Genomic DNA, 57,504 nt, shown 5'->3' on the forward strand with positions numbered 1-57,504 from the left:
CGGTGGAACCGTACGTACGGTGGTGTGGGAGGAGGGCCTAAAATGCCCTCCTACCCGATAGAATTCCAGAAATTGTCAGCCGCCAGCCTTGGAGACCATCAGCGGAATGATCCGCTCGGAACTGGCTGGCTGCGAAACAGTGGGCTCTGCATAAGGAATGCCGAGTGCATTCCAGACTTCCAGCAAGGCATCCTTGAGACCGTCGATCAGGGCGTCGTCATGCAGAGGCGACGGCGTGATACGCAGTCTTTCGGTTCCGCGTGGCACGGTCGGATAGTTGATCGGCTGGATATAGATGCCGTGCACTTCCAGCAAACGGTCGCTGGCTTTTTTGCAAAGTTCAGGATCGCCGACCAGAATAGGCACGATATGCGTTTCGGACGGCATCACGGGGAAGCCTGCGGCCGAAAGCACGTCCTTTGCGCGCTGTGCCTGACGCTGCTGACCGTTACGCTCCACCTGCGAATTCTTCAAATGCCGGATGGCGGCCGTCGCAGATGCGGCAACTGCTGGTGGCAAGGAGGTCGTAAAGATGAAGCCCGGTGCATAGGAGCGTACGGCGTCAACAATCGCGCGCGAACCGGTAATATAACCGCCGAGAGCGCCAAAAGCCTTGGCAAGCGTGCCCTCGATAATATCGATGCGATGTGCCAGACCGTCGCGTTCGGTAATGCCGCCGCCGCGCGCGCCGTACATGCCAACAGCATGAACTTCGTCGATATAGGTCATGGCATTATATTTGTCGGCGAGGTCGGCGATCTTCTCGATCGGCGCGATATCGCCATCCATCGAATAGACGGATTCGAACACGATCAGCTTGGCGCGCGCCGGATCGGCGGCCTTCAAAAGCTGTTCCAGATGCTCGACGTCATTGTGACGGAAAATCTTCTTTTCCGCGCCTGAACGACGCACGCCTTCGATCATCGAGGCATGGTTCAGTTCGTCGGAGAGGATGAGGCAGTTCGGCAGCAGCCGTGCAATCGTGGAAATCGAAGCTTCATTGGAAACGAAGCCCGACGTGAAAACGAGACCAGCTTCCTTGCCATGCAAATCGGCGAGTTCGGTTTCGAGTTCAACGAGCGGATGGTTATTGCCGGAAATATTGCGCGTGCCGCCGGAACCTGAGCCAGCATTGCCAGCTGTATCGCACATTGCCTTGATTACGTCGGCGTGGTGTCCCATGCCAAGATAATCATTGGAACACCAGACGGTGATTTCACGGGCAGTGCCATTGTTGCGCCAGATAGCTCGGGGGAAACGTCCGACAATACGTTCAAGATCGGCAAAAACGCGGTAACGCTTCTCGGCGTGCAACTGGTCGATCGCTTCTTCGAAAAAACGGCGATAGTCCATAATGCGCTCCTTAGTCTGTGCACTAACTAGCGCTTTTGGCACTTGCCGTCCATGGCGCATTGATGGGCAATTTGCCACGTTTGTGTGAAGCAGCATTGATTGAAATCAAGCAAATCGGCTCGACGATCAAAATACCGGCGACGAAGTTTTCATCACGAAGCGTGTCGGGGGCTGTTACAGAGTGATCGGCTTCAACAAAGAGTTGCTTGAATGAAGCGCAACAAAATACCAGCTTTTTGTGACCTTCATTGAAAACCTGGCACCTTTATGAAACCAACGCGAACGGTGATGAACTATCCAGCCTCGGCGACCGGCGACTGGACTGCCTATTGGCGCGCCTCACCGATGCGACATCTGCGCTTGCGTTGGAGGCACGTGCAGCTTTCGGTTCCGCATCGAAAAAAATCGGCAAATCTGATTGCTGCATCCGGAAGCTTCGAGGCTTTACGGCCAGGCGATCTGCCGCTTGTTTGCGTGGTTCGCAATGCTGCGCCCTATATGAAGTCGTTTCTGCGCTATTATCGCGAGATGGGTGTTACGCGTTTCATCGTTGTAGATGACCGATCGGACGACGGAACGACTGAAATCTTGTCCAGTGCTCCTGATGTGGATTTGTTCACCTCGGACGTTGGCTACGCACAGGCTGACCGCGGACGTGCCTGGCGCGATGCCCTGTTCAATCTCTACGGACGCGGGCGCTGGTATTTGTCGGTTGATGCTGACGAGTTCTTCGTATTTCCGAGAATGGAGCAACGGGATATCCGCTCTTTTATCGAGGAGCTGGAGGGGAATGGAATTCGTCGGTGTCTGGCACCGATGATCGACATGTATCCCGGCGGTCTGCTGCGTGAAGGAGTCTTCGTCGATGACGGGACGAAATATCCGTTCGAGGTTTCATCGCATTTCGACGGCGACGGCTACACGGCGACATGGGAGAAGTTCGGGGTAGCGGTGCGTGGTGGACCGCGTTTGCGCCTGTTCGGACGCAGCATGCGACTTTCAAAATTTCCGCTGATTTGGGTCGATGAAAAGACGGATTATCGCCGGGGCAGCATTCATGGGCCGGGTCCATGTTTCCGGAATTTTCTTCCGGCAACCGGTGCTCTTCTCCATTACCGCTTTTCTTCGCTTTCGGTCGGCGAGTTCAAACGTATTGCCTCCGAAAAGAGCCATGCTGGCGGTGCAGAGCACTACCGCGCAATCGTCGAGAACGAGCGTTTTTCAGACGATCTTTCGCTCGTCTATGAAGGTTCGGTCCAGTACACAGGCCCGGATTGTCTCGTGAGGCGCGGCTTCATGGCTGATTTGCACGACATAGAGCGTGGAGCCAAGCCGAGGAGCCGACTTAGCGCGTGAACGTTTTCCGCAGGAATTGCAGCAATATATCATTGCGCCTGATTGTAAGACGCGGAATGCCGAACGGATCATCATTTGACCGTGCGCGGCGTTTTTCCGTCGTCGTCGCGTTTGTATAGCCTGCCGCTTCGACGATCTTGCGTGTCACTGCGTTTTCTCCGCCGTAAGGATAGGCGAAAGACGTGACCTCACGACCGAGCAGGTCTTCAATCTTCATGCGTGATTGCTGGATTTGCGTGATGGCTTCCTGTTCGCTTATTTCCGGCAGGAGGACATGGTCGAGCGTATGGGAACCGACTTCATGACCAAGATCTGCCCATTCGCGCAATTCGGAAACGCTCATGCAGTTGGCGCGGGCAACGCCAATCTTCTGGTCCCAGAGATTGAAGCCGCCGATCTGGTTGGCCACGAAATAGTTCGTGGCGGTGAAGCCAAACTCCTGCAGCACGGGCAGGGCATTACGGAACACATTCTCGAAACCGTCGTCAAACGTGATGACGGCGACTTTGCCCTGTTTCCCGCCGTAAATGTAAGGAATTGCGTCCCTCACCGACAGGCCGCGATAACCCAGCCGTTTCAGCCAGGCCATCTGCTGGCGAAAGCGATCCGGGTGCACGATCATACTGCGATAGGGCGTGCGGTGTTGCGGTGGCACGTCAATCTGATGATACAGGAAAATCGGAACAGGCACGGGAAACCTCAGATAGCTGCGCGCGAGCGCGATTTTATCTTCCAGCGATAAAGCGGGCGCAAGATTTCACGCTTCAGCTTGTCGGGCAAGGAACGCGATTTCTGGATCGTGCTGCCGCCAAGCTGTACCGAGATTTCTTTCACTCCGCCCGGAAGGACGGATAGCGGTTTGAGTCCCGTAACCCAGTTCATTTGTGCCGTGGTATCGACCGGACGGTCGAACACTTCGGTTGCAGAGAGCAAGCGCTGCGCGGCTTCCCGCCCGACAAGCTGTGCCACCATGCCAAGGCCGACCGGTACAGGTTCGATGATCCGCAGTGTTTCGGTGTTCAGCACTACGCGCCCGCTTTCACGCTCGCGAAACGGAAAGCGGATGAAGCTATCGGCCTTGAGAATCTGGCACGCAGCGGAATAGGCAGCGGCAAATTCCGGTGTCAGTTCCACATCGTCTTCTAGCACGAGACCTGCATCCAGTTCCTGATCGACAATCGCCTGCCAGGCCTTCCGGTGCGAAAGAAAGCACGCGATTTCGTTGGTGCTGAGCTGGAATGGATAGCGCGGCTTGTGTGCCGATCGCCGATAAACACGGCTGATCGTTTGCGCATCGAGCGTGCGCCCGTCGATGGCGTTCACCACGTCCGTCTCTACCGGCAGCTTTCGAATGAGTTCTTCGACTTGCGGCCGCCGGTCGGTGGCGCGCTCCAGATGGATGATGAAAGCCTTGACGGCCCTTTGGGGGCCGTCATTCGCAGTGATGTCAGGACGCGTTTCGTTCATGGTCCTTATCTACCTTGCAGCATACAGAAAGCTCAAGGTATTTTGCAGATCAGACCGGCTTCCAGCCCGGCTCAACACTATCGGCTTCCGCTCGCCACAAATCGGCGTAGTCGACATTCTGCCAATCCTTGAACCACGGGCCGCCGCGTGTGTAATGCACCACTTTCGGCAGGCCGGTTTCCGGCTTCTCGTTCCAGCCTTCCAGCCAGTTGTAATCCGTCGGCAGAGCGCCAATTTCATCATCGGCAGCCCATTGCATGCGGTGCAGGTAAGCGCCGGTTTCGCTGTTGATCAGCTCCGGCGTCAACTGGCGTGTCGACGGATGCTCGCAGTTGAACAGCATACAGGACGACCAGTTCTTGCGTGGATAGCTGGTCTGCACCTTGCCATCCATCTTCACACTATCCTTGGGCTGATAATCGTGCTGAACGCAATAAACGGCTTTTGAAGGGTCATTGTAAGCTTGGAGGCCAGCAATATCGCCCAGAAAAAGAAAGTCACAATCGCAGAAAAGCGCCCACCCCTTGTAGCCCGCAAGCCATGGCGTGAAAAACCGCGAATAGGTAAACTCTGTCGATGCCAGTGGATCGACTTCCCGCGTGTAGACCCCTCGATCGACCAGGTCCTGCAACTTGATCGGCACGATCTCCAGCGGAATAGAGGAATGCTTCAATGCGGATGCTTTGGCGACTTCATATGCGATGGGCTCGCGAGAATCCCATCCGATGAAAATGCGTAACGGTTCACTCATTCATAGGCTCCTCTAAAGAGATTGTGTCGTGATCGTTCCCCACGTTTTCCGCCGGAAATTATAGTGATGGCGCTGGGTCACTGGATGAGGCTGATGCGTCCGGATTTGACCTTCTGCTCAACCCAACTGCGCTCATCTCCCCAGGTATGGCGTTTCCAGCCTTCCCAGGTGAAACCGCAGATTTTCACGTCCCAGCTTTCCTCCGGACATTTTCCGAGCATGTACCAGATGCCAAAAAAGCCAGTGCTTGGAAAGGCTTTGCTTATATTCTCGTCGGTTACACCCAGCTCTTTGCACCCGGCCAGATAAAATTGGGGCGGCATGATCCGGATTTCCTTGCCAGCAGAGCCGACAACTTCGATGGTCTGCATAGTCCAGTCGCCACGCCTTCCCTTGAGACGGGAGAGGAAATTCGGACCAGGGTGATATTTGCGGATGATGCTTGGATGATAGGCAAGCATCACTTCCTTGGCCGCCTTGAAAGTCGGTGTCTGCACGAAGCCCGGATCGCGTAGCCGCCGCTGCATCGGCTTGCTTGAGGTTGCCAGCATCAGGAGATCTGTCCGGGTGCCGCTCATGCCGATGGACTTTTTGGGCTCATTGAAACGGACCACAAAATCGGCAGCATCCACTTCGGCAGAAAGATCGCGCGGCAAAGGCGCATTGCCGACGATGATCAATGTCTTTTTCATGCACTCCAACTCTAATTAGAATGAACCGGTGCCTGTGTCGAAACAGTAGGTATATCTAAATTAGAACTACATAATGATTACAACAATAGGAGGCAATTTCCTTTGTTGTTGGGAAATCCGGGTGAAATGCTAGGATTTCGCTGCAATCACAGCAGCCATGCAGGATATGCACTTCTCAAAAGACAGAGAAAGGCGGAAGCTCACTATCGGGAGGAAGATAAAAAAAGGGGATACCACCATGAATCTTCGCACCCATTTCCATCGCTGGATGCAGTATCGCGAAAATATTCGCGAACTTAGTGGCTGCACGGATCGCGAGCTTTCCGATCTCGGCCTTTCACGCACCGATATTCATCGCGTCGCCCGCGAAGCCGCTTTTGCTTGAACCAGCGGACCAAGGCCGTTTCCCTGTTTCGGGAACCGGCCTGTTTCGATCCGCAAAATCTTCCAAAACCTACACGTCACCCGGCTTCTTGAAGCGGATGTGAATGTTGTCGCCTGCGAGGTCGAAGCCTGCATAATTGCGCTGAAAGGCAATGAGCGCGTCGTTGACGCCCTTTGAATAATCGTCTTCCTGCACATCAATATGGTGCCGGTAGAGAATCCTGTCGTCCTTATAGAATATAACCTGACCTTCCATCATAGCCTCCTTCTGATGAAGCGCTGAGCAGAAATCCGTCGGCGGTTTCAGGCGTCATGCGCTTTGAAACGGGTGGGTAGAGCAATGTTCTACACACGGGCCTATGGCTGAAGAGGTGCCAAGGGCACTTATCCAGTCGGTATATCTATTTGAGATAGGCGATATGGCGGGCGTTTCAAGATGATGCGGTGCCGGTTCCGGCCTTGCTCAGTTCGAGCCAGGCACGAGCGGCATGAGACAGGAATGCGCCTTTTCGCCAGATCAGCGCCAGATTCCAGTTCACATCGGCGCCTTTGATCCTGTGGATGAGCACGCCGGGATGATGCCGCTGTTCCGCGATCATTTTTGGTAGAAAGCCGATGCCCATGCCTGCCGCTACGAGCTCGACGATGAAGTCAATCTGACTGGAGCGGACCGCAACGTTTGGAGAGAATCCATGCGAACGACATGCATCAAGGATAATGTGGTTAAGGGCAAAGCCGCTCTCGAAAAGAATGAACGGCAGGCTGGCAATGTCCTGCAGCGAAACGCCGTCACCGCGTGCAAGCGCATGATCGGTCGGGAGAAGCGCCACAACCGGTTCGCATCGCACATCCTGCCACTCGAAGCTGTCTTCAACCGGCAGAAGCGAAGCCGCAAGTTCCACATCTCCGGCAAGCAGCAATTCCTCCAACCTCCGGCTGCCGTGCTCGACCAGCTGAATGTCGATCTCCGGATAAAGCTTCGTATAGGCCGCAAAGACGGGAGCGAAAAGCACGCTGGACCCGATGGGCGGCAGGCCGAGTTTCAGCAGGCCGCGCTTGAGGCCGCGGAGCTCACCCAGCTCGGCCAGCATGTCGTCTTTTTCCGCCAGCATGGCGACCGCGCGACGAAAGACAATCTCACCTGCTGTCGTGAGGCGGGAGGGAGAGATTTCACGATCCAGCAGAACCAGCCCCAATTCGTCTTCAAGCTGTCTGACCGCCTTGCTGACGGTTGACTGGGTCGCATTGATGGTTTTTGCGGCGGCGGAAAAACCGCCTTGCCGCACCACTTCGACAAAGGCCTGGAAGCTGCGCAAGTTCATGAGCCATTCTATTACGGAATAGCTGCAATGAAATCAATTCATTTCTAGAATATCGCCAGAAGGCCTATATTCACCCATGAAAATGCATCAGTCCCCATTGGAAAAGCACATGAACGCCCACAGCCTTTTGATCCGGTTTCGTTACGCACTGCATCACAGCCGTCTGATGCAGATTGCGACGCTGGTCGGTTTCTGGCTGGCGGGTGAGCTTTTCGTCCGCCTCGTCGGTCTGCCTCTGCCGGGTGGCATTGTCGGTATGGCGCTGGTGCTGGTGCTGCTCCTGAGCGGTCGTGTTAGCCTGTTCAGCATGAAGCGCGGCGCAGAATGGTTTCTGGCAGAAATGTTGCTCTTCTTCGTTCCCGCAGTGCTCGCAATTCTCGAGCATAAGGAACTGCTCGGTCTGCTCGGTCTGAAAATCATGGCTGTGATTTTGCTCGGCACGTTGACGGTCATGAGTGTCACCGCACTGACGGTTGATCTCTGCTACCGCTGGAGCCTGCGTTATGTCGCTAAGTGATCCACTTGTTGCGACGCTTTTCTGGTCTGCCGCGACAATCCTGCTTTATCTTGCTGCCAAGCGCGTCTATCGCCGCTTTCCCATGTGGTGGTTGACGCCGCTCGTTGTTACGCCATTGTTGCTGATAGCGCTGGTCATTGGGCTCAATCAGAACTATCGCGGCTATTTCGGTGCTACCCACTGGCTGGTTGCGCTGCTTGGACCTGCAACGGTTGCTTTTGCGGTCCCGATTTACCAGCAGCGCGCAACGATCCGCCGCTATTGGCCGGTGCTTCTGGCCGGTGTGGTCGTCGGAAGTTCGTCTGCCATGGCTTCCGCATGGGGCCTGGCGCATCTGCTGGGCCTCAACGAAGCAATCAGCCTCAGCCTGATGCCACGTTCAATGAGCACACCGTTTGCGATGACCGTCTCGGGCGATATTGGCGGCACGCCTGACCTGACTGCGATCTTTGTGGTGCTGACAGGTGTGTTCGGTGCAGCTCTCGGTGAAGTCATGCTCAACTGGCTGCCGATCCGCTCCGCGCTGGCACGCGGAGCCCTTTTCGGTATGGGGGCGCACGGAGCCGGTGTGGCCAAGGCTCACCAGATCGGCAGCGAAGAAGGTTCGATTGCCGGGCTGGTCATGGTGCTTGTTGGTCTCGTGAATGTGCTTGCTGCTCCCCTGATTGCCCACTTTTTGTAAGAGCCTAGTTTTACAGACAATTCTTTAAAAACGCCCGGTTTCCGGGCGTTTTCTGTATTAGCGAATCTGCCTTTTTCTTGAGCATCAACGTCTTTGCATAACTGATATGCATTAATGACCGTTGCTGCAGGGAAGGGGGGCGGGTAAATATCTCTTCATCGAGTTCACTCCTCCTCCCAGAACTCGATAAGGAATGCGGCACTCCTCCTCCCAAGCCGTATTCAAGATCAGGCCGCGCATCCTCCTCCCGCGCGGCCTTTTTCTTTTTTGCTCCCCGCAATCCTGCTTCGCTTTCATCTCCGTGCGTTGACAATGCGTAACTGCATAGCCCCATAGGCAAGCTGCAGCATCTGCTCTATCTCTGATTCAAGTTTTGAATCGGGGAGACAGTGTCCATGACAAGCGGCATCCACCACATCACCCTCATCACCCGAAAAGTGCAGACGAATGTCGATTTCTATGCCGGCTTTCTGGGGCTGCGTATCGTCAAGCAAACAGGCGGGTTCGAGGATGCCGAGCAGCTGCATCTGTTCTATGGCGACCGCTCGGGCACGCCCGGATCGTTGATTACGTTTCTGGTCTGGGAAGATGGTGCCAAGGGGCGTGTTGGCCACGGTCAGGTCAGCGAAATCGCGCTTGCCATCGATCGCACGGCCATCGGTTTCTGGCTCGAACGCGCCTTGCGTTATCATGTGCCTTCCGAAGGACCGGTTCAGGAGTTTGGCGAACCTGTTCTGCGCCTGCGCGATCCCGACGGTGTGATCGTCAAGCTTGTCGGCTGCGATCTTGCCGCCAATGATGCTTGGGAAAGCGAAGGCATTCCGCCAGCTTTCGCCGTCAGGCGTTTGCGTGCCGCGACTATTCTGTCCGAAGCACCGGAACAGACGGCAGGTTTCATCGAACGTTATTTCGGTTTCAGGCCTTCGGCGAAAGAAGGCACGATAGAGCGTCTTCTGTCGGATTCCGGCGACGTCATCGATGTGCGTGACGCCGGCGGCTTCTGGCCGGGCATCCCCGGCACGGGCATTGCCGATCATGTCGCTTTTCGTGCTGCCGATACTGGCGACGTGGAAAAGGCGGAGAAGGAGCTTTCCAAGCTTAATTCCAGCGCCGTCAATGTGCACGACCGCAAATATTTCACGTCGCTCTATGTTCGCGAACCGGGTGGAACGCTGTTCGAATTTGCAACCGACGCACCAGGCTTTGCAATAGACGAGCCGGTCGAGAAACTGGGTCAGTTCCTGTTCGTACCGCCCGGTAATGAAGAAAAGGCCGATGCCATCCGGGCGCGAATGCCGCAATTCGCTCTGCCGGGCGAAGAGCGCGTCATCTATCGTGATCTGCCTTTCGTTCATCGGATACACCAGCCGGAAGACCCGGATGGCAGTACACTGGTGCTTTTGCATGGCACTGGTGGAAACGAAAACGACCTGATGCCGTTCGCCCGGAAGGCTGCGCCGCGCGCGACCCTTCTGGGGGTACGGGGACGCAGCACGGAAGAGGGTATCCAGCGCTGGTTCCGCCGCTTCGATCTGAAAAAATTCGATCAGGCCGATATTCAGTTTGAAGCGCAGGCATTCGAGGCTTTCGTTGAAGGTGCCGCCGCCGCTTATGGTATCGATTTGAATCGGACAGCCTTTATCGGGAACTCCAACGGCGCAAATTTGCTGGCGGCTTTCATACGCCTGCATCCGCATGTGGTTCGCACGGCGGTTCTTCTACGCGGTCAGGAGGTTCTGGAGGAGCAGCCCGATGGCGCTGATTTGTTGGACGCTTCAGTGCTTTTGATGAATGGTGCTTCCGATCCGTTCGGTGATGAGACCGGAACGCTGGAAAAAGTCCTGAGAGACGACGGGGCGGCGCTTACCATCAGCACGGTCGAAGCAGGGCATGCACTCATCGATGAAGATATCCTCATTGTAAGCGACTGGCTTCGGGACAAGATATAAATAATAAGGGCTGCGGAGAATTCCGCAGCCCTTTTACTATATTAATCGAGGGGCTTCAGGTTACGCTCGATGGCTTCGCGCTTTCTTTCGAGGAAAGGTGGAAGCGACAGGCTCTCGCCAAGGCTTTCAAGTGGTTCATCAACAGCGAAACCCGGACCATCGGTAGCGATTTCGAACAGGATACCGTTCGGCTCGCGGAAGTAGAGCGAGCGGAAGTAGTAACGTTCCACTTCGCCGCTTGACGGCATGCGCACGGACCTCAGACGGTCGACCCATTCCTGCATGCTTTCCTGATCCGGCGTGCGGAAGGCCACATGGTGCACGGCGCCCGCACCCTGCCATGCGGTCGGCAGGTTCGGCTGTACCGCGACATGCAGTTCGGCGGCAGCACCGCCCGGCCCCATGGAGAAGACATGGACGTGGCCTTCGCCGTCAGGCGAAGCGTAATCGCCGGTCTGGCGCATGTTCATGACCTTTTCCAGAATGATCTGGGTCGGTGCCAGTTCGGGAACGCTAAGCGTAATCGGTCCGAGACCTCTGATCTGCCTTTCCGCAGGCACGGGACTCCGGTCCCAGCTATGTGCCTCACCCGCGCCGCCATCATCGGTCAGGCGCAAGCGCTGCCCTTCCGGGTCTTCGATGTCGAGAACAGCCCGTCCCGCGACCTCGAAAATATCGCCCGTCTGGACGCCTTTATCGTTCAGGTGCTTTCGCCACCAATCGAGACTTTCGACACCGTTCACACGCAAACCAGTGCGGGCGACGCTGTTGGTGCCGCGCTGTTCGCGCTGTACCGGCCAGTCGAAAAAGGTGATGTCCGTGCCGGGCGAAGCCAGCCCGTCTGCGTAGAACAGATGGTAGGCGCTGGTGTCGTCCTGATTGACGGTTTTCTTGACGAGCCGAAGCCCGAGCGTGTCGGTATAGAAGCGCCGGTTGCCGGGCGCATCGGCGGTAATGGCTGTCAGATGGTGCAGCCCTGTCAGTTCCAATGCCATAATGTGCCTCCTTCAGAAACGGAGTTGCTGTTGGGGGATATATCGGTCTGGGCTGATCGTGAGGAAAGTATCACCTGTTGAACAGTGTGTAACCCATAAGCCGCAATCGCCTTGCGTTCCGACAACGGTGGATAATTGGGGCTTGGCAGAAGGTTTCAGGTAAAGAATATATTAACCCTCAAAGTTCGGGTGTAATACCAAAACTAGATGAGTTTGACCCATCGAGTTTTGGTTAAGCCTGTGCGGCGATTGAGCATTTTCAGGGCGTGATGCGTCAGCATCTCAGCGCCCTCGTATAAGAGACCTGCTGGCGTAGCGTTGAGGGAGTTTGGTTTTGCGGCGCGTTTTTTCTCGGACTGCCCCTGCGTTGCTTGTTCTTCTGTCTGTGCTTGCCGGTTGCGCCAGCCGGCCTGAAGGCGTGCTTATCCCGGTCGGCGATGTCGCTTCGCCCGGTACGACGAAGGTGAATCTTGTCGTTGCCACCACGCGCCGTCCGTCTGATAATCCCGGCATTCTTTTCTCCGGCGAACGCGACAAGCTTGTGTCGCTCAACGAGATCGTTGTGTCCATTCCGCCGGAAAAGAACCGCAAGGCGGGTGAAGTGCAGTGGCCCAAGAAGCTGCCGCCCAATCCGCAGAAGGATTTCACCACCGTCAGCGTGACACCGGTCAAGACCGATGTGGAAATGGCAGGCTGGGTCCGCCCGCATCTGACTAAAAGCCGCCGCGTAATGGTGTTCGTGCACGGCTTCAACAATACGTTTGAGGATTCCGTCTATCGCTTTGCGCAGATCGTGCACGATTCGGGAGCCGACGTTGCACCGGTGATTTTCACCTGGCCATCGCGCGCCAGTGTTTTCGACTACAACTACGACAAGGAAAGTACCAATTATTCCCGCGATGCGCTGGAACAGATCTTGCGCGCCATCGCACGCGAGCCAGAGGTCAAGGATATCACTGTCATGGCCCATTCGATGGGCAGCTGGCTGACGGTCGAGGCTCTGCGCCAGATGGCGATCCGCGACGGTCGCGTCAATGCCAAGATAACGGATGTCATTCTGGCATCGCCCGATCTCGACGTTGATGTGTTCTCGAAGCAGTTCCTTGCCATGGGCAAGCAGCATCCGCGCTTCACGTTGTTTACGTCGCGGGATGACAAGGCGCTTGCATTGTCACGGCGCATTTCGGGCAATATCGACCGTCTCGGCCAGATCGATCCGTCAATCGAGCCTTATCGCTCCGAGCTGGAAAAAGCAGGCATCACCGTTATCGACCTGACGCAGTTGAAGGCGGGTGACCGTCTCAACCATGGCAAGTTTGCTGCAAGTCCGGAAGTCGTGCAGCTGATCGGTCAGCGCCTTGTCGCAGGCCAGACCATCACGGATTCGCAGGTTGGCCTCGGTGATCGTCTGGGGGCGGTGGCGATGGGCACGGCACAGGGTGTCGGCACGGCTGCCTCGCTGGTGGTGACGGCGCCGATTGCCGTGTTCGATCCGAACACGCGCAAAACCTATGACGAGCAGATTGACCGTTTCGGTCGTGCTGTCGGCAATACGGTTGGCGCGGTAACTACCCCCACGCAGTAAAGTATGCCGACAGCGTTCTTTCCTCTGCAGTTGTCATATTTGAGCTGACGCTGTAGGACTCGCGGCCAACAAATTCGGGCCGCGAGGAGGACCTCATGCAGATCATCCGCACCATTGAGGAATTGCGTCAGGTTTTGGCACCAGCAAGGCGGGCGGGAAAACGCATCGGCTTCGTGCCGACCATGGGCTACCTCCATAAAGGCCATCTAGAACTGGTTCACCGCTCCAGAGCGGAAAATGACGTGACTGTCGTGTCCATCTTCGTCAATCCGTTGCAATTCGGCGCGAATGAAGACCTCGACAAATATCCGCGCGATCTGGAACGGGATGCGGCTCTGTTGCACAGAGCGGATGTCGATTATCTTTTCGCGCCAGCGGTCAGCGACATGTATCCGCAGCCGATGCAGACGGTGGTGGATGTGCCAACCCTCGGCAACCAGATGGAAGGCGAGGCACGTCCCGGTCATTTCGCCGGTGTCGCAACGGTGGTGAACAAGCTTTTCAACATCGTCGGCGCGGACGCCGCCTATTTCGGCGAAAAGGATTTTCAGCAACTCGTCATCATCCGCCGCATGGTGGAGGACATGGCTATTCCGGTGCGCGTTGTCGGTGTTGAAACGGTGCGCGAGGAAGACGGGCTCGCCTGTTCGTCCCGCAATGTCTATCTGTCGCCGGAGCAGCGCGCCGCCGCCATCATCGTACCGAAGGCACTCGATGAGGCCGAGCGACTTTATCGGTCCGGCGTGGATGATCCCGATGCGCTGGAAGCGGCAATTCGCACTTTCATTGCCACGGAACCGCTGGCGACGCCGGAAGTGGTGGCGCTGCGTGACCCCGAAACGTTGGAACGCCTGACGGCAGTGCAGGGGCGTCCGGTGCTCGTCGCGCTGTTCGTGCGGCTCGGCACGACGCGGCTCCTCGATAATCGCGTGATCGCGCATGTCGCGCAGGAACAGGCGGCCTGAGATGAGCGCATCCGTTAAACAGAAGCGACTGACGCCGAAGGCCATTTCGGCCCTCAAGGGCGAGCGCCCGATTGTCAGCCTCACCGCCTATACAACGCCGATTGCGCGTCTGCTCGATCCGCATTGCGATCTGCTGCTTGTCGGCGACTCTCTCGGCATGGTGCTTTACGGCATGGATTCGACGCTGGCGGTGACGCTCGACATGATGATCGTCCATGGGCAGGCGGTGATGCGCGGGGCCGAGACGGCCTGCGTCATCGTCGACATGCCGTTCGGTTCCTATCAGGAATCAAAGGAACAGGCGTTCCGCAATGCGGCTCGTGTGATGCAGGAAACCGGCTGCGACGGCGTCAAGCTCGAAGGCGGCGAGGAAATGGCCGAAACGGTCGCATTCCTCGTCAAGCGGGGCATTCCGGTATTCGGTCATGTCGGGCTGATGCCACAACAGGTTAACACGGTCGGCGGCTTCCGCTCGCTCGGACGCGGCGACGAGGAAGCCGACCGGATTCGCCGCGATGCACAGGCCATTGCCGATGCCGGTGCTTTCGCGCTGGTTATTGAAGGCACCGTGGAACCGCTGGCGCGCGAGATCACCGCATCGCTCGCCATTCCGACGGTCGGCATTGGGGCTTCGGCTGCCTGTGATGGACAAATACTGGTTTCAGACGACATGCTGGGGCTGTTTCAGGATTTCACGCCGCGTTTCGTGAAGCGTTTTGCGCAATTGGCGCCGCAGATTTCCGATGCAGCCAAAGCCTATGCCGAAGAGGTGCAGGCGCGTGCATTTCCGGGGCCGGAGCATGTTTTCGGCGCGAAACCCAAGGGCTGAATAGCAAAACCTGTGCCGTATGGCGGTAGCGCCTTGTATTTATTCGTCAATCGCGTTCAATGTCGGAACTGTTTTCCGGAGTTGCCGTGACCGACGATATTGCCCATACCGAACTGATTGCCGTGCTGACGGCTGTGACCAGCGAACAGCCGCGCGTCATGACTGTGCGGCAGGGACAAGCTTTACCGTCGGGTCCGTTCGAAAGCGAGCATCGTTCTCTGCAATCGGGTCTGCGCGCCTGGGTGCAGTCGGAAACCGCACATCCGGTCGGTTATCTGGAGCAGCTTTATACTTTTGCCGACCGTGACCGCCATGCGCAGGGTGAGCGCATCATCTCGATCAGCTATCTCGGTCTTGTGCGGGAAAGCGATGCGGCGGCGGGGCAGGCGGGCTGGCGCGGCTGGTATGATTATCTGCCGTGGGAAGATCACCGTCAGGGCGAACCGGCTATCATGGAGCATCTCAACAATGCGCTGCTTGTCTGGGCCTATCGGGCCGAAACGCCGGAGCTGACAGCGCAGCGCATGCGGCGCATCGCTTTCACCTTCGGCTTTGAGAGCGGAGAGTGGAGCGGGCGCTGGAACGAAGACCTTGTACTGCAACGTTATGAGCTGCTGTTCGAAGCTGGTCTGGTGGCCGAGGCCGGAATGAAGGAAGACGAGAACGGCCGCTCCATGTTTGCCGATCATCGCCGTATCCTTGCCACGGCAATTGCGCGACTGCGTGCCAAGATCAAATACCGCCCGGTGGTGTTCGAGTTGATGCCCGACAGTTTTACGCTTTTGCAATTGCAGCGCACCGTCGAGGCGTTGGCCGGCTTGCGCCTGCACAAGCAGAATTTCCGCCGCCTGATCGAACAGCAGGATCTCGTCGAGGAAACCGGCGAAAGCGACAGCGAAACCGGCGGTCGCCCGGCAAAACTGTTCCGTTTCCGCTACTCGATTGTCGAGGAACGCGCCCTTTCCGAGCGCCATCTGGCTGGTGCCAAGCTGCCAATCTCTCGCGATTGACAATATGCTCGAATCGAGTATAACTTCGCAAACATGAAATACTCAAGTTGAGTATAATGGATGCACTCGGGAGATCACCCATGAACGATCATGTTTCCGTCTCGCAACTCTATGATCGCGTGGCCAAAGTCCTGCCGAAGGCGGAGTGGCTGGGCTTCGAGGATGACGTTGCGGCGATCCTCGAACTGAAGAAAAAGCGCAATGCGGTTATCCTTGCGCATAATTACCAGACACCGGAAATCTTCCACTGCGTGGCCGATATTGTCGGCGACAGTCTGGCGCTGGCGCGCAAGGCTGCGGAGGTCGATGCCGATGTGATCGTGCTCGCGGGCGTACATTTCATGGCCGAGACGGCCAAGCTGCTCAATCCAGGCAAGACAGTGCTGATCCCGGATATGGCTGCGGGCTGTTCACTGGCCGACAGCATCACACCGGAAGATGTGGCGTTGCTGCGCGAAGCGCATCCCGGCGTGCCGATCATCACCTATGTCAATACATCTGCTGCCGTTAAGGCGGCATCCGATATTTGCTGCACCTCCGGCAATGCCAAAAAAGTGGTGGAGTCGCTCGGCGTGCCGCGCGTGCTGATGATCCCCGATGAGTTTCTGGCGCAGAATGTGGCGCGCGAAACCGATGTCGAAATTCTCGCCTGGCATGGCCATTGTGAGGTGCATGAACGCTTCACCCCTGACGATATTCGCGAATTGCGTGAGAGCCACCCCGGTGTGGTGGTTCTGGCCCATCCCGAATGCCCGCCGGACGTGGTGGAAGCTGCCGATTTCGCCGGGTCCACGGCGGTCATGTCGGATTATGTCGGCGAGAAAAAGCCGCAGCGTGTCGTGCTTTTGACCGAATGCTCGATGAGCGACAATGTTGCTGTCGATCACCCGGATGTTGAGTTCATCCGCCCGTGCAATCTCTGCCCGCATATGAAGCGGATCACGCTTGCCAATATTCGCGATGCGCTGGAAAACAATCGCCATGAAGTGACAGTCGATGCAGCACTGATGGAGCCTGCCCGCCGCGCCGTCGAGCGGATGCTGGCGGTATGACTACGACCCCGGTCCTCGTCATTGGCAGCGGTCTTGCCGGTCTGATGACGGCGCTGACGCTATCTCCGCAGCCGGTGTTGCTGGTGACAGCGGGAAGCCTCGGCCTGTCTGGTTCCAGCATGCTGGCGCAAGGCGGTATTGCTGCAAGTGTTGGTGCTGATGACAGCGCGGCGCTGCATCTGGCCGATACGATTGCGGCTGGCGACGGCCTGTGTGACATGGGCGTGGCTGCTGAAATCATAGCGGCAGGCGCGGAAGTCATTGCTGCGCTGGAAGCGCATGGCGTGCACTTCGACCGCAAGGCGGACGGGGTATTTTCACTCGGTCTGGAAGCTGCCCATAGCCGTCATCGGATTGTGCATGTGGATGGCGACTCGACGGGGGCGGGCATCATGCGCGCTTTAACCGCAAAGGTTCTGGCAACGCCTTCGATCACTGTTCTGGAAAACACCCGCGCCCTGCGTTTGATCAAGCAGGATGGTCGTGTCGTCGGTGCCTGTCTTGAAAATCTCGGACCGGTTGCAGCAACCGCCGTGGTGCTGGCGACGGGCGGGATCGGCGGACTTTATAACGCAACAACCACGCCGCTTGGCAATCTCGGCCAAGGTGCCGCTCTGGCAGGCCGCGCTGGCGCTGTGCTTGCCGATATGGAATTCGTACAGTTCCACCCGACCGCGCTTGGCGTGTCTGCGCCGCGTCTGCCGCTGGTCAGCGAGGCGGTGCGCGGGGAGGGTGCGCATCTGGTCAATGATCGCGGTGAACGCTTCATGGCCGATATTCCGGGTCGCGAACTTGCGCCCCGTGATGTGGTCGCACGCGCTATCGGCAGCGAGATTGCACAAGGGCGCAAGGTCTATCTGGATGCGCGCGCGGCTCTGGGTGCGCGTTTTGCAACCCGGTTTCCCGGTATCGATGCGCTTTGCAAACAGCATGGCATTGATCCGTCCGGTGATCTGATCCCGGTCAGACCGGCCACGCATTACCATATGGGCGGGATCAGGACCGACGCCGACGGGCGCAGCAGTCTGCCGGGTCTGTGGGCTGTGGGCGAAGCGGCCTGCACCGGCCTGCACGGCGCCAACCGGCTGGCCAGCAATTCGCTGCTTGAAGCTGCCGCCATGGGGCTGCGCGCCGCCCGCGCCCTCTCAAATGAAGACGCCGTCGACGCGCGGCATCCCGTGCCGTTCAGCCTGCCACAGAGTGCCGATCCCGAACCGGTGCGGCGCATCGTTTCCAGCCATCTTGGCCTGCTGCGTGATGAAGAAGGTTTGCGCTCTGCAATCACCACCCTTCTCCCCCTCGCGGAGACCGACGATGTCGCAGCCGTGGCGCTGGTCGCTGTGGTTGCGGCATATGAACGGCGCGAGTCGCGTGGCAGTCATGCCCGCACCGACTATCCCGCCAAAATTGCGGCTCCAGTCCGCAGTTTTTTCACTTTTTCGGCAGCTTTCGCACTGGCTCGTGAAATTGCCGCGCCTCACCCTGTTACAAGGACTGCATGATGAACCTGCCGCGCTTGTCTCCGCTCGTCGTCGAACCGCTGGTGCGCGCTGCACTTCTGGAAGATCTGGGGCTTGCTGGCGACATCACCAGCAATGCGGTGGTGCCGGAAGAGCACCGCTCGGCCATGCTGTTCAGCCTGCGCCAGCCGGGCGTCATCGCCGGGCTGGACGTGGCCGAAATGGCGTTTCGTCTGGTCGATCCGGATGTCACATTCGAACGTCTGGCGCGGGACGGTCAGTCTCTTGAAAAAGGGGCGGATGTCGCCCGCGTTTCCGGCTCCTCCCGCTCCATTCTGGCGGGTGAGCGGACCGCGCTTAATTTTCTTGGTCACCTCTCCGGCATTGCCACGGCAACGGCCAATCTGGTCAAGGCGGTTCAGGGCACAAAGGCTTCCATCGTCTGCACGCGCAAGACGACGCCCGGTCTGCGTGCCTTGCAGAAATATGCAGTCCGGGCAGGCGGCGGCATGAACCATCGTTTCGCGCTCTATGATGCGGTGCTGATCAAGGATAATCACATTGCAGTCGCGGGCGGTGTGCGCGAGGCTATCGAACGCGCCAAGGCCGGTGCTGGTCACATGGTCAAGATCGAGGTCGAGGTCGATACGCTGCAACAGCTCGAGGAGGCGATGGCCATTGGTGTGGACGCTGTATTGCTCGACAATATGTCGCCTGCGCAATTGCGCGAGGCGGTCTCGATTATCGACGGTCGCGCCATTTCCGAAGCCTCGGGCGGCATCACGCCGGAAACGGTGGCGGCGGTTGCTGCCAGCGGGGTTGATCTGATTTCGGTCGGCTGGACCACGCACAGCGCGCCAAATCTCGATATCGGGCTCGATTTTGAACTGAATAGATGAGGCTTTACGTCTTGTGTGGACACAGGGGCAATATCTCCCACATAGGCAATGTCCAAACGTGTTTCGCTGTGAAACCTAGTCCACCGCTAAGGGTTAGGTCTCGCTCATTCATGGCGTAAACTGCATCCATACTCGTGCAAGAATCCTACATGCAAAAACATGATTGAATATTTCATGTTTTTATGTCACACGATGACTGACTGATAGTCAGTCATGAGTCGTGCGGTGGTTCTGCAACTTGCTTGTGTGCGTGCCGGCTGCCGGATCGCCGTCACGGCTCAAAGCGGCATTGCCGCAGAAAGTTTGATGGATATCGAGCAGGAGGGAAGCGTGATGCTTCACCATACGGAAAATTGGCCTTACGTGGTCACCTTGTCGAAGGGCGCATCGACCTTGGAAGAAACGCGTGAATTCTTTGATGCCTGGAATCGGTGGCTTGACGAGGGAAAGCCCTTCATCACGATCCGCCGTTTTCTGGACGAGGACGCACTTGCGCATCCCGAAGGTTCGGCACGGGAAGTGAAACAATGGTTGCAGCAGAATGCGCAGCGTATTCGCGAACAGGTGCTGGGCATGGTGAACATCGTTCCGGAATCTGTTTATGAACAGGCAAGCCGCATGGATGCAGAAAAGCTGTTTCGCGTCCCCGCGGGCACATTCTCCAATGTCGATGCGGCGCTGCATTGGCTGGAAGATCGGGTCATTCGACCAAATCAGCTTGATTTTGACAGGGCGGCGATCCGGGATAAATTGGCAGCGACCTGAAGTTTTGGAGATTGATTTGCCTTCCACTGCCATCAAGCCCAAGCCCCGCACCAAACCAGCGGAAATACGTCGCGACGAGCTGATGGCTGCAGCCGAAGCCCTCTTCCTCGAAAAGGGCTTCGCGGCGACAAGCGTGGATGAAATCGTGCGTCTGGCGGATGTTGCCAAAGGTACGTTCTATCTGCATTTTCGCAGCAAGGACGACATCCTGCTTGCCTTGCGGGAGCGATTTGTCGATGGGTTCTGCGAGCGATTGGAGCGCCAACTGGGTCTACTTCCCGCCGACGACTGGCAGGGAAAACTGGCTGCATGGGCCGAGACCGGAATTGCCGGCTATCTCGACAACTACAAACTCCACGACATGGTGTTCCATGATTTTCACCCGCCCATGCGTCGCATGAAGCAGGAAAATCCGGCAATCGTCCGGCTCGATGCATTGTTGACCGACGGTAATGCTGCAGGCGTATGGAAAATCGCCGATACGCGTTTGACGGCTGTACTTCTGTTCAATGCGCTGCACGGTGCGGTCGATGAGATCATCTCCAACCCGGATATGATGGATCGTGCCGAGATGGTCGCCGGTGTGAAGACGTTTTTCCTGCAGGCGGTGCGATCTTAATAAGTACAGTTAAAGAAAAAGGGAGGCCGACGCCTCCCTCTATTCATTTTTCAGCGCTTGTGGCAGGGCTTACTTTTCAACAAAGGCCTTTTCGATGACGTAATGTCCGGCTTCGCTCTGGCTGCCTTCCTTGAAGCCGCGTTCTTCCAAAATCTGCTTGGTTTCGGCCAGCATTTCCGGGCTGCCGCAGAGCATCATGCGGTCGTCATCGTGGTTGAATTCCGGCAGACCAATATCGGTAAAGAGCTGACCCGAACGAATGAGGTCGGTCAGACGGCCACGATTCTTGTAAGGCTCACGTGTGACAGTCGGATAGTAGATGAGCTGGTTCTTCACCATTTCGCCGAGGAATTCATCCTGCGGTAATTCATTGGCGATGAAGTCCGTATAGGCAAGCTCAGCCACCTGACGTACGCCATGAACGAGAATAATCTTCTCGAAACGTTCATAGGCCTCCAGATCGCGGATGATCGACAGGAATGGCGCGAGACCGGTGCCGGTCGAAAGCAACCAGAGATTTTTTCCGGGCTTCAGATTGTCATAGAGCAGCGTGCCGACCGGCTTCTTGGACAGGATGATCTGGTCACCCACCTTCAGGTGCTGGAGCTTTGAGGTCAATGGACCGTTCGGCACCTTGATCGAGAAGAATTCCAGACCGTCTTCGTAAAGGCTCGAGGCAATCGAATAGGCGCGTGTGAGCGGCTTGCCGTTCACTTCCAGGCCCATCATGATGAACTGGCCGCTCTGGAAGCGAAAACCGGGGTCGCGCGTCGTGCGGAAGGAAAACAGCGTGTCGGTCCAGTGATGGATGTCGGTGACGGTTTCCTGATTGAAGTTGCTGCTCATTTTCGGAACTGTCTCTGTCTTGCTCCAGCACCGCTTGGGAGGACGGCGCCTATGGAATGGATTGGTCGGTTCGGTTTCTATCGGTCATTGCTGCATTTTGCCCGCAGTCGTGCAGCTCCGTGGAGACTGCATCCGCTGCGGGCAAAACGCCTTGATCACAATCAATGTAAGCGCGTCATGCTGCCTTCAGGGTGGCTTCCGCGAATTCGTAGTTGGCCAGCTTGTCGAGGAAATTCGTTACATAGTCAGGCCGACGATTACGGAAATCGAGATAATAGCTATGCTCCCAGACATCAAGCCCTAATAGTGCCTTGCCTTCGCCTGTTGCCAGCGGGTTGGAGCCATTTGGCGTCTTGGTGACCTTCAGCTTGCCGTCATTGGCCAGAACCAGCCATGCCCAGCCCGAGCCGAACTGCCCGACGGCCGCAGCCTTGAAGGCTTCCTTGAACTGGTCGACGCTACCGAAATCCTCGACGATCTTCTTTTCCAGAGCGCCAGGCAGGCGACCACCGGTTGCCGACAGGTTCTGCCAGAACAGATCGTGGTTCCAATGCTGGCCGGCATTGTTGAACACGGGAGCTAGATCAGCCTTATCCTTGGCGAAGAGGACGATTTCTTCGAGCGACTTGCCCTTGAGCGCGTCATTTTTCTCCACGAAACCGTTGAGTGCCGTCACATAGGCCTGATGGTGCTTGCCGTGGTGCAGCTCAAGCGTTTCCGTGCCCATTCCGACGCCTTCAAGTGCGTTGGTTGCAAAGGGAAGTGGTGGCAAAGTGAAGCTCATTTTAAAACTCCTGATCGCTTGAGCATAATCACCGTTCAGCATCCTGAGGATCTATCCCGGTGTGGACTCTGGCTTTGACGAAAGCCGGTTTGAATATTGAAAATTCAGAATTATCTTGCTTCGACAGGCCTGATCACCTATTTAACAAGATAATCCTTCTTTAAATAGAAAATGGCACATATGTCAAGGAATGACTTTCTAAATACCGATGAATTGGGAGCACGTTCTCCCGCGGAGAGGATCATGCTCTCGCTCAAGATGCGGGGAGCGCAAACCGCCGCGACCATCGGGGAACATTTGGGAACCACAGGTGAGGCCGTTCGCCAACAGCTCGTGCGTCTGGCAGAGGAAGGGCTTGTTTCCTCACATTCCGTGTCCCAAGGCGTTGGCCGCCCTTCGTTGTTCTGGGATCTGACCGAAGCCGGTAACAAACGTTTCCCCGATACGCATGCTGATCTGACGGTTCAGCTTCTTCATTCGGTGCGTACCATTCTTGGTGACGATGCGCTGGACACGCTGATCGCCCATCGCGAGACCGAGACGCGCCGTCAATATCAAACGCGGCTGAAGGATTTGTCGCTCGACCAGCGAGTGAAGGAACTTGCCGACATTCGTTCCGCCGAAGGCTACATGGCTGATGCCGAAAAGCGGGACGATGGTTCCTGGCTGCTCATCGAAAATCATTGTCCTATCTGCGCCGCTGCAGATGCCTGTCAGGGCTTCTGCAGATCAGAGCTTCAGGTGTTCAGGGCCGTGCTTGGCCCTGATGTTTCTGTAAACCGCACTGAACATATTCTGGCCGGTGCGCGGCGCTGTGCTTACGTTATTGCGCCGACCGCCTAACCATCCTTTTAGCACTATGCCGGTTGCGGCTGTCTCGCGCTGCGGACCAGAGCGAGTGCCGACACGAATGCCAGTGCAGACAGAATGGCAAAGCCGGAGAATAGCCAAAGTGCGGCATGTGCAGTGCCGGTAAAGCCGCCGGGATTGGTGAGACCAGCCATATTGGCAACCATTCCTGCAAGTGCTGCGCCAAGGGCGGTCGTGAAAAGCTGCACCATGGTCACGGATGCGGAAGCCAGATTCTGATCCTCTGCGTCGGCACGCTTGAAAATGCGGGTCAGCAGGTGCGGCCATGTCAGGCCAACGCCAAAACCGATGACGGCCAGCGCGATACAGATCGGCAGCAGATCGTACCAATGTCCTTCGCTGCCAGCCGGAATGAGAACGGCCAGCGTAACCATGCCCGCCACGCCCATAACGGGGGCGGCCAGAATGACACGGTCGGTGCGCCCGGCGGCAACCCCTGACGATCCGATGGAACCAAGTGTCCAGCTGCCGCCCATGATGGCTGCCAGATAGCCCGCAACAAGCGGTGACTGGTTGTGCAGCACCTGAAAGAACAGCGGTACGAAGACTTCGGAACTGGTGACGGATGCGCTGAGGAAGGCGAGGGTCAGATAAAGCGCGCCGAGTTTCTGGATGCTGAACGAGCCTTTCGGCAGAATGCGCCTGCTGGCTTTCTTTTCCACGGCTGCGAGGAGAAGCAGCAGAATAATGGCAAGCGCGACGCCTCCGGCATTGAACGCCAGTTCGGATGAAATACTTCCAGCAGAAACGGCGAGGACTGCAGCGGTCAAAAGGATGAGCTGTGGCCAGGCAAGCCGGTCATTGCTGGCGGCGGAGCCGGATTCACGCGGCAGCACCGTCATAGCCATGATGGTGAACACAGCAATCACCGGCGCGAGCGACCAGAAGGCGGCACGCCAGATGCCAAGCTCCGCAAAAACACCGCCGATGGCAGGGCCGACAAGTGTGGCCACGCCCCACATGCCGGAAACGAGGCCAATGGCGCGTGGCCACAGCGCTTCGTCGAAAACGATGCGGATCATGGAATAGGAAAGGGCGAGCATCATGCCGCCGCCAAGACCCTGTATGGCGCGCCCCGCCAGCATGACAGGCATAGATGGAGCCAGACCACAGGTCAGGGTTCCGGCAGCGAAGATTACCGCCGCGATCAGATAGGCGCTGCGCGGGCCTGCCTGAGAAAGCAGGCGCGGCACGAGAGCCGAGCCGAGAATGGATGCAGTCACGAACAGCGCCGTGTTCCACGCATAATAGTCCATGCCGCCAATGTCGGCGACGACCGTTGGCAGAATGGTTGTAGCGATGAACACGTTGATGGCATGAAGCGCGACACCGCCGACAAGCGTCAGCGAGACGATAGCGTTTCTGCCTGCGAACAGGTCTCCCCAACCGGCGGTCGGCTTCTGATCCTGCATTTCATTTTCCTTTGACTGTCATCGTGCGGGCGAAAGTCTGAATGAGGTCGCCCCGAACATGGAGAAAATGGCTACGCCCGCGGCTGTAATTTGTCAAGCAAATGCTTGTTTAATTAATTTGATGATACTTCTGGGATTGTAGCGAGCCCTATTGGCCGGCAGAAGCCATTTGTCCGGGCAAAGACTTTCAATGAAAACGGCAGGGCAAGGGGTAGCGCATGTCTCCCGAAAGCGGGAACCGGTTTCGGGAGACATGCGTAAAAACAAACAGATAGAGCGGTTCCAACGACTTCTTATCAACCGGAACCGCTCTAGAAGAGGGAAGGGGTTCAAATTCCTGCAGAAAGCTCTATATGAAGCTCACCTGCTGAAGGTCGGGAAGTAATCCGCGATAGCTTGTGGGGAAATTTTTTCCCGATAATGCTGTGGCGGATTTGTGTTTCTGTCACAAGCTTCCTATAAGCCTTCGAATAATTTGGGAAACCACCTGTGTGTTTCCTCAACTTGGCAAACCAGCCTTGCTGGCGAGGCCAGATTTCCCCTTTGGACGACCCGGAACTCTCATGATCCAGACGCCTTACTACCTGATCGACAAGACCAAGCTGAAGCGCAACATGGAAAAGGTTGCCTATGTGCGCGAGAAATCCGGCGCAAAAGCTCTGCTGGCGCTGAAATGTTTTGCCACATGGTCGGTGTTTGATCTGATGAGCGAATATATGGACGGCACCACGTCGTCCTCGCTCAATGAAGTGCGTCTCGGCCATGAAAGATTTGGCGGCGAAACCCACGCCTATAGCGTGGCCTATGCCGATAACGAGATCGATGAAGTCATTTCGCATGCTGACAAGATCATCTTCAATTCGATCGGTCAGCTGGAGCGCTTTGCCAACAAGGCAGCACATATCAAGCGCGGCTTGCGTCTGAACCCGGGTGTTTCGTCTTCGACCTTTGATCTGGCTGACCCGGCGCGTCCGTTCAGCCGTCTTGGCGAATGGGATGTTGCGAAGGTTGAAAAAGTCATGGACCGCGTGACCGGCTTTATGATCCATAACAATTGCGAAAATTCCGATTTCGGTCTTTTCGACAAGATGCTGACCGATATCGAAGAAAAGTTCGGCTCGCTTCTGCACCGCGTTGAATGGGTCAGCCTTGGCGGCGGTATCCACTTCACCGGTGACGACTATCCGGTCGATGCGTTCTGCGCGCGCCTGAAGGCGTTTTCAGAAAAGTTTGGCGTACAGGTTTATCTGGAGCCGGGTGAGGCTTCGATCACCAAGACCACGACGCTGGAAGTGACGGTGCTCGACACGCTTTATAACGGCAAGAACCTCGCCATCGTTGATAGCTCGATTGAAGCGCATATGCTCGATCTGCTCATCTATCGCGAAAAGGCGAAGATGGCACCCAACAATGGCGAGCACAGCTACATGATCTGCGGCAAGTCCTGTCTTGCTGGCGATATTTTCGGTGAGTTCAATTTCGACAAGGAGCTCTCCATCGGCGACCGGCTCTCATTTGAAGATGCTGCCGGTTATACGATGGTCAAGAAGAACTGGTTTAATGGCGTGAAGATGCCAGCCATTGCCGTGCGTGAACTCGATGGCACGGTCAAATTAGTCCGCGAATTTGATTATGCGGATTTCGAGGGTTCGCTCTCCTGAACCCTGCGTCGCGGTATTACTCAGCGGCGTAAAACTTAAACAGGTTCCGCGGCTGAGAGCGCCGGGGACGATTAACAGATGGCGGGTAACCGCTGGAAGAGGAAGCATCGACAGAAAATGAAGAAGAACGTTCTCATTATCGGCGCCGGGGGCGTGGCACAGGTTGTTGCACATAAATGTGCACAAAACTCTGACATTTTGGGCGATATCCATATTGCGTCCCGCACGGTTGAGAAATGCCGCAAGATTATCGATAGCGTGCATGAAAAGAAGAGCCTCAAGACCGAGGTGAAACTGGAAGCGCATGCGCTGGACGCGCTGGATATTGAAGCCACCAAGGCTCTGATCCAGAAGACGGGCGTTCAGATCGTCATCAATGTCGGGTCGTCCTTCCTCAATATGTCGGTCCTCCGTGCCTGTATCGATACGGGCGTCGCTTACATGGACACTGCAATCCATGAAGATCCGAAGAAGATCTGCGAAACCCCGCCATGGTATGGCAACTACGAATGGAAGCATCTCAAGGAATGCGAAGAGAAGGGCATCACCGCCATTCTCGGCATTGGCTTTGATCCGGGCGTGGTCAATGCCTATGCACGTCTGGCTGCTGACGACTATCTCGATGAAGTCAAATCCATCGACATCGTTGACATCAATGCCGGTTCGCATGGCCGCTGGTTCTCGACCAATTTCGACCCGGAAATCAACTTCCGCGAATTCACCGGCACGGTCTATTCATGGCAGGGCGGTCAGTGGCAGTCGAACAAGATGTTTGAAGTTGGCCACACCTTTGACCTGCCTGTCGTCGGTCCGAGCAAGGCCTATATGACCGGCCATGATGAAGTGCATTCGCTGTCCAAGAACTACCCGAACGCAGATGTGCGTTTCTGGATGGGTTTTGGCGATCACTACATCAACGTCTTCACCGTGCTGAACAATCTCGGCCTTCTCTCCGAACAGCCGGTGAAAACTGCTGAAGGTCTGGAAGTTATCCCGCTCAAGGTGGTCAAGGCTGTTCTGCCCGATCCTTCGTCGCTGGCGCCAGACTATACCGGCAAGACCTGCATCGGCGATTTCGTCAAGGGAACCAAGGACGGCAAAAAGAAGGAAGTCTTCATCTACAACGTTGCTGACCACAAGGACGCTTATAACGAAGTGGGTAGCCAGGGCATTTCCTACACGGCTGGCGTTCCGCCGGTTGCAGCTGCAATCCTGATTGCTTCGGGTGAGTGGGATGTGAAGAAGATGGTCAATGTGGAAGAGCTGAACCCAAAGCCTTTCCTCCACATCCTGAACCAGATCGGCCTGCCATCGCGCATCAAGGATGAAGACGGCGACCGCGCACTCGACTTCGCGTAAGCCTCATCTGAATGAGTAAAGAAAACCCCGCCCAATGCCATGCTTTGTGCGGGGTTTTTTATTGATGCCTCGCTCTGGCTTACTCTGGCATATTGGGCCAAGTATCCGAGAGACGATACCCATTCGGAAACGGATCGCTTGGATCGAGCATGAGCTGCGAAGTTCCCGTCACCCAAGCGCGACCTGAAATGATGGGGCTGATGGCCGGTTTGCCACCAAGCTCCAGAGCCTTGTCCAATCGACAATGAAACTCCGTGCCCAGCACAGACTTCCCGATAAATTTCTCGCCGACTTGCATCTGGCCTTTTGCGTGAAGCACGGCCATGCGCGCCGAACAACCGGTGCCGGTCGGGGAACGGTCGAGCTTGGCCGGGCGAATGGCAACGGTGTTCACGCCCGTCAGTACGTCGCCGTCGCGCGTTACCGGCTCGGTGATCTGGCAGAAGGAAATGTGGTTCCAGTCTTTTTCAGGATGGCGGAAACCAAGCTGCTCGTTGGCGGCTTTGGTAATCTTCACGCCAATTTCGGCAAGTTCCCGCGCCTGGCCCGGTTCGATCTTCATTCCGATAGAAGCTGCATCGACAATCACGAAACTGTCGCCGCCATAAGCCGTGTCGACGGTGATCGTGCCAAGCCCTTCGACTTCCAGCGATGCATCCAGACGGTCAGCGAAAGATGGAACGTTGCGCACACTGATGCGCTCGGCCTTGCCGTTGCGGCATTCGGCTTCCACTTCGATGAGGCCGCCCGGCGCTTCCAGCACCATGCGCGTGACTGGTTCCTGCATGGGGATAATGCCGCTATCCAGAAGAACCGTGGAGACACAGATCGAATTGGAGCCAGACATGGGCGGGGTGTCAGCGGGTTCCATGATGATGAAACCCATCTGCGCGCGCGGGTCTTTTGGTGGCACCAGCAGATTGACATGGCGGAACACACCACCGCGCGGCTCGTTCAGCACGAAATTGCGCAAGGTCTCGTCGCTGGCGATGAAGCGCGACTGCTCCCACACAGTCTTGCCGGGAGGAGGGGCCACGCCACCGACAATGACATCACCGACTTCGCCTTCTGCGTGACAGCCGACAATATGGATGACTTTGGTGCTGCGCATGACGCCTCCTGCAATTAATGCAATCATTCCTATCGGTTAGGGCGTTAGCGTCAATCCTTTATCGGACGGGTAATTGCGCTTTCGCGTCAGAATGAGGATTCCATTCCCCTCAGTGTCAGGAGATGAAAAATCCATTCCGAGATGTGTTGCTTCTTTAAGCAAGTCTGATATCCATTGTGCTCTTATTTTGTGCAAATCGATGCGCAGCCCGCTTGGCTCCGGATCAGTTTCTGGAACATACACAACGTTCCCGTTAGAAATTGAGCAACCCGAAAAGTTGGGGTGTGATCGCTCTCTTGGCGATGGGCACCCTTAGCCGGCATGGGACGGTCGATGATCGTATTTCCGCGCCTCTTCTCAGATTGACATGGTCTCTGATGTTCCGGGGCGTGGCCTCATTCAAATGGAACATCCGGCGGATTGACGGCCCCGGATGCTTCGGGGAGCGGACTATGGACAGGACAATCGATGCGGGCTTTCGGGAGCCGCATGAATCCGGCACGCAACGCTGGAGCAGGGAGATGGCGGCAGCGTTGAAGCTTGGCTGGCCGCTGATCTTCACCAATCTTTCGCAGGCAGCGCTGACTGCAACCGACGTCATCTTTATCGGCCGTCTTGGAGCGGATACGCTCGCTTCGGCCCTGCTGGCGACCAGCTTCTATCATACGCTCATGATCTTCTCGATGGGGCTCGTTTCGGCCGTCATGCCGATGATCGCCATCGCGCTTGGCAAGAACCGTCATTCGGTTCGCGATGTGCGCCGCACGGTGCGACAGGGACTATGGACGGTCATAATGATCTCGATCCCGGTCTGGATCGTGCTCTGGCATTGCGAGGAGATTTTCCTGTTTCTCGGCCAGCGTCCGGATATTGCTGCCCGATCGACGGATTTCATGCACACGCTGCAATGGGCACTGCTGCCTTATCTCGGATATATTGTTCTACGCTCGTTCTTTGCGGCGATGGAAAAGCCGATGTGGACGCTGCTTATTGCGGCCCTTGCCATCGGCTTCAACGCGCTTGCCGGCTGGACGCTGATATTCGGCCACTTCGGCTTCCCGCGCATGGAACTGCACGGAGCCGGTATCGCCACAACAGCGTCAAGCACGATGATGTTCCTCGGGCTTGCATTCATCACGGTGCGTCACCACCGCTTCCGCCGCTATCACCTGTTTGGTCGCTTCTGGCGTCCCGACTGGGCGCGCCTGCGTGAACTGTGGCGCATTGGTATTCCAATGGCGCTGACATTCGTGTTCGAGACTTCGATCTTCTATGCTGCAGTGGTGATGATGGGCCGCATCGGGCCGACGGCCATGGCGGCTCATGCCGTGGCGATCCAGATTGCATCGCTCAGCTTCATGGTGCCACTCGGTTTCGGTCAGGTTGCAACAGTGCGCGTGGGCCGTGCCTATGGCCGCGGCGACCCTCAGGCTGTCGCCTATGCAGGCTGGAGCGCCTATGCGCTCGGCGTCGGTTTCATGGCCGTGATGGGGCTTCTCATGGTTCTCATCCCGCGCGTGTTCATTGGTGTTTTTCTCGATCTGCACGATCCGCAGAACCTGCCAGTGATGGAACTGGCTGTCACATTTCTTGCGCTGGCGGCTCTCTTCCAGATCGTTGACGGTGCACAGGCCGTTGCCGCGGGCATGTTGCGCGGATTACGCGATACACGCATTCCGATGTTCCTGGCTCTATTCGGCTATTGGGGTGTGGGTTTGCCGTTGGGTGCCTTGCTTGCATTCCAGTTTGAACTGGGTGGGGTCGGTATCTGGCTCGGCCTTGCCGCCGGTCTCGGTATTGTCTCGGTATTGATGACGCTGCGATGGCGCAGGCATCTCGCGCATATCTCGGCGCATCCGGCCTGACAAAAGAAAAAGCCATACGCCCGTCGGGCGTATGGCTTTTCCATCAAAGTTTTGAAACTTACTTCGTCAGTGCGGTGATGCGGTCAAGCGCTGCACCGAAGCCCTTCAGCGAAACCTTGAAGGCGACCGGCTGGCTTGGGCTCAGGGCTGTCGTGGTGACGTTGATATTGGTGCCAGCCTTGAGAGCTGCAACCTGCTTTGCTTCGAAGCTGACCGGCGCGAGGCAACCCTGCGGCAGACAGGTGGAGAAAGCGAGGTTCGGTCCGGCAACTTCGTCGATCTTGAGAGCTGCGCCCTTGGCAAGATCAAGGCCAAATGGCATCAGCAGAACACCCTCGACCTTACCTTCCACATTGCGCAATTCCGCGGTCAGAACGCGCTGGCCGGTCTGCGTGCTGCTCTGGTCCTGACGCATCACACAGATGCTTGTTTCCTTCTGGCTCTGACAGGAAACGGTCCAGTCTTGGTAAGTCTCCTGAAGGGTGCTAGCTCCACCTGGAAGTGGAGCCGCAAAGGCCGAAGCGCCGGAAATGGTTGCAAGCGTGAATGCAAGACCGATTACGCGATAGCTTTTCATAAAAAGATTCTCTCTGAAATTAATGAGCCCCAGAACCGTATACTCGGACGCACTGTCCAAGAAAACATTATTGAACATAAAATATTCGTGTCTTCAACTATGAATTATTGTTTATATTTCAGTTATATAAGAAAATAATAATATATTATTGGTTGTGCAGACGTCTTTTTCTTGGGCAAGGTTTTGCTGATTGTCCCCTTTTCCTCATCAAGCCGGAACTCTAAAGTCGCCCTGGAAAGGTCGGCTCGTTGTGCCGGGAGGAGAAGTCGTGACGCTACGTTATCAGATCGTTGCACTGGCGATTGTGCCCCTTATCGTGGCTATTCTGACGGTCACGGCCTTCATTACCTGGCAATCGGCAAATCTTGTGCAGAGCAGTATCGCGACCTTCGAGAAGAATATGCTGAAGGCCAAGGAGACCGAGCTTCTCAATCTTACCAACCTGGCGCTTTCTTCTATCCAGCAGATTTACGACGATGCAGGCCCCGACGATACCGCTGCCATGGAAAAGGTGCGGAAGATTCTGACCTCGCTCGATTATGGTCGCGACGGCTACTTCTTTGTCTATGACTATGACGGCAACAATGTCGTCCATCCTCGCCAGACATTTCGGCCCGGCCATAACTGGCTCGATCTTGTTGATCCTGATGGAGATCGCGTCATTGCCAATCTGATTGACAAGGCGAAGGAAGGCGGAGGGCTGCACCAGTATAAATGGGAAAAGCCGTCAAGCGGTGAAATGGCGGACAAACTCTCCTTTGCTGTCGGACTGAGCAAATGGAAATGGATGCTCGGAACAGGCGTCTATCTAGATGATGTCTATGTGCAGACTGCTGCCGCCAATGCCGATTTCCGGGCCAATATCCGAACGACATTCCTGATCGTCAGTCTGATCGCCGTGCCGGCTGTGATGCTCGTCTTCGCGACCTGTATGCTGCTCAATCTGCGCGAGCGACGTATGGCTGATAACAAGCTGAAGGAGCTGGCGCAGCGCATCATCGATACGCAGGAGGAGGAACGGGCACGTCTGGCGCGTGAACTGCATGACGGTATTTCCCAAAATCTCGTCGGCGTTCGCTATGCCATCGATTTAGCAAGTCGTCAGGTGCGCATGGACAGCGGAGGCGCGCCGCTTGCGATCGAGAAGGCATCGGATGCGCTCAATGGTGCAATCAAGGAGGTGCGGCGGCTTTCGCATGATCTGCGTCCGCGCATTCTGGACGATCTTGGCCTGACCGTTGCGCTCAAGGCTTTGTGCGAACATTTTTCGGAGCGGACCGGCATTGAAACGCAGCTCGAAGCAAGCGGGCTGAACGAGACGCTGAAGCCGGAGGCAAGCACGGCGCTTTATCGCGTCGTGCAGGAAGCGCTCACCAATGTCGAGCGCCATTCCGGGGCAAGCCAGGTGAGCATCCGCCTCTGGGGTTCCGGCGGCAAGGTGACGATGACAGTCGCCGATGACGGTAATGGTTTTACCGCGCGTGATCTGAAAGATCAGCTTTCAGGGCTTGGCTTGCGAAATATGCAGGAGCGAATGGCGCATTTCGGCGGTGTGCTCTTGGTTGAAACCGGCGCAGATGGTACGCAGCTCACCGCGCGCTTGCCGAAATCGGCAACAGAGAGAAAGCGGGAACCGGAAGTCGCATGACGAATGAATGCAAGATTCGCGTATTGCTCGTGGATAATCATCCGCTGGTTCTGGATGGTTTGCGGGCTGTACTCGAAACCTATGACGATATCGATATTGCAGGCGCGGCTTCCAATGCGCGGGCTGCACTGGAGCTGGCGCTGACCGTTAATCCCGATGTGGTTTTGATGGATATCAACATGCCACTTCTCAACGGTATCGACGCTATCGAACTGTTCAAGAAACAATTGCCGGGCATTCGCATCCTCATGCTGTCCATGCACGACAGCCGCGAATATATCTCGACCTCCATCATGCGCGGAGCTTCAGGCTATGTGTTGAAGGATGTGTCCACCACTGAAATCGTCGCTGCCATTCATGCGGTCGCTTCGGGTGGAACTTATTTCTCTTCCGGTGTTTCGGAAGCGCTGCTCGACAGCGGCGACAGGAAATCGGAAGGGCTGTCGGTCCGCGAAAACGATGTTCTGGTGCTGGTGGCCGAAGGTGGAAGCAACCGCGAAATTGCAATCAGGCTCGGCATCTCGGAGGCGACGGTCGAAACTCATCGCAAGAATATCAAGAAGAAACTCGGAATAGCCAGCACCGCCGGGCTTACGCGCTACGTCATCGAGAACCGGTTGCGCCTGTCTTCGCAATAGCTGTCGTCGCAATAGCGGATATTCCGTTCGTCTCCCGATATTGCCTTACCCACTAATGGGTAGGTCTCCGTTTCTTAGAACTTTCGTCAACTTGCGGCATGGATTCGCCGGTCCTATCATTCGCTCCAAAACCGCTTGAGGAGGCGGAACAGGAGGGGAGGAGCGATGTCAGTCTTGCTGGCGTTGTCGCGTGCTATCGACGCGGCCAATAATTTCATCGGAAAATCCGTATCGTGGCTGATCCTGGTGGCAGTGCTCATCAGTGCTATCAATGCCGTCTCGCGCAAGCTGTTCAATGTCAGCTCGAATGCGTGGCTGGAAGCGCAATGGTATCTGTTCTCGGCGGTCTTTCTGATCGCCGCTGGATATACGCTTCTGCATAGCGAGCATGTGAAGGTTGATCTTCTCTACAGCCGGTATTCGCGGCGAACCCAGCTACTGGTCGAGATTTTCGGCACGATCTTTTTCCTCCTGCCTTTCTGCCTCATCACGATTTACCTCTCCTGGCCCATCGTGGAAGCCAAGATCGCCAGCGGTGAAACCTCCAACAATACGGGTGGGCTGGTTCTCTGGCCGGTCTGGGTGTTGATCCCCATCGGTTTCGGGCTGCTCGCATTGCAAGGCATTTCCGAACTCATCAAGCGCATCGCCATCCTTCAAGGGCGCATACCGGACACGGTCGCCCTTGAAGATGCGGAAGCCCAGACGCTCTGAGGGGAATGGATATGATTGCTTTTATTGCGGAAAATCTCGCCCCGTTGATGTTTCTGTCGCTGGTGGTTGTGCTGTTGCTCGGCTACCCGGTGGCTTTCGCACTGGCCTTTGTCGGTTTTGCCTTCGGCTTCGTCGGCATCGAAATGGGGCTTCTGCCTGTCAACCTGTTCGGCGCGATACCGGATCGCATCTTCGGGCAGATGTCGAATGAAACGCTGCTCGCTATTCCGTTCTTCACCTTCATGGGGCTGATACTGGAGCGAAGCGGCATGGCGGAAGAACTGCTCGATACGATCGGGCAGCTTTTCGGTCCCGTGCGTGGCGGGCTGGCTTTTGCGGTGATCATCGTCGGCGCGCTTCTTGCGGCCACGACCGGCGTTGTCGCCGCTTCGGTGATTTCGATGGGACTGATTTCGCTCCCGATCATGCTGCGCTACGGCTATGATCGCAAAGTGGCGAGCGGCACGATTGCAGCATCCGGTACGCTGGCACAGATCATTCCACCAAGCCTCGTCCTGATCGTTCTTGCCGATCAGCTGGGCCGTTCGGTCGGCGATATGTACAAGGGCGCGCTGGTTCCCGGTCTCCTGCTGGTTGGCTTCTACTGCGCCTTTATCATCGGCATGTCGATTTTCCGGCCTGATACGGTCCCGGCTCTGCCGCCGCATGCCCGTACATTGAAGGGTTGGAAACTGGCGCAGAAAGTGGTGATTTCGCTGGTGCCGCCGCTTGTGCTGATCTTCCTTGTTCTCGGAACGATCTTCATCGGCGTTGCAACGCCTACGGAAGGTGGCGCGATGGGAGCGGTCGGCGCTCTGCTTCTCGCTATCATCAATCGCCGCCTCAACATGACGATGCTGACGTCAGCGCTTTACGCCACGGCAAAACTGTCGTCCTTCGTCATTTTCATTCTGCTGGGCGCGCGCGTGTTTTCGCTCACCTTCTATGGCGTCAACGGTCACATCTGGGTCGAACACCTGATGACGTCCATCCCCGGCGGTGAAGTCGGCTTCCTGATTGTCGCCAATCTTCTGGTGTTCTTTCTGGCCTTCTTCCTCGATTATTTCGAGCTGGCCTTCATCATCATCCCGCTTCTGGCGCCGGTGGCCGACAGCCTTGGCATTGATCTGGTGTGGTTCGGCGTCATGCTGGCGGTCAATATGCAGACATCGTTCATGCATCCGCCTTTCGGCTTCTCGCTCTTCTATCTGCGTTCGGTCGCTCCATCCCGACCCTATAAGGACAAGGTCACAGGCGCGACTATCCAGCCGGTGACGTCGGGGCAAATCTACATGGGATCGATCCCGTTCCTTTTGATCCAGCTTGTCATGGTCGGCATCATCATCAGCTTCCCGGGCATCGTCACCCACTACAAGAGCGGCCATCCGCAGGCCGATCCGGCATCGATCCAGATCAATGTGCCAATGCCAGATGCTGGCGGCGGCAATCCGTTCGGCGCAGCACCCGCACCTTTCGGAGCGCCTTCGCCGTCAACTGAGCCTCTGCCCGCGCCGTCTTTCGGTTCTCCGCAGCCGAGCTTCGGACAGGACAAAGACCTACAGCAAAAACCTGCGCAATGAGGGGAAAACGAGCATTGCGTAGATTCTGATAAACCAGAACAATCTTAGGAGGAGACACATGAAACAGGATTTGAGCCGCCGCACATTTCTGACGAAGGGTGCCGCAATTGGCGCTGCCGCTGCCACAAGCGGTGCGGCACTCGCAACACCGGCAATCGCGCAGGAGTTGCCGACGCTGCGCTGGCGTCTGACCTCGGGCTTCCCGAACAATCTGGATACGATCTATGGCGGTGCGGTCTATATGGCCAATGCCGTTTCAAAGATGACAGAAGGCAAGTTCCAGATTCAGGTATTCCAGGCCGGTGAAATCGTGCCTGGCCCGCAGGCCATCGATGCGGTTCAGGCCAACACGGTCGAAATGGCGCATACGTGCGGCTATTATTTCACCGGCAAGAACCCGGCCTTCGCCATTGGGACGGCTATTCCCTTCGGCATGAACACACGCCTGCAGAATGCCTGGCTCTATCATGGCGGTGGCAACGAGCTTTATAATGCGTTCCTTGCCGATTATGGCATTGTCGGTATCGTCGGCGGCAACACGGCGGCCCAGATGGGCGGCTGGTATCGCAAGGAAATCAAAAGCCTTGCGGATCTGAAGGGCCTGAAGATGCGTATCGCGGGCGTAGCTGGCGAGGTCATGTCGCGGCTCGGCGTCGTTCCGCAACAGCTTCCGGGCGGCGACATCTATCCGTCGCTGGAGCGCGGCACGATCGATGCGGCCGAATGGGTCGGTCCTTATGATGACGAGAAGCTCGGCTTCTACCAGATCGCGCCATATTATTATTACCCGGCCTTCTGGGAAGGTGGCGCTTCGGTACACTTCTTCATCAACAAGCAGCAATATGAAAGCCTGCCGGAGCCATACAAGGTTGCGCTGAATACGGCTGCCGAAGCTGCGACCCAGAACATGATCTCGCTTTATGACGTGAAAAACACCGCTGCGATTCGTTCGCTGGTGTCGAAGGGCGTGAAGCTTCAACCGCTTCCGCGAGACGTTCTGGATGCCGCCTACAAGGTCGCGTTCGAACTCTACGCCGAATACAACGAGAAAAATCCGGCATGGGCGAAAATCTACCCGAGCTGGAAAAAATTCCGTGACGAGGGCTTCGAATGGTTCCGCGTCGCTGAATATACCTATGACAGCTACGTCTATGCGCAGCAGGCTGCAGGCAGGTAGCCATCGACTGACATAGTCGCGAAACGCTTGTGAAACGGGGCCTTCGGGCCCCGTTTTCGTTTATTGTAATTAAGGCGATATGGGTTTTGTAGTTAGAAATTGCTAGTTTTAATATACTTGAAATTTTATTCGATTTATATTTTATGAGTTATTTATTGTTATAAAGTAAAGCTGTTTATAATTAGTGTCATAATGGACACATATTCCTTTTCGAATTGATATAGTTCTTAAAATTGGAATTGATGTATTTGTGGAATTCATTCTATCAGGCCTCGTCTGAAAAATTTCTGGAGGCAATGAAATGAAGATCAAGAGCTTGTTGTTCGGTTCGGCTGCAGCGCTGGTTGCAACCACTGGAGCATATGCTGCGGATACCGTTGTGGCACCGGAGCCTGAATCTGTTGAGTATGTTCGCGTTTGCGACGCCTATGGTGCGGGATATTTCTATATTCCGGGCACCGAAACCTGCCTTCGCGTATCCGGCTATGTCCGTTACGACGCTGCTGGCGGTGACAATGTCTACGGTCGCGGTTTCGTTGATCGTGACGGTAGCGTCGATACGCGCCGCAATTCCTGGGATAACAAGGCTCGCTTCACACTGCGCCTCTCCACGGCGTCGGAAACCGATCTTGGCACTCTGAAGACCTTTGCCGAAACCCGTTATGATTGGGGCAATGGTGTTGAAGGTGCCTCCGGTTCGCTGCGTTTTGCCTATATCCAGCTTGGCGGTCTCCGCGTCGGTCTCGATGAATCGGCCTTCGTTACCTTCCCGGGCTATCTCGGCGATGTCATCAACGATGACGTGATTCTCGCTGGCGGCTATCGCACCGGCTTGATCAGCTACACCTTCACCGGTGGCAACGGCTTCTCCGCCATTCTGTCGCTCGAACAGGGCAACAATGACGATACGGATAGCGCATACGGCTATAATGGCGTCATCAAGGACTACACGCCGCACGTTGTCGGTGGCCTGAAGTATGAAGGCGGCTGGGGCAAGATCGCAGGCGTCGCTGCTTATGATGCCCGCAACGAAGAGTGGGCCGGTAAGGTTCGCGCTGACGTGAACATTACGGACCGCTTCTCGGTCTGGGCGATGGGTGGTTACAAGTCCAACAAGGACCAGTACATCATGCAGACCGATGGCAATGGCCATGATATCGGTCAGGTTCGTGCGATCAGCAGCTTCTACGGCACCTGGGGCGGCGATTGGGCTGTCTGGGGCGGCGCAGCATTCAAGGCTACCGACAAGGCAGTCTTCAATGCGCAGCTTGCTTATGACGGCACGAACACTTTCGCAGCTACTGCCAACGTAGCTTATGAAATGGTTCCGGGCTTCACGGTCACGCCGGAAGTTTCCTACACCAAATGGAGCGACAGCAAGTCCTATCTCAACGGCAAGGATGCCGTTCAGGGTATGATCCGCTTCCAGCGCTCGTTCTAATGCTTAACCGGGAGGCCGACATCGGCCTCCCGGTCTGCATTCAAAAGTATATTGAACCGTTCATCTTAGTGTAACGGTCATGAGTTCAATAAAATCTCTAATACTTTGATATTTAATTGAAGAAATATTCTTGAATTTTCGAATGAAATAAAAAGTAACCAAGTGCTGATATAACAAAAATGTAATTTGCATTCTAGTGTGCTTGTACTATTTTAAAAGAACCATTCGATAGCGTAGAAGGACTGCGCTGTTTACAAATCTGATCTCCAGTCGGAAGAGTGGTACGGCGAGCTTCGGCTCGCCGTTTTTGTTTCCGTCCTATCGTTCTGCACATATGAAAAAGGCCGGATTGATCCGGCCTTTTCGTTGCGTGAATGCATCGCGGAATATGAACTGCTCTCCTTTATCGGGAAAACTTCATATGCCGGTTGACGTCCTTGTAGAGCAGATAGCGGAACTTGCCGGGGCCGCCTGCGTAACAGGCCTGCGGGCAGAAGGCGCGCAGCCACATGAAGTCGCCGGCTTCCACTTCCACCCAGTCCTGATTGAGCCGGTAGACGGCCTTGCCTTCCAACACATAGAGGCCGTGTTCCATGACGTGGGTCTCGGCAAAAGGAATGACGCCGCCGGGCTCCAGGGTCACGATGGTGACGTGCATGTCGTGGCGCAGGTCATTCGGATCGACGAAGCGGGTCGTCGCCCAGGCGCCGTTGGTGTCCGGCATCGGATTGGGCGCTATATCCTTTTCGTTGAGGAATAGCGGTTCGGGAACATCGAGGCCGTCGACATATTCATAAGCCTTGCGCACCCAATGGAAGCGGGCCGTCATCGCGCCGTTGTTGCGAAGTGTCCAGCCGCTTTTCGGCGGCAGATAAGCGTAGCCGCCTTCGGTCAGCGTGTGCGTTTTGCCGGCGACGGTGACGGCGATTTCGCCCTCGACCACGAACAGCACGCCTTCCGCGCTTTCATCCAGTTCGGCACGGTCGCTGCCGCCGCCCGGCTGCACTTCCATGATGTATTGCGAGAAGGTCTCGGCGAAGCCGGAGAGTGGGCGGGCAATCACCCAAAGCCGTGTCTTGTCCCAGAAGGGCAGGAAGCTCGTCACGATATCGCTGAACGTGCCCTTGGGGATCACCGCATAGGCTTCGGTGAACATGGCGCGATCGGTGAGGAGCTGGGTCTGCGGCGGCAATCCGCCAGTCGGTGCATAATAGCTGCGATTGTTCTTGTCGTTGCCCATGTGGGGAATTCCTTATGTGAGAAGCTGGCACTCACGGCGAGTTCTGGAAAACCTGTCGTGAGATCATGGAATGAATGCGCCCGGAAGTCGACCTTCCGGGCTGCAAGGATCAGTAGAGCGCTTCCGGCAGAATATCCTTGAGGCGCAGGAGGGCGATGCGCTCCACCTGAGCGCAAGCCGTTTCAAATTCCGTATCGCGGTCATTGGAAACGCGGCGCTGGAAAGCGTCGAGGATTTCCTTTTTGTTGCGTCCCTTCACGGCGATGATGAACGGAAAGCCGAACTTCGCCGTATAGGCGTCGTTCAATTCGGTGAATGTCTGCTTTTCCGCATCAGTCAGCGCATCGAGACCCGCACCGGCCTGTTCGGCGGTCGATTCCGCTGTCAGCCGTTTGGCCTGTGCGAGCTTGCCAGCAAGATCCGGGTGCGCCTTCAACACGGCAAGCCGCTCATCTGTCGAGGCAGCGCGGAATGCCTTCGTCATCGCGGCAGCAAGACCGGATGCGGCATCTTCCTCCAGGCTGAAACCCGCATCGTATGCACGTTCGGCAATCCATGGCGAATGCTCGAAAATGCTGCCATAACGTGCGACGAACGCATCCCTGCTGGCTTTCGAAGGCACGACGTCGGCGGTAACGGGCTTGTAGTTTTCGTGCCAGTGGCGGGCAATGTCGACGCGCTTGGCGACCCATACCTTGTCATGGCTTTGCACATAGTCGAGGAACCGTTCGAGCGCGGCCACACGGCCGGGACGACCGACAAGGCGGCAATGCAGGCCAATGGACATCATCTTCGGTGCGCCTTCCGCGCCTTCGCGATAGAGCACGTCGAACGTGTCCTTCAGATAGGTGTAGAACTGATCGCCGGAATTGAAACCCTGCGGCGTCGCAAAACGCATATCATTGGCGTCGAGTGTGTAGGGCACGATCAGGTGCGGTCCCTTCGGACCCTCAACCCAATAAGGCAACTCGTCGGCATAGGAATCGGCGGAATAGAGAAAGCCACCTTCTTCCATCACCAATTTCAGCGTGTTGTCGGAAGGCTTGCCCTGATAGATGCCGAGCGGTCGCGAGCCGGTAAGTTCCGTATGAAGGCGTACCGCATCGCGGATATGCTCGCGTTCGATCTCTTCGGGAACGTCCTTATATTCCCACCAGCGCAATCCGTGGCTGGCGATTTCCCAGTCAGCCTCTTTCATGGCGGCAACGGCTTCGGGATTGCGCGCCATGGCGAGTGTCACGCCATAGACGGTGACTGGCATGTTGCGGCGGGTGAAGGCGCGCCACAAGCGCCAGAAGCCGGATCGCGCGCCATATTCGTAGATGGATTCCATATTCAGGTTGCGCTGGCCCTGCCAGGGCTGCGCGCCGACAATCTCGGACAGAAGGCATTCGGAGGCCGCGTCACCGTCGAGAATGCTGCATTCGCCGCCTTCCTCATAGTTGACGACGAATTGAACTGCGATATTGGCTCCTCCCGGCCAGCGCGGATCTGGCGTGTTGCGTCCATAGCCGACGAGATTGCGCGGATATTTCATTGCGGGTCTTCCCTCGTTTTCGTTCGTTTTATCCATGATAATAAAGATTTATCGCTATTATTCCCCTCCAAAAATTTGAAAGACATCCAACGATAACCATCTTTCAGAATGAGGAGGATCGCGAAATACTAAATGCTGGGAACATGGTGTGGTTTGCGGCCCCCACAGCCGATGGCGACGTTGGGCTCAAATAAACCACCGGAAATCAAAAGCTTGTAACATTTTCCAATCTATTTGATGAGAGAATCAGCAAGCTTCAGGAGTGTAAATGGGTCAGGAAAACAGCGGTAATGGCCGGTTGACGACGCATGTCCTCGACACGGTAAGCGGCAAGCCGGCGGCAAATCTGCGCATCGAATTGCGTCGCGTCGAGAATCAGCAGGCCGAACCAATCCGGGAAATTCGCACCAACGACGATGGTCGCTGCAGCGAGCCGCTTCTGTCGGGCGAGAATTTGCGGGCTGGTTCCTACGAGCTTCTGTTCCATGTCGGCGAATATTTCGGCAAGACAGATGATGTCGTACCGTTCCTCGATGTTGTCCCTCTGCGCTTTGGCATTTCCGATGAAAAAGCGCATTATCATGTACCGCTTCTCGTTTCGCCGTTTTCCTATTCCACCTATCGCGGGAGCTAAGCGCCATGAACCAGTCTGTGCACCAGTCTGTGCGACACACGATCCGCTTTCTTCTGAACGGTGAAAAGGTTGAACTCGACCGCGTTTCCCCGACCGAAACGTTGCTCGACTATCTGCGGCTGTCCGCCAAGCTGCGCGGCACCAAGGAAGGTTGCGGCGAAGGCGATTGCGGTGCGTGCACGGTGCTGGTCGGCAAGATTTCCGACGGCAAGCTCGTTTACGAAAGCGTCAATGCCTGCATCCGCTTCATGGGTTCGCTGGATGGCTGCCATGTCGTGACGATCGAGCATCTGCGCGGCGCCGATGGCGAGCTGCATCCGGTGCAGAAGGCAATGATCGAGTTTCATGGCTCGCAATGCGGCTTCTGCACGCCAGGCTTTGTCATGTCGCTCTACGCTCTGTGGATGCGCGAACCGAAGCCCGCCGATGCACAGATCGAAAAGGCATTGCAGGGCAATCTTTGCCGCTGCACGGGCTATGAGGCGATCATGCGCGCCGCCCGCATCATTTCCGACTACGGTACGGTCATGGAAGACCCGCTTGCTGCTGAGCGCGCCCATGTTCTCGAACAGCTGACGGCCATGCGCGATGGCGTTCGGGTGGAAGTGGGTGAAGGCAAGGACCGGTTGATTGTGCCCGGTGATCTCGATGATTTCGCCACCATCCTGGCGGCAGAGCCGAAGGCGACCATCGTTGCCGGCTCTACCGATGTGGGCTTGTGGGTCACCAAGATGATGCGTGACATTTCCCCGGTCGTCTTCATCGGTCATCTGGAGGAACTGCGCTCCGTCCGTGAGGAAAATGGTGTCGTTACCATCGGCGCAGGTGTCACCTACACGGAAGCATTCGGATTTCTTGCCAAGCGCATTCCGCAGCTCGGCCAGCTCATCAACCGCATTGGCGGTGAGCAGGTGCGCAATATGGGAACCATCGGCGGCAATATCGCCAATGGTTCGCCGATTGGTGACACGCCGCCGCCGCTGATCGCGCTCAATGCAAAACTGACGCTGCGCAAAGGGGCGGAACGCCGCACTATACCGCTGGAAGAGTTCTTCATCGCTTATGGCAAGCAGGATCGCCAGCCCGGCGAGTTTGTCGAAGCCGTGCATGTACCGGTTCCGGCAGAAGGCAGCCATTTTGCCATTTACAAAGTGTCGAAGCGTTACGAGGAAGACATTACGGCGACGCTCGGCGCTTTCCATCTGACGCTTGATGCGGCAGGCAATGTGGAGACGGTCCGCATCGCCTATGGCGGCATGGCCGCAACGCCGAAGCGCGCCAGCACGGTGGAAACCGCACTGACGGCCAAGCCCTGGACCGAGGCTACGGTTGAAGCGGCATTGGAAGCCTATGCTGAAGACTATACGCCCTTGAGCGATATGCGCGCGACAGCAGATTACCGGCTGCTCGCGGCGCGCAATCTGTTGCGGCGTTTCTTCGCCGAAACGGAAGGCAGTTACGTGCCGCTGCGTGCGGCTGAAATCGCGGCGGCGTGAGGAGGCAATCATGAACAAGCATCCTGCAAATGCATTGAAAGCTGCCCGCATTGTGGGTGGCGTCGCGACCGACCAGAAACACGATTCCGCGCACAAGCATGTGACGGGAACGGCTGTCTATATCGATGATATACCGGAGCCCGAAGGCACGTTGCATATCGGGGTCGGCTATTCGTCCGTTGCACATGGTTCATTCAAGTCGATTGATTTGTCGGCAGTGCGCGCCGCTCCCGGCGTAATCGACGTGTTGACCTACAAGGACGTGCCCGGCGAAAACGATGTTTCGCCATCGGGCATGCATGACGACCCGATCTTTGCAGTCGACAAGGTTGAGTTTCACGGCCAGCCGATCTTTGCGGTTATCGCGAAAAGTCGCGATCAGGCGCGCCGCGCCGCGCGTTTGGCAAAGATCGAATATGAAGAAACGACAGGTATCTATTCCATCGATGCGCTGGACGGTCTGAAGGACCGGCTTGTCACCACGCCGCTGACGCTGAAGCGCGGTGATGCACGTGCGGCCATCGATACCGCGCCGCACCGTATCAAGAACCGCATGTATCTTGGTGGGCAGGATCATTTCTATCTTGAGGGTCAGGTTTCGCTGGCTATCCCCGGCGAGGATGAGGACGTCACCGTCTATTGCTCCACGCAGGGGCCGAGCGAAACCCAGCATCTGGTTGCGCATGCGCTGGGCGTGCCGAGCCATTCCGTGACGGTGGAAGTGCGCCGCATGGGCGGTGGCTTCGGCGGCAAGGAAACGCAGGCCAACCAGTGGGCGGCCATTGCAGCCATTGCTGCCAAGAAGCACAAGCGCGCCATGAAGATCAGGCTCGACCGCGACGAGGACATGACCTCGACCGGCAAGCGCCATGGCTTCGTCATCGACTATGAAGTCGGCTTCGACGATGACGGCAATATTCTGGGCATCGACTATCTGTTTGCCCTCAATGCCGGGTTCTCGGCAGACCTTTCCGGACCTGTCGGCGACCGCGCACTGTTTCACTGCGACAATGCCTATTTCTTCCCCGCAGTTCATGCACAGTCGGCACCGCTTTACACGAACACCGTGTCGAATACGGCGTTTCGCGGCTTCGGTGGCCCGCAGGGCATGGTTGGTGCAGAACGCGTGATCGATGAGGTGGCTTTCGCTGTCGGCAAGGACCCGCTCGAAATCCGCAAGCGCAATTTCTACGATGAAATGGGTAAGGACGGCACACGCAACGTCACCCCCTATCACCAGAAGGTCGAAGATTGCATTATCCAGCGCATCGTTTCGGAACTTGAGGAAAGTTCAGATTACGCGAAGCGCCGCGAAGCGATCCGCGAGTTCAACGCGAAAAGCCGTTATGTCAAACGCGGCATGGCGCTGACGCCGGTGAAATTCGGCATCTCCTTTACCAAGACGGAGTCCAATCAGGCTGGCGCTCTGGTGCATGTATACAATGACGGCTCGGTGCATATGAACCATGGCGGCACGGAAATGGGGCAGGGGCTCCATTTGAAAGTGGCGCAAGTCGTGGCCGAGGAATTCCAGATCGACATCGACCGGGTGAAGATCACCGCGACGACCACCGCCAAGGTGCCGAACACGGCGCCGACGGCGGCTTCTTCCGGTGCCGATCTCAACGGCATGGCTGCACAGGACGCAGCCCGCCAGATCAAGAAACGTCTCATCCATTTTGCGGCACAGCAATATCAGGTGCCGGAAGATCAGGTTGTCTTCCTTCCCAACCGGGTTCGCGTCGGCAATCAGGAAATCAGCTTCAACGATCTCGTAAAGCAAGCCTTTATCGGTCGTGTGCAGCTGTCGGCGGCAGGTCACTACAAGACGCCGAAAATCCACTGGGACCGTGCCAAGGGCCGGGGCCACGCCTTCTATTACTATGCTTACGGAGCAGCCTGTTCCGAAGTTTCCGTCGACACTCTGACTGGTGAATATGTGGTGGAGCGCACCGATATTCTGCATGATACCGGGCGTTCCCTGAACCGCGCCATCGATATCGGTCAGGTTGAAGGCGGCTTCGTGCAGGGCATGGGCTGGCTGACGACAGAGGAGCTTGTGTGGGACGACAAGGGGCGGCTTCGCACCCATGCGCCATCCACCTACAAGATCCCGCTGGCTTCCGACCGGCCCAAGATCTTCAATGTCGCGCTGACCGACTGGTCCGAGGCTTATGAGCCGACGATCCATCGTTCCAAGGCTGTCGGCGAACCGCCGCTGCCGCTTGGGTTGTCGGTGCTGCATGCTCTGGCCGACGCCATTGCCACCGTGGCGGACCACAAGGTCTGCCCACGTCTCGATGCGCCAGCAACGCCGGAACGTGTGCTGATGGCCATCGAACGGCTCCGCAAGCAAAAGGGCTAGAGAGATGCCAGGCGCGCGCGACGATATCCGGGCTTTTCTCAACCGGCGTCCCGATAGTGTGCTGGTTGAAGTCACCGATGTGAAAGGTTCCGCACCCCGCGATGCCGGGGCGTGGATGCTGGTTGCCCGCGATATGATCTTCCGGACGATCGGTGGCGGTCAGCTTGAATATATGGCTATCGACCATGCCCGGAAGGTGCTGCTCGGCGGCAGGGACTCACCCAAGGACGTTCCACCCATGAACGTGCCACTGGGGCCCGAAATCGGCCAGTGCTGCGGCGGACGGGTAGGCCTGAGCTTCAGGCGTGTCAGCCGTGGGCTCACCGACGAGCTTGTCAGCAAGGTCGATGCGGAAATAGCCACGCGCCCGCATGTCTATGTCTTCGGCGCGGGCCATGTTGGTGATGCGCTGGCGAGTGCTCTCTCGCTCACGCCCGTCCGGGTCATTCTGGTGGATACGCGGGAAGCGGAGCTGATGGCGTGCGATGTGCCGGGCGTCGAAACCTGTCTGTCGGCCATGCCCGAACAGGTGGTGCGTTCCGCCCCGCCGGGTAGCGCGTTTATCGTTCTCACCCATGACCACGCACTGGATTTTCTGATCGTCGCTGAGGCATTGCAGCGACGCGATGCCGTTTATGTCGGCATGATCGGCTCGAAGACCAAAAAAGCTACTTTCAAAAATTGGTTGAAACGCGAAATTGGTAGCGACAATCTTTTTGAAAATCTTGTCTGTCCCGTCGGCGGAGCCGTTGTGAAAGACAAGAGGCCGGAAGTCATTGCGGCATTGGCCGCAGCCGAAGTTCTGACGGCGGTGCTGACTTCCGTACGTGTATCGCAACCCGCCTGATCAGGCGGGTTTTTCTTTTCGCATTTCCGGTAAAGAGCGAGAAGGTTTCGCACGATATAATATTTGAAAAACAAAGGAATAGAGCGGTTTGAGCCGCTCTACACTAAAGCCTCGCGGATCAATCGCTGGCACCGCTCCGTCATGAAATCGATGATCAGACGTACCTTTGGGTCCTGAAAGCGCTTGTGCGGGTAGATCGCAGCAAGCTGGATCGGCGCCGGTGGTGTGCTTTCGAGGATTGGAACCAGCCGTCCGTCACGGATATATTCCTTCACTTCGAACAGCGGCTTGTTGATGATGCCGCGCCCGCCAAGCGCCCATTGCGTCAATACGTCGCCATCATCCGAGTCAAATGGCCCGGTGACTTCGAATTTGCGCAGACCTTCCGCCGTTTGCAGGGACCAGAAATATTCCTTTGAGCCTGGAAAACGCAGCAGAAGACAGTCATGCTTGTCGCCAAGCAGCTCGTCAGGAGACTGCGGAACCCCGTGTTTCTCGAGATATGCAGGCGCTGCACATATCACGCGCTCGCAATTCATGATCCCGCGCATACGCAGGTTCGAATTCTCCAGAACGCCGAGCTTGAAAGCCACATCGACGCCTTCGCTCATAATATCGACTTCATGATCGGACAGGCGAAGCCGTACTTCGATATCCGGATATTTGTCGTGAAACTCCGGAATTCCCGATGCAATCAGCCGTCTCCCGAAGCCAAGCGGAGCGGTAATGCGAATCGATCCCTTGGGATTTTTCGCCAGTTCAGCTACGGCAGCTTCCGCCTCATCCACAGCTTCGAGGATTTTCAACGCACCGTCATAGAATACGCGACCGTGTTCGGTCGGCGTAAGCTTGCGTGTCGTCCGGTTGAAGAGCCTGACCCCCAGGTGCTTCTCCAACTCTTTGATTCGATTGCTTGCAACTGCTGGCGAAGCGCGCTGGTCGCGACCCGCTGCAGATAGATTTCCCAATTCGACAACGCGCACAAAAACGCGCAGATTATCAAGATATGACATACGTCCCCTCCACGATTGTCTAGATTTTTTTGAAAGTGCTGGTCGTGATGTGACGTTCCCTGAACCTGATTCCTTTGGCACATAATGCAACAACGAACAATGGGGCTCAAAAATGGGTCAAGAAATGGGAGTGCCTGATGTATGATTTCGCCGTAGCCTGGGACTGGCTGGGCTTCGCAGCGCGGTGGCTGCATGTGATTACCGCGATTGCGTGGATCGGCTCGTCTTTCTACTTCATCGCGCTTGATCTCGGTCTGCGCCAGCGTCCCGGCTTGCCGGTTGGTGCGCATGGCGAGGAATGGCAGGTCCATGGCGGTGGCTTCTATCACATCCAGAAATATCTGGTTGCGCCCGCCGAAATGCCGGAACACCTGACCTGGTTCAAATGGGAATCCTACGCCACCTGGCTGTCGGGTTTCACGCTGCTCTGCATCGTCTACTATGCCGGCGCCGATCTCTACCTGATCGATCCGAATGTGCTCGATGTTTCCGTACCGGTCGCCATTGCGATCTCGATCGGTTCGCTGGCCTTCGGCTGGATCGCCTATAACACCATCTGCAAGTTGATGCTCGGTAAGAGCGATACGCTCCTGATGGTCATTCTCTACTGTATTCTGGTGGTGGTGGCCTGGGGCTATACGCACCTGTTTACAGGCCGCGCCGCCTTCCTGCATCTCGGTGCCTTCACGGCAACGATCATGTCTGCCAACGTGTTCATGATCATCATCCCGAACCAGAAGATCGTGGTGGCGGATCTGATCGCAGGCCGCAAGCCGGACCCGAAATACGGCAAGATCGCCAAGCAGCGTTCGACGCATAACAACTATCTGACGCTGCCTGTTCTGTTCCTGATGCTGTCGAACCACTATCCGCTGGCTTTCGGGACGCAATTCAACTGGATCATAGCCTCGCTGGTGTTCCTGATGGGCGTCACGATCCGCCACTGGTTCAACACACAGCATGCCCGCAAGGGCAGCCCGACCTGGACCTGGCTGGTAACGGTGATCCTGTTCATCATCATCATCTGGCTCTCGACAGTGCCGAAGGTTCTGACCGGTGAGCCGGAAGAACAGAAGGTTTCGGCATTGCAGCAGTCTTTCATCTCGGACCCGCACTTTGAAAAAGTGCGGGATACCGTTCTGGGGCGTTGCGCCATGTGCCATGCCAAGGAACCGGGCTGGGAAGGTATCATTGCGCCACCGAAAGGCGTCGTGCTGGATACCGACCGGGATATTGCCGCGCATGCGCGTGAAATCTATTTGCAGGCAGGTCGCTCACATGCCATGCCGCCCGCCAATGTCACCGGCGTGAGCGAGGAAGAGCGCCAGCTTCTTGCCTCCTGGTACCAGTCTGCCACGCAAGGCCCGAAATAAGGACCACGACTAAAATGACCAAGCTTCTGATCCGCGGCCGTGTGCTGACCTTTCGTGACGAACCGCAGAGCCTCGATGACAATGCCGCTTACCGCTATATCGAGGACGGCGCTGTTCTTGTCGAAGATGGCCGTATCCTGCGCCTCGGGGACTATGCTGAAGTAAGCAGCATGGCAGGCCGCGACGTCAACGTCGCCGACCATCGCCCGCACCTGATCCTGCCCGGTTTCATCGATACGCATATCCATTATCCGCAGACGCAGGTGGTTGCTTCTTATGCAGCCAATCTGCTGGAATGGCTCAACACCTATACGTTTGTCGCTGAACAGAAATTTGCCGATGAGCAGCATGCCGAATTCATTGCGGAGCGCTTTCTTGACGAGCTGATCCGCCACGGCACCACCACGGCGGTTGCTTACTGCTCGGTACATCCGCAGAGCGTCGATGCTTATTTCCGCGCCTCGCAACATCGCAACATGCGCATGCTCGGCGGCAAGGTCATGATGGATCGCAATGCGCCGCCAGCACTCTGCGACACGGCAAAGTCCGGCTATGACGATACGAAGACGCTGATCGCACGCTGGCAGGGCAAAGGCCGCCTCGATTATGTGATCACCCCGCGCTTTGCCATTACCTCCACGCCGGAGCAGCTTGAGGCAAGCCAGGCGCTTGTTCGTGAGCATCCCGGCAGCTACATTCAGACGCATCTTTCGGAAAATCACGACGAAATCTCTTTTACCAAGTCGCTTTACCCGCAAGCGCCGGACTATCTCGGCATTTACGAGCATTACGGCCTGTTGGGCGACAAAACCTTGCTCGGCCATTCGATCCATCTGGAGCCGCGCGAAGTGCGCGTCATGGCGGAAACCGGTTCGATTGCCGTCTTCTGCCCGACTTCCAATATGTTCCTCGGCTCGGGTCTTTTCGATCGCGACCGCTTGAAAGCATCGGGCGTGCGCATGGCGGTGGCGACCGATGTCGGCGGCGGCACGAGTTTCTCCATGCTGCGCACTATGGACGAGGGCTACAAAGTCCTCCAGCTGCGCGAACAGCGTCTGAACCCGTTCCAGTCATTCTACATGATGACGCTGGGCAATGCCCGTGCGCTGTCGATGGAAGACAAGATCGGTACGCTCGACGAGGGCACGGAAGCGGATATCGTGGTGCTGGATTCATCGGCCACATCGCCGATGCGGCTTCGCATGGCGGCTGGCGCGACGCTGGAGCAGGAACTGTTCCTGTTGCAGACGCTGGGCGATGACCGCGCCATCGTCGAAACCTATGTGGCTGGCAAGCCGCTCAAGGCCGAACTGGCCTGATTACTCCAATCCTTGGAGGAGGATGACCCGTGGCGGAGCGATCCGCTGCGGGTCTTTTTGTTAAAACTCTTCCGGGCGTTTGCCGCCCATGGCACGGGTCAGCTCGTCGGCGGTGGAGCGGATCAGCGGCCCGAACTCCTCGAGCCTCTTTTTCGGCAGGCGCACCGCAGGGCCGGAAACGGAAATACCAGCAATCGCCTCGCCATATTCATTGAAGATGGGAGCGGCGATGCAGCACATGCCGAGCGTATGTTCTTCATCATCAACCGACCAGCCACGGGTGCGGGTTGCCTGAATGTCTTTCAAGAGTGTTGGCAGGCTGTCGAGCGTGCGTTGCGTGAAATGTTCAAGTGTGCGCCCCGAAAGAGCGTGCGCGATTTCCTTGTCCGACCAGGTGGACAATATGGCCTTGCCGATGCCGGATGCATGGATGGGCCCGCGCCGTCCGGGCCGGAAAAAGGCGCGCATCGGCGCATGACTTTCGATCTGCGAGATGAACACGACATCGCCGCCGTCCTCGACGCCGATATTGGCGGTTTCGCCGCTCGTTTCCATCAATGTCTTGAGATAAGGCCGCGCTAGAATGCCGAGCTTGCGGAACCGGCGAAAGGCATTGCCGATTTCGAAAGCCTTGACGCCGATGGTCCAATCTCCGCTTTCCAGATCGTGGGAAACCATACCATGATTTGCCAACGACGATAGAAGGCGGTGCACGGTGGAGGGCGCCATACCGCTTTCATCGGCAAGGTCGGTCAGTGTCGAACCGTCATTCTCGGCAATCAATGCCAGCAGCTTCAGGCTTCGGTCCAGAACCTGCACAGACGAGGGCGCGGCGTTTTCCGCCGCCTTGCGGCCCCGCTTTACCTTTGCCTGTTCCATCATCGTTCTCCGAATCCCGCCTTAGAGCGCATCCCGAAAAGTGTGAAACGGTTTTCGGACAAGATGCGCGTCAAAACAAACAGTTAGAGTGTGATCTGATTCAATCAGATCGAACCACGCTCTAAACTCACGAATTACCACTATCGCATCCATTGCTACTCGGAAAGGCATCGACGGATTATCTCCATTCCGTTGAAAATCTTTATTTCCATATAATGGTATGCATTTCCATTTTTTGATATTAGCTTTTGTAAATGGAGATTAATTCCACAGAGCATTTCCAGCAAAAATGCGTAAGCCGTTTGCGTCTGGAAATGCGTGAGAAAAAGAAACAAAGCGGCAATAGCCGTTCCACAGGAACGGACGCCGCTTGAGGAGGGAGCCGTCATGGCCAGAATGCGTGCAGTCGATGCAGCCGTGCTTGTGCTGGAAAGAGAAGGGATCAATTGTGCTTTCGGTGTACCGGGCGCAGCGATCAATCCATTTTATTCGGCGATGAAAGCGCGCGGCTCGATCCGCCACATACTGGCGCGTCATGTCGAAGGTGCTTCGCATATGGCCGAGGGCTATACCCGCGCAAAGCATGGCAATCTTGGCGTCTGCATCGGCACCTCCGGCCCCGCCGGAACGGATATGATCACGGGTCTCTATTCGGCTTCCGCCGACTCGATCCCGATCCTCTGCATCACGGGTCAGGCGCCACGTGCGCGTCTCGACAAGGAAGACTTTCAGGCCGTTGATATCGCCAAGATCGCAGCCCCTGTCACCAAGTGGGCGGTCACGGTTATGGAGCCGGCATTGGTGCCTTTTGTTTTCCAGAAGGCGTTTCACATCATGAAGTCGGGCCGTCCCGGCCCGGTTCTGATCGACCTGCCGATTGATGTCCAGCTTGCCGAAATCGAATTTGACATCGACACTTACCAGCCGATGGAAGCCTACAAGCCTGCTGCCACGCGGGCACAGGCCGAAAAGGCGCTCGCCATGCTTAACGAGGCGGAACGTCCGCTGATCGTCGCTGGTGGTGGCATCATCAATGCCGATGCGTCCGATCTTCTGGTCGAGTTCGCCGAAATCACAGGCGTTCCGGTCATCCCGACCCTGATGGGCTGGGGCGTCATTCCCGACGACCATCGACTGATGGCAGGCATGTGCGGTCTGCAGACCTCGCACCGCTATGGCAATGCCAATTTGCTGGCCTCCGATGTCGTCATCGGCATTGGCAACCGCTGGGCAAACCGTCATACGGGCAACGTCGAGACCTACAAGAAAGATCGCAAGTTCATCCATATCGACATTGAGCCGACGCAGATCGGCCGTGTCTTTGCACCGGACTTCGGTATCGTTTCGGATGCAGGCAAGGCGCTGAAGCTGCTGCTGGACGTTGCGACCGAATGGAAGTCTGCCGGTAAGCTGCGTGACTGGTCGGACTGGGCCAAGGAATGTGGCGAACGCAAGCGCACCATGCTGCGCAAGACGCATTTCGATCAGACGCCGCTCAAGCCGCAGCGTGTTTATGAGGAGATGAACAAGGCGTTCGGTCGCGATACCTGCTATGTCACGACCATCGGCCTCAGCCAGATCGCGGGCGCGCAGTTCCTGCATGTCTATCGCCCACGCAACTGGATCAATTGCGGTCAGGCCGGTCCGCTCGGCTGGACGCTGCCAGCAGCGCTCGGCGTGCGTGCTGCCGATCCTGACCGTCCGATTGTGGCACTTTCCGGCGACTATGATTTCCAGTTCATGATCGAGGAACTGGCGGTCGGCGCACAGCACAAGCTGCCCTACATTCATGTGGTCGTGAACAATTCCTATCTCGGCCTGATCCGTCAGGCGCAGCGCGGCTTCAACATGGATTTCGAGGTGAGCCTCGCCTTCGACAACATCAATGCCAATGGCGACGCGGAAAAGGGCTATGGCGTCGATCACGTGGCTGTCGCCGAAGGCCTCGGCTGCAAGGCGATCCGGGTTCGCAGCCCCAACCAGTTTGCCGAAAGTTTTGAACAGGCAAAAGCGCTTATGGCGGAGCATCAGGTGCCGGTGGTTCTGGAATTCATTCTGGAACGCGTTACCAATATTTCCATGGGTGTCGACATCGATCAGGTTGTCGAATTCGAGGAACTGGCCGAACGTGGCGAAGATGCGCCGACCGCTATCGCAGCACTTTTGGATTAACGTAACGTCGATTTACGACTTCGTTTCCCCCTCATCCTGAGGTGCGGAGCGTAGCGAAGCCTCGAAGGACGAGGGCAGGCACGGTGCATTTTCCCTCGCCCTTCGAGACGCCTCCCCTCGACAAGCTCGGGAGGCTCCTCAGGATGAGGGAAAAGAACAAGGTTGAGGGTGATTCCAGGAAAATTGCGAAATGGCTTTTTCCAGAATTGCGCAAATAGAGAATTATAAGGAGGCGAAAATGCCGAGATTTGCAGCCAATCTCACAATGCTTTTTAATGAAGTGCCTTTCATGGACCGCTTCGCACTGGCCGCAAAGGCCGGTTTCACCGGGGTGGAATATCTCTTCCCTTACGAATTCAACCGGCATGAGCTGAAGGCGGCGCTGACCAAGCATAATCTGGCGCAGGTCCTGCACAATCTGCCTGCGGGCAATTGGGCTGGCGGCGAGCGTGGCATTGCGGTTCTGCCGGATCGCGTCGATGATTTCCGGCGCGGTGTGGCCGATGCCATCGATTATGCCACGACGCTCAACTGTTCGCAGGTCAACTGCCTTTCCGGCATTGCCCCGCAAGGTGTCGATCCGGACGTTTTGCGCGCCACTTTTGTCAGCAATCTGCGTCTGGCGGCAAAGGAACTGGGCAAGCATGGCATTCGCCTGCTGATCGAGCCGATCAACCACTATGATATTCCGGGCTTCTATCTCAACACGGTGGAGCAGGCGGTTTCGATCATCGACGAAGTGGGCAGCAACAACCTGTTCATCCAGTACGATCTCTACCATCAGCAGCGGACACGCGGCGAGCTGGTTGCAACGTATGAACGTTACAGGCCGCTGATTGCCCATGTTCAGCTTGCCGATAATCCGGGCCGCAATGAGCCGGGCACCGGTGAGATCAATTATCCGAACGTGTTCGAAGCACTGAAAAACGCCGGATACAAGGGCTGGATCGGCTGCGAATACAAGCCGAAGACCACCACTGAAGAAGGCCTCGGCTGGTTCAAGAACCATGAAGCCGAACGGCTGACCGCATAAAGAACGGCTGACCGCATAAATTTGATTAGGGAGTAAGCGACATGGCCAAGATAGGCTTCATCGGACTGGGGATCATGGGCACGCCGATGGCGCGTCATTTGCAGGATGCGGGACATCAGCTCTTCACCTCCCGGTTCAATCCTCCACCACGCCAGGAGCTGATCGACAACGGTCTGCAAATTCTGGAAACGCCGAAGGCTGTTGCCGAAGAGTGCGACACCATTATCCTCATGCTGCCGGACACGCCGCAGGTAGCCGAAGTTATTTTCGGTGAGGGCGGCGCGATCGGTGGCCTTGGCAAAGGCAAGTTGCTCATCGACATGAGCTCGATTTCCCCCATCGAGACGAAGGAATTTGCGAAGAAGGTCCGTGCGACAGGTGGCGAATATGTCGATGCACCGGTTTCGGGCGGTGAGGTCGGCGCGAAGAATGCCAGCCTCTCCATCATGGCTGGCGGCTCGCAGGAATCGTTCGACCGCGCTCTGCCGCTCCTGAAGCTCATGGGCAAGAACATCACGCTCGTCGGCGATTGCGGTGATGGCCAGACGACCAAGGTTGCAAACCAGATCATCGTCGCACTCAATATCGAGGCTGTTGCCGAAGCATTGGTTTTCGCTTCCAAGGCAGGCGCAGACCCGGCAAAGGTGCGCGAAGCCCTGATGGGTGGCTTTGCATCGTCCCGCATTCTCGAAGTGCATGGCGAACGCATGATCAAGCGGACCTTCGATCCGGGCTTCCGCATTTCGCTGCACCAGAAGGATTTGAACCTTGCGCTGCAAGGCGCAAAGGCGCTCGGTGTTTCGCTGCCGAACACGGCCATGGCACAGGAACTGTTCAATTCCTGCGCGGCGCATGGCGATGATGGTCTCGACCATTCCGGTCTCGTGCGTGCGCTTGAACGCATGGCAAACCACGAGGTAGCCTAACTCAGGGATTTGATTTCTCTGGAGGGAGAGGGTGGAGCTGGCTGCTTGGAGGAGGTGGCCGGCTCCATTGATTTTATATGCGAGGCACGAAATAGTGCCGTCAAACGATAATCAAAGCTGGGAATCTCATGACAGCCATCTCCGATCCGAAGAAATTTCTGACCAGCCTTTTTGATGCCGCTGTCGCGGCTGCCGATCCTGAACTGGTGATCCGCGCCAATCTTCCGGCCAAGCCGAAGGGACGAACGATTGTCATCGGTGCGGGTAAGGGATCGGCGCAGATGGCGGCGGCTTTCGAACGTGCCTGGGAAGCTCCACTGGAGGGCGTGGTGATTACACGTTACGGCTATGGCACGCCCTGCGAGCGTATCGAGATTATCGAGGCCGCGCATCCGGTTCCTGATGAAGCAGGACTTCAAGCCTCGAAGCGGCTGTTCGATGCAGTGTCGAACCTGACGGAAGATGACCTCGTGGTAGCGCTTGTTTCCGGTGGTGGGTCTGCCTTGCTGCCGTCGCCGCCGGAAGGATTGACGCTTGAGGACGAAATCGCCGTCAACAAGATCCTGCTCGCCTCCGGTGCGCCGATTTCGGCCATGAATGCGGTCCGCAAACATCTGTCGACGATCAAGGGCGGCAGGCTCGCCGCAGCCGCGCATCCGGCAAAGGTCTTTTCGCTCGTTGTCTCGGACATTCCGGGCGACAATCCGGCCTTCGTGGCTTCCGGCCCGACTGTGCCGGACGAGACAAACCGCGATGAGGCTTTGAAGATCATCGAACGCTATAGTCTTGAACTGCCCGATGCTGTGCTTGCGCACATCAAGAGCGAGAAGGCTCACGCGCCAAAGCCGGGCGACAAGGTTTTTGCGAGGAACGAAGTGCGCGTCATTGCTTCCGCTGCCGTTTCGCTGGAAGCGGCGGTGAAGGAAGCAGCGCGTCATGGCGTCGAAGCGGTGATCCTCTCCGATGCGATGGAGGGCGAGGCGCGGGAAGTGGCGCATGTTCATGCGGCGATTGCCCGCGAGGTGGCCGACCGTGACCGCCCGTTCAGGAAGCCAGTGGTCATTCTGTCAGGCGGTGAGACGACCGTCACCATTCGCGGCAAGGGCGGCAAGGGCGGACGCAACAGCGAGTTCCTGCTGTCTTTTGCCCTCGATATTGATGGTTATGACAATATCCATGCGCTGGCCGCTGACACGGATGGTATCGACGGATCGGAGGACAATGCAGGAGCCTTTGCTGATGGTTCCACTGTTTTGCGTCTGCAAAAAGCGGGCGAGGATGGCGCGGCGCGGCTCAACGCCAATGATGCATGGACGGCATTCGACGCCATCGGGGATCTGTTCGTACCGGGGCCAACCGGCACGAATGTCAATGATCTCAGAGCTATTTTGATAGTGGCTTAGACTCGTCGTCCAACAGGATGCGACTGGCTGCCCCATCCAGATCGTCATACTGGCCGTTTTTCAACGACCAGAGAAAGGCGACAAGGCCAAGCAGGCCCAGAAACAGCGCGATTGGAATGAGAAAGAGAAGTCCGCTCATTTGTGCGCTTCCTTGATGATAGCAACAGGCGCGATGGTCTTCTGCGTCTGTTGCTTTTGTTTTCCGGCCCGCAACCGCAATGCGTTGCTGACCACCACGATGGACGATAGCGACATCGAAAGCGCAGCCACCAGCGGGGTGACATAGCCAAAAATCGCAATCGGCACGGCTATGATATTATAGCCGATGGAAAGCGCAAAATTCTGACTGATCAACCGGCCCGCTTCCTTCGAGACGGCAAAGGCAAGCGGTACTGCCGACAAGCTTTCGCGCAGAAAGACGAAATCCGCTGCATTGCGGCCAATGTCGGCTGCCGTCGCCGGGGCCATGGAAACATGGGCGGCGACAAGGGCCGGAGCATCGTTCAATCCGTCGCCGACCATCAAAACCTTGCTGCCTTCTCTCGACAGCTTCTGCACCAGCTCCGACTTGTCGGCAGGCAGTACCTGAGCCTGAAAATTGTCGACGCCGAGATAACCTGCAAGCCTCTCGACGGCAGGCAGCCTGTCGCCGGAAATGATGCCAAGCTTCAGGCCGTTGCGCTTCAGTGTGGCGATGGCTCCGGCAGCGTCTTCGCGCGGCTGATCTTCAAAACGGAAGGTCTGAACCAGCTTGCCATCAATGGAAAGGCAGGTTTCAGGGCCATCGGCATGAGGCATGGCAGCGGTACCATCCGCCCAGTCCCGCTTGCCAAGCCGATAGATGGAGCCATTCAGTTCCGCTTCGATGCCTGCGCCCGGCACTTCCTCGATACGGGTAAAGGCAGTCATCGGTTTTGCGCCCGAAAACAACG

General features: G+C 56.8%; 53 protein-coding genes (1 of these 53 only partly in view). 34 read left to right on the forward strand and 19 right to left on the reverse strand.

The window, feature by feature from the left end:
- Nucleotides 1-75: 75 nt before the first annotated feature.
- Nucleotides 76-1,353 (reverse strand): 5-aminolevulinate synthase, encoded by a 1,278-nt coding sequence (gene hemA, locus CES86_RS14895; RefSeq protein WP_012090709.1) that lies wholly within the window; start codon nt 1,351-1,353, stop codon nt 76-78.
- 288 nt (nt 1,354-1,641) lie between these two features.
- Here hemA and CES86_RS14900 point away from each other — a divergent pair, with 288 nt between their 5' ends.
- The gene (locus CES86_RS14900; RefSeq protein WP_235691735.1) at nt 1,642-2,709 is read left to right on the forward strand and encodes a glycosyltransferase family 2 protein; all 1,068 of its coding nucleotides are present in this window, start codon (nt 1,642-1,644) and stop codon (nt 2,707-2,709) included.
- Here the strand turns inward: CES86_RS14900 and CES86_RS14905 are convergent.
- The 4 genes from CES86_RS14905 to CES86_RS14920 all read right to left on the reverse strand — a co-directional run bounded on the left by CES86_RS14905 (nt 2,699) and on the right by CES86_RS14920 (nt 5,619).
- Nucleotides 2,699-3,400, reverse strand: coding sequence for a polysaccharide deacetylase family protein (locus CES86_RS14905; RefSeq protein WP_010658235.1), 702 nt, complete (start codon nt 3,398-3,400; stop codon nt 2,699-2,701). The genes CES86_RS14900 and CES86_RS14905 overlap by 11 nt on opposite strands.
- A gap of 8 nt (nt 3,401-3,408) precedes the next feature.
- Nucleotides 3,409-4,176 carry a glycosyltransferase family 25 protein gene (locus tag CES86_RS14910; RefSeq protein ID WP_094514787.1) on the reverse strand — a complete coding sequence of 256 codons (768 nt, stop codon included), beginning with the start codon at nt 4,174-4,176 and terminating at the stop codon, nt 3,409-3,411.
- Between the two features lie 49 nt (nt 4,177-4,225).
- On the reverse strand, nt 4,226-4,927 hold the full coding sequence (locus CES86_RS14915) for a hypothetical protein (RefSeq protein WP_010658237.1): 702 nt from the start codon (nt 4,925-4,927) through the stop codon (nt 4,226-4,228).
- A 77-nt stretch (nt 4,928-5,004) separates the two neighbouring features.
- Entirely contained in the window at nt 5,005-5,619 is a 615-nt protein-coding gene (locus tag CES86_RS14920; protein WP_010658238.1) for a glycosyltransferase family 29 protein, read from the reverse strand.
- Between the two features lie 238 nt (nt 5,620-5,857).
- On the opposite strand from CES86_RS14920, the gene CES86_RS14925 reads away from it, so the two are divergent.
- On the forward strand, nt 5,858-6,004 hold the full coding sequence (locus CES86_RS14925; RefSeq protein WP_010658239.1) for a DUF1127 domain-containing protein: 147 nt from the start codon (nt 5,858-5,860) through the stop codon (nt 6,002-6,004).
- Nucleotides 6,005-6,073: 69 nt separating this feature from the next.
- Here CES86_RS14925 and CES86_RS14930 read toward each other — a convergent pair whose 3' ends face one another.
- Both CES86_RS14930 and CES86_RS14935 read right to left on the reverse strand, forming a co-directional pair.
- Complete coding sequence (locus tag CES86_RS14930) at nt 6,074-6,259, reverse strand: hypothetical protein (RefSeq protein WP_010658240.1); 186 nt, start codon at nt 6,257-6,259, stop codon at nt 6,074-6,076.
- A 175-nt stretch (nt 6,260-6,434) separates the two neighbouring features.
- Entirely contained in the window at nt 6,435-7,325 is an 891-nt protein-coding gene (locus tag CES86_RS14935; protein WP_094514788.1) for a LysR family transcriptional regulator, read from the reverse strand.
- A gap of 109 nt (nt 7,326-7,434) precedes the next feature.
- Between CES86_RS14935 and CES86_RS14940 the strand changes: the two genes are divergently transcribed.
- The 3 genes from CES86_RS14940 (at nt 7,435) to CES86_RS14950 (ending at nt 10,473) form a co-directional block, all read left to right on the forward strand.
- A complete protein-coding gene (locus tag CES86_RS14940) occupies nt 7,435-7,842 on the forward strand; it encodes a CidA/LrgA family protein (protein WP_094514790.1) in 408 nt (135 codons plus the stop codon).
- Nucleotides 7,829-8,524: an LrgB family protein gene (locus CES86_RS14945; RefSeq protein ID WP_094514791.1), complete on the forward strand. Its 696-nt coding sequence runs from the start codon at nt 7,829-7,831 to the stop codon at nt 8,522-8,524. Before CES86_RS14940 ends, CES86_RS14945 begins: the two co-directional genes overlap by 14 nt.
- Nucleotides 8,525-8,919: 395 nt before the next feature.
- Nucleotides 8,920-10,473 carry a VOC family protein gene (locus CES86_RS14950; protein ID WP_094514792.1) on the forward strand — a complete coding sequence of 518 codons (1,554 nt, stop codon included), beginning with the start codon at nt 8,920-8,922 and terminating at the stop codon, nt 10,471-10,473.
- A gap of 41 nt (nt 10,474-10,514) precedes the next feature.
- On the opposite strand, the gene CES86_RS14955 is transcribed toward CES86_RS14950, so the two are convergent.
- Nucleotides 10,515-11,468: a ring-cleaving dioxygenase gene (locus CES86_RS14955; protein WP_094514794.1), complete on the reverse strand. Its 954-nt coding sequence runs from the start codon at nt 11,466-11,468 to the stop codon at nt 10,515-10,517.
- 328 nt (nt 11,469-11,796) lie between these two features.
- On the opposite strand from CES86_RS14955, the gene CES86_RS14960 reads away from it, so the two are divergent.
- From CES86_RS14960 to CES86_RS15000, 9 genes are all read left to right on the forward strand, one after another.
- Complete coding sequence (locus tag CES86_RS14960) at nt 11,797-13,053, forward strand: alpha/beta hydrolase (protein WP_041544929.1); 1,257 nt, start codon at nt 11,797-11,799, stop codon at nt 13,051-13,053.
- A 95-nt stretch (nt 13,054-13,148) separates the two neighbouring features.
- A complete protein-coding gene (gene panC / locus CES86_RS14965; protein ID WP_094514795.1) occupies nt 13,149-14,018 on the forward strand; it encodes a pantoate--beta-alanine ligase in 870 nt (289 codons plus the stop codon).
- A 1-nt stretch (nt 14,019) separates the two neighbouring features.
- Nucleotides 14,020-14,847 carry a 3-methyl-2-oxobutanoate hydroxymethyltransferase gene (gene panB / locus CES86_RS14970; protein WP_041544931.1) on the forward strand — a complete coding sequence of 276 codons (828 nt, stop codon included), beginning with the start codon at nt 14,020-14,022 and terminating at the stop codon, nt 14,845-14,847.
- 59 nt (nt 14,848-14,906) lie between these two features.
- Entirely contained in the window at nt 14,907-15,857 is a 951-nt protein-coding gene (locus CES86_RS14975; RefSeq protein WP_012090720.1) for an NUDIX hydrolase, read from the forward strand.
- Nucleotides 15,858-15,937: 80 nt separating this feature from the next.
- Complete coding sequence (nadA, locus tag CES86_RS14980; protein WP_094514796.1) at nt 15,938-16,909, forward strand: quinolinate synthase NadA; 972 nt, start codon at nt 15,938-15,940, stop codon at nt 16,907-16,909.
- Complete coding sequence (locus tag CES86_RS14985; RefSeq protein WP_094514797.1) at nt 16,906-18,411, forward strand: L-aspartate oxidase; 1,506 nt, start codon at nt 16,906-16,908, stop codon at nt 18,409-18,411. The genes nadA and CES86_RS14985 overlap by 4 nt, the downstream gene beginning before the upstream one ends.
- A complete protein-coding gene (nadC, locus tag CES86_RS14990; protein ID WP_094514880.1) occupies nt 18,411-19,268 on the forward strand; it encodes a carboxylating nicotinate-nucleotide diphosphorylase in 858 nt (285 codons plus the stop codon). Before CES86_RS14985 ends, nadC begins: the two co-directional genes overlap by 1 nt.
- Nucleotides 19,269-19,481: 213 nt before the next feature.
- Entirely contained in the window at nt 19,482-20,033 is a 552-nt protein-coding gene (locus tag CES86_RS14995) for a hypothetical protein (RefSeq protein ID WP_231771318.1), read from the forward strand.
- Nucleotides 20,034-20,049: 16 nt separating this feature from the next.
- Entirely contained in the window at nt 20,050-20,652 is a 603-nt protein-coding gene (locus CES86_RS15000; RefSeq protein ID WP_235819924.1) for a TetR/AcrR family transcriptional regulator, read from the forward strand.
- 69 nt (nt 20,653-20,721) lie between these two features.
- On the opposite strand, the gene CES86_RS15005 is transcribed toward CES86_RS15000, so the two are convergent.
- Nucleotides 20,722-21,498 (reverse strand): ferredoxin--NADP reductase, encoded by a 777-nt coding sequence (locus tag CES86_RS15005; protein WP_012090725.1) that lies wholly within the window; start codon nt 21,496-21,498, stop codon nt 20,722-20,724.
- 175 nt (nt 21,499-21,673) lie between these two features.
- Nucleotides 21,674-22,282 (reverse strand): superoxide dismutase, encoded by a 609-nt coding sequence (locus CES86_RS15010; RefSeq protein WP_029925699.1) that lies wholly within the window; start codon nt 22,280-22,282, stop codon nt 21,674-21,676.
- A gap of 243 nt (nt 22,283-22,525) precedes the next feature.
- Between CES86_RS15010 and CES86_RS15015 the strand changes: the two genes are divergently transcribed.
- Nucleotides 22,526-23,125 carry a helix-turn-helix transcriptional regulator gene (locus tag CES86_RS15015; RefSeq protein WP_012090727.1) on the forward strand — a complete coding sequence of 200 codons (600 nt, stop codon included), beginning with the start codon at nt 22,526-22,528 and terminating at the stop codon, nt 23,123-23,125.
- 14 nt (nt 23,126-23,139) lie between these two features.
- Here the strand turns inward: CES86_RS15015 and CES86_RS15020 are convergent, their stop codons facing one another.
- A complete protein-coding gene (locus CES86_RS15020; RefSeq protein ID WP_094514801.1) occupies nt 23,140-24,564 on the reverse strand; it encodes an MFS transporter in 1,425 nt (474 codons plus the stop codon).
- Nucleotides 24,565-25,127: 563 nt separating this feature from the next.
- Here CES86_RS15020 and nspC point away from each other — a divergent pair.
- Together nspC and CES86_RS15035 are read left to right on the forward strand one after the other, a co-directional pair.
- A complete protein-coding gene (gene nspC / locus CES86_RS15030; RefSeq protein ID WP_094514802.1) occupies nt 25,128-26,225 on the forward strand; it encodes a carboxynorspermidine decarboxylase in 1,098 nt (365 codons plus the stop codon).
- Nucleotides 26,226-26,342: 117 nt separating this feature from the next.
- Nucleotides 26,343-27,584 (forward strand): saccharopine dehydrogenase family protein, encoded by a 1,242-nt coding sequence (locus tag CES86_RS15035; RefSeq protein WP_094514804.1) that lies wholly within the window; start codon nt 26,343-26,345, stop codon nt 27,582-27,584.
- 79 nt (nt 27,585-27,663) lie between these two features.
- Here CES86_RS15035 and CES86_RS15040 read toward each other — a convergent pair whose 3' ends face one another.
- Complete coding sequence (locus CES86_RS15040) at nt 27,664-28,695, reverse strand: trans-3-hydroxy-L-proline dehydratase (protein WP_094514806.1); 1,032 nt, start codon at nt 28,693-28,695, stop codon at nt 27,664-27,666.
- A 452-nt stretch (nt 28,696-29,147) separates the two neighbouring features.
- Between CES86_RS15040 and CES86_RS15045 the strand changes: the two genes are divergently transcribed.
- Nucleotides 29,148-30,560, forward strand: coding sequence for an MATE family efflux transporter (locus CES86_RS15045; RefSeq protein ID WP_012090732.1), 1,413 nt, complete (start codon nt 29,148-29,150; stop codon nt 30,558-30,560).
- Nucleotides 30,561-30,618: 58 nt separating this feature from the next.
- Here CES86_RS15045 and CES86_RS15050 read toward each other — a convergent pair whose 3' ends face one another.
- A complete protein-coding gene (locus CES86_RS15050) occupies nt 30,619-31,137 on the reverse strand; it encodes an invasion associated locus B family protein (RefSeq protein ID WP_010658264.1) in 519 nt (172 codons plus the stop codon).
- A 268-nt stretch (nt 31,138-31,405) separates the two neighbouring features.
- On the opposite strand from CES86_RS15050, the gene mctS reads away from it, so the two are divergent.
- The 6 genes from mctS (at nt 31,406) to CES86_RS15080 (ending at nt 38,335) form a co-directional block, all read left to right on the forward strand.
- Nucleotides 31,406-32,785, forward strand: coding sequence for a two-component system sensor histidine kinase MctS (gene mctS, locus CES86_RS15055; RefSeq protein ID WP_010658265.1), 1,380 nt, complete (start codon nt 31,406-31,408; stop codon nt 32,783-32,785).
- A complete protein-coding gene (gene mctR / locus CES86_RS15060) occupies nt 32,782-33,423 on the forward strand; it encodes a two-component system response regulator MctR (protein WP_010658266.1) in 642 nt (213 codons plus the stop codon). The genes mctS and mctR overlap by 4 nt, the downstream gene beginning before the upstream one ends.
- 165 nt (nt 33,424-33,588) lie before the next feature.
- The gene (locus CES86_RS15065) at nt 33,589-34,137 is read left to right on the forward strand and encodes a TRAP transporter small permease subunit (protein WP_012090734.1); all 549 of its coding nucleotides are present in this window, start codon (nt 33,589-33,591) and stop codon (nt 34,135-34,137) included.
- 11 nt (nt 34,138-34,148) lie between these two features.
- The gene (locus tag CES86_RS15070; protein WP_012090735.1) at nt 34,149-35,717 is read left to right on the forward strand and encodes a TRAP transporter large permease; all 1,569 of its coding nucleotides are present in this window, start codon (nt 34,149-34,151) and stop codon (nt 35,715-35,717) included.
- Between the two features lie 58 nt (nt 35,718-35,775).
- Nucleotides 35,776-36,894: a TRAP transporter substrate-binding protein gene (locus CES86_RS15075; RefSeq protein WP_010658269.1), complete on the forward strand. Its 1,119-nt coding sequence runs from the start codon at nt 35,776-35,778 to the stop codon at nt 36,892-36,894.
- 301 nt (nt 36,895-37,195) lie between these two features.
- Nucleotides 37,196-38,335 (forward strand): porin, encoded by a 1,140-nt coding sequence (locus CES86_RS15080; RefSeq protein ID WP_012090736.1) that lies wholly within the window; start codon nt 37,196-37,198, stop codon nt 38,333-38,335.
- A 403-nt stretch (nt 38,336-38,738) separates the two neighbouring features.
- On the opposite strand, the gene CES86_RS15085 is transcribed toward CES86_RS15080, so the two are convergent.
- A complete protein-coding gene (locus CES86_RS15085) occupies nt 38,739-39,575 on the reverse strand; it encodes a bifunctional allantoicase/(S)-ureidoglycine aminohydrolase (RefSeq protein WP_012090737.1) in 837 nt (278 codons plus the stop codon).
- Nucleotides 39,576-39,684: 109 nt separating this feature from the next.
- Nucleotides 39,685-41,112 (reverse strand): allantoinase PuuE, encoded by a 1,428-nt coding sequence (puuE, locus tag CES86_RS15090; protein ID WP_012090738.1) that lies wholly within the window; start codon nt 41,110-41,112, stop codon nt 39,685-39,687.
- 268 nt (nt 41,113-41,380) lie between these two features.
- Here puuE and uraH point away from each other — a divergent pair, with 268 nt between their 5' ends.
- The 4 genes from uraH to xdhC are packed head-to-tail and all read left to right on the forward strand — an operon-like array spanning nt 41,381 to nt 46,454.
- Entirely contained in the window at nt 41,381-41,746 is a 366-nt protein-coding gene (gene uraH, locus CES86_RS15095) for a hydroxyisourate hydrolase (protein ID WP_094514808.1), read from the forward strand.
- A 17-nt stretch (nt 41,747-41,763) separates the two neighbouring features.
- Nucleotides 41,764-43,242: a xanthine dehydrogenase small subunit gene (gene xdhA / locus CES86_RS15100; RefSeq protein ID WP_183508471.1), complete on the forward strand. Its 1,479-nt coding sequence runs from the start codon at nt 41,764-41,766 to the stop codon at nt 43,240-43,242.
- Nucleotides 43,243-43,252: 10 nt separating this feature from the next.
- Nucleotides 43,253-45,607 (forward strand): xanthine dehydrogenase molybdopterin binding subunit, encoded by a 2,355-nt coding sequence (gene xdhB, locus CES86_RS15105; RefSeq protein ID WP_010658275.1) that lies wholly within the window; start codon nt 43,253-43,255, stop codon nt 45,605-45,607.
- 4 nt (nt 45,608-45,611) lie between these two features.
- Nucleotides 45,612-46,454 carry a xanthine dehydrogenase accessory protein XdhC gene (xdhC, locus tag CES86_RS15110; RefSeq protein WP_010658276.1) on the forward strand — a complete coding sequence of 281 codons (843 nt, stop codon included), beginning with the start codon at nt 45,612-45,614 and terminating at the stop codon, nt 46,452-46,454.
- Nucleotides 46,455-46,552: 98 nt separating this feature from the next.
- Here the strand turns inward: xdhC and CES86_RS15115 are convergent, their stop codons facing one another.
- Nucleotides 46,553-47,467, reverse strand: a complete 915-nt coding sequence (locus tag CES86_RS15115; RefSeq protein WP_010658277.1) for a LysR family transcriptional regulator — start codon at nt 47,465-47,467, stop codon at nt 46,553-46,555.
- 137 nt (nt 47,468-47,604) lie between these two features.
- Here CES86_RS15115 and CES86_RS15120 point away from each other — a divergent pair, with 137 nt between their 5' ends.
- Nucleotides 47,605-48,840 (forward strand): urate hydroxylase PuuD, encoded by a 1,236-nt coding sequence (locus CES86_RS15120; protein WP_012090742.1) that lies wholly within the window; start codon nt 47,605-47,607, stop codon nt 48,838-48,840.
- A gap of 14 nt (nt 48,841-48,854) precedes the next feature.
- A complete protein-coding gene (gene guaD, locus CES86_RS15125; RefSeq protein ID WP_094514812.1) occupies nt 48,855-50,159 on the forward strand; it encodes a guanine deaminase in 1,305 nt (434 codons plus the stop codon).
- A gap of 60 nt (nt 50,160-50,219) precedes the next feature.
- Here the strand turns inward: guaD and CES86_RS15130 are convergent, their stop codons facing one another.
- On the reverse strand, nt 50,220-51,038 hold the full coding sequence (locus tag CES86_RS15130) for an IclR family transcriptional regulator (protein ID WP_094514814.1): 819 nt from the start codon (nt 51,036-51,038) through the stop codon (nt 50,220-50,222).
- 387 nt (nt 51,039-51,425) lie between these two features.
- Between CES86_RS15130 and gcl the strand changes: the two genes are divergently transcribed.
- From gcl to CES86_RS15150, 4 genes are all read left to right on the forward strand, one after another.
- Complete coding sequence (gene gcl, locus CES86_RS15135; RefSeq protein WP_094514815.1) at nt 51,426-53,210, forward strand: glyoxylate carboligase; 1,785 nt, start codon at nt 51,426-51,428, stop codon at nt 53,208-53,210.
- Between the two features lie 238 nt (nt 53,211-53,448).
- Nucleotides 53,449-54,243, forward strand: coding sequence for a hydroxypyruvate isomerase (gene hyi, locus CES86_RS15140; protein WP_012090746.1), 795 nt, complete (start codon nt 53,449-53,451; stop codon nt 54,241-54,243).
- Nucleotides 54,244-54,284: 41 nt separating this feature from the next.
- Nucleotides 54,285-55,169 (forward strand): 2-hydroxy-3-oxopropionate reductase, encoded by an 885-nt coding sequence (locus tag CES86_RS15145; protein ID WP_012090747.1) that lies wholly within the window; start codon nt 54,285-54,287, stop codon nt 55,167-55,169.
- A 128-nt stretch (nt 55,170-55,297) separates the two neighbouring features.
- Nucleotides 55,298-56,572 carry a glycerate kinase type-2 family protein gene (locus tag CES86_RS15150; RefSeq protein WP_094514817.1) on the forward strand — a complete coding sequence of 425 codons (1,275 nt, stop codon included), beginning with the start codon at nt 55,298-55,300 and terminating at the stop codon, nt 56,570-56,572.
- Here CES86_RS15150 and ccoS read toward each other — a convergent pair.
- Complete coding sequence (gene ccoS / locus CES86_RS15155) at nt 56,553-56,711, reverse strand: cbb3-type cytochrome oxidase assembly protein CcoS (RefSeq protein WP_010658285.1); 159 nt, start codon at nt 56,709-56,711, stop codon at nt 56,553-56,555. The genes CES86_RS15150 and ccoS overlap by 20 nt on opposite strands.
- Nucleotides 56,708-57,504, reverse strand: the 3' end of a protein-coding gene (locus CES86_RS15160; protein WP_094514818.1) for a cation-translocating P-type ATPase. The gene runs 1,462 nt beyond the window's last position; the window shows 797 of its 2,259 coding nt (coding positions 1,463-2,259); its start codon lies beyond the right edge, outside the window — the gene reads right to left on this strand; the stop codon is at nt 56,708-56,710. The genes ccoS and CES86_RS15160 overlap by 4 nt, the downstream gene beginning before the upstream one ends.

This window comes from Brucella lupini (assembly GCF_002252535.1).
GTDB lineage: Bacteria > Pseudomonadota > Alphaproteobacteria > Rhizobiales > Rhizobiaceae > Brucella > Brucella anthropi.

Coding starts and splice junctions, on each gene's coding strand:
- hemA (WP_012090709.1), bottom strand. CDS start 1,353: ATGGACTATCGCCGTTTTTTCGAAGAAGCGATCGACCAGTTGCACGCC.
- CES86_RS14900 (WP_235691735.1), top strand. CDS start 1,642: ATGAACTATCCAGCCTCGGCGACCGGCGACTGGACTGCCTATTGGCGC.
- CES86_RS14910 (WP_094514787.1), bottom strand. CDS start 4,176: ATGAACGAAACGCGTCCTGACATCACTGCGAATGACGGCCCCCAAAGG.
- CES86_RS14915 (WP_010658237.1), bottom strand. CDS start 4,927: ATGAGTGAACCGTTACGCATTTTCATCGGATGGGATTCTCGCGAGCCC.
- CES86_RS14920 (WP_010658238.1), bottom strand. CDS start 5,619: ATGAAAAAGACATTGATCATCGTCGGCAATGCGCCTTTGCCGCGCGAT.
- CES86_RS14925 (WP_010658239.1), top strand. CDS start 5,858: ATGAATCTTCGCACCCATTTCCATCGCTGGATGCAGTATCGCGAAAAT.
- CES86_RS14930 (WP_010658240.1), bottom strand. CDS start 6,259: ATGGAAGGTCAGGTTATATTCTATAAGGACGACAGGATTCTCTACCGG.
- CES86_RS14935 (WP_094514788.1), bottom strand. CDS start 7,325: ATGAACTTGCGCAGCTTCCAGGCCTTTGTCGAAGTGGTGCGGCAAGGC.
- CES86_RS14940 (WP_094514790.1), top strand. CDS start 7,435: ATGAACGCCCACAGCCTTTTGATCCGGTTTCGTTACGCACTGCATCAC.
- CES86_RS14945 (WP_094514791.1), top strand. CDS start 7,829: ATGTCGCTAAGTGATCCACTTGTTGCGACGCTTTTCTGGTCTGCCGCG.
- CES86_RS14950 (WP_094514792.1), top strand. CDS start 8,920: ATGACAAGCGGCATCCACCACATCACCCTCATCACCCGAAAAGTGCAG.
- CES86_RS14955 (WP_094514794.1), bottom strand. CDS start 11,468: ATGGCATTGGAACTGACAGGGCTGCACCATCTGACAGCCATTACCGCC.
- panC (WP_094514795.1), top strand. CDS start 13,149: ATGCAGATCATCCGCACCATTGAGGAATTGCGTCAGGTTTTGGCACCA.
- panB (WP_041544931.1), top strand. CDS start 14,020: ATGAGCGCATCCGTTAAACAGAAGCGACTGACGCCGAAGGCCATTTCG.
- CES86_RS14975 (WP_012090720.1), top strand. CDS start 14,907: ATGTCGGAACTGTTTTCCGGAGTTGCCGTGACCGACGATATTGCCCAT.
- nadA (WP_094514796.1), top strand. CDS start 15,938: ATGAACGATCATGTTTCCGTCTCGCAACTCTATGATCGCGTGGCCAAA.
- CES86_RS14985 (WP_094514797.1), top strand. CDS start 16,906: ATGACTACGACCCCGGTCCTCGTCATTGGCAGCGGTCTTGCCGGTCTG.
- nadC (WP_094514880.1), top strand. CDS start 18,411: ATGAACCTGCCGCGCTTGTCTCCGCTCGTCGTCGAACCGCTGGTGCGC.
- CES86_RS14995 (WP_231771318.1), top strand. CDS start 19,482: ATGAGTCGTGCGGTGGTTCTGCAACTTGCTTGTGTGCGTGCCGGCTGC.
- CES86_RS15005 (WP_012090725.1), bottom strand. CDS start 21,498: ATGAGCAGCAACTTCAATCAGGAAACCGTCACCGACATCCATCACTGG.
- CES86_RS15010 (WP_029925699.1), bottom strand. CDS start 22,282: ATGAGCTTCACTTTGCCACCACTTCCCTTTGCAACCAACGCACTTGAA.
- CES86_RS15015 (WP_012090727.1), top strand. CDS start 22,526: ATGCTCTCGCTCAAGATGCGGGGAGCGCAAACCGCCGCGACCATCGGG.
- CES86_RS15020 (WP_094514801.1), bottom strand. CDS start 24,564: ATGCAGGATCAGAAGCCGACCGCCGGTTGGGGAGACCTGTTCGCAGGC.
- nspC (WP_094514802.1), top strand. CDS start 25,128: ATGATCCAGACGCCTTACTACCTGATCGACAAGACCAAGCTGAAGCGC.
- CES86_RS15035 (WP_094514804.1), top strand. CDS start 26,343: ATGAAGAAGAACGTTCTCATTATCGGCGCCGGGGGCGTGGCACAGGTT.
- CES86_RS15040 (WP_094514806.1), bottom strand. CDS start 28,695: ATGCGCAGCACCAAAGTCATCCATATTGTCGGCTGTCACGCAGAAGGC.
- CES86_RS15045 (WP_012090732.1), top strand. CDS start 29,148: ATGGACAGGACAATCGATGCGGGCTTTCGGGAGCCGCATGAATCCGGC.
- CES86_RS15050 (WP_010658264.1), bottom strand. CDS start 31,137: ATGAAAAGCTATCGCGTAATCGGTCTTGCATTCACGCTTGCAACCATT.
- mctR (WP_010658266.1), top strand. CDS start 32,782: ATGACGAATGAATGCAAGATTCGCGTATTGCTCGTGGATAATCATCCG.
- CES86_RS15065 (WP_012090734.1), top strand. CDS start 33,589: ATGTCAGTCTTGCTGGCGTTGTCGCGTGCTATCGACGCGGCCAATAAT.
- CES86_RS15070 (WP_012090735.1), top strand. CDS start 34,149: ATGATTGCTTTTATTGCGGAAAATCTCGCCCCGTTGATGTTTCTGTCG.
- CES86_RS15075 (WP_010658269.1), top strand. CDS start 35,776: ATGAAACAGGATTTGAGCCGCCGCACATTTCTGACGAAGGGTGCCGCA.
- CES86_RS15080 (WP_012090736.1), top strand. CDS start 37,196: ATGAAGATCAAGAGCTTGTTGTTCGGTTCGGCTGCAGCGCTGGTTGCA.
- CES86_RS15085 (WP_012090737.1), bottom strand. CDS start 39,575: ATGGGCAACGACAAGAACAATCGCAGCTATTATGCACCGACTGGCGGA.
- puuE (WP_012090738.1), bottom strand. CDS start 41,112: ATGAAATATCCGCGCAATCTCGTCGGCTATGGACGCAACACGCCAGAT.
- uraH (WP_094514808.1), top strand. CDS start 41,381: ATGGGTCAGGAAAACAGCGGTAATGGCCGGTTGACGACGCATGTCCTC.
- xdhB (WP_010658275.1), top strand. CDS start 43,253: ATGAACAAGCATCCTGCAAATGCATTGAAAGCTGCCCGCATTGTGGGT.
- xdhC (WP_010658276.1), top strand. CDS start 45,612: ATGCCAGGCGCGCGCGACGATATCCGGGCTTTTCTCAACCGGCGTCCC.
- CES86_RS15115 (WP_010658277.1), bottom strand. CDS start 47,467: ATGTCATATCTTGATAATCTGCGCGTTTTTGTGCGCGTTGTCGAATTG.
- CES86_RS15120 (WP_012090742.1), top strand. CDS start 47,605: ATGTATGATTTCGCCGTAGCCTGGGACTGGCTGGGCTTCGCAGCGCGG.
- guaD (WP_094514812.1), top strand. CDS start 48,855: ATGACCAAGCTTCTGATCCGCGGCCGTGTGCTGACCTTTCGTGACGAA.
- CES86_RS15130 (WP_094514814.1), bottom strand. CDS start 51,038: ATGGAACAGGCAAAGGTAAAGCGGGGCCGCAAGGCGGCGGAAAACGCC.
- gcl (WP_094514815.1), top strand. CDS start 51,426: ATGGCCAGAATGCGTGCAGTCGATGCAGCCGTGCTTGTGCTGGAAAGA.
- hyi (WP_012090746.1), top strand. CDS start 53,449: ATGCCGAGATTTGCAGCCAATCTCACAATGCTTTTTAATGAAGTGCCT.
- CES86_RS15145 (WP_012090747.1), top strand. CDS start 54,285: ATGGCCAAGATAGGCTTCATCGGACTGGGGATCATGGGCACGCCGATG.
- CES86_RS15150 (WP_094514817.1), top strand. CDS start 55,298: ATGACAGCCATCTCCGATCCGAAGAAATTTCTGACCAGCCTTTTTGAT.
- ccoS (WP_010658285.1), bottom strand. CDS start 56,711: ATGAGCGGACTTCTCTTTCTCATTCCAATCGCGCTGTTTCTGGGCCTG.